Genomic DNA, 45,978 nt, shown 5'->3' with positions numbered 1-45,978 from the left:
AATCGAATTCTAACGAATGACCGATTTCTGTCCCACTCTCTTTTTTTCCTTCCTCCAGATTTTTGTTTAAAAATATGTTATAATGATGAAAAATGAAGAAAAGAGAAAACCATGACCATACCAAGTTTTGGTGAAAAAAAAGAAGATGTAACCTACGTCAATCGTTACGGCGTCTACGCTGTTATCCCCAATCAAACCAAAGACCAAATCATCCTCGTTCAAGCCCCAAATGGTGCTTGGTTCTTACCAGGTGGAGAGATTGAAGCTGGCGAAAACCACCTAGAAGCTCTGAAGCGAGAACTGATTGAAGAACTAGGTTTTACCGCTGTTTTAGGGGAGTATTATGGCCAAGCGGACGAGTATTTCTATTCAAGTCACCGGGATACCTACTACTACAATCCAGCCTATATTTATGAGGTGGTAGATTATACAGAAGCTCAAAAACCTCTGGAAGATTTTAACAATCTCTCTTGGTTTCCAATTGATGAAGCGATGGAAAAACTCAAACGTGGCAGTCATAAATGGGGTATCAAGCAATGGAAAATTTCCCACAAAAACTAAGAAACTTCTTCTTTCGTAAACCATAAAAAAGTGCTATAATAAATGAAGATAGAGGTTAGGAGGAACTCATATGAAGCTCATTAATACCACAAATAGTCATGCTGCATTGGTGAAAAGCCAACTTGCCAGCACGGATGCCTTGCTCGTTGAGGTTTATTCCGCGGGCAATACCGATGTTGTGTTTACTCAGGCCCCAACCCATTATGAATTGTTGATCAGCAACAAACACCGTGCTATCCGTGAAACAGAAGTTGAAAAAATTCGTGAGTTCTTTTTAAAACGCAAAGTGGATCTCAAAATCATTGATCAATCCGCTATCAAGACCCTCTACACCGATAAACTCATTGAAATTTCCTTTCCAATTACTAAGTAAGGCCAATTTGCCTTACTTTTTTCTTTAGTATCTTTTTCCAAAAAAAATCCTTTCACCTCGATTATGAGATGAAAGGATTCTTTATTTCTGAAAGATCATTTTTACGTGAGGGGTAGAAGCCAAGATAAAAGGCTCGCTCACCGTTTGAAAACCTAATTTTTCGTACAAGCCAACCACCTGTTCTTGAGCCTCAATTTCAATGGACCGTCCAGGAAATCTCTGTTCACACAGGTCCAAAATCTGCTCTACCATGTCTTTTCCCAGTCCTTGGCCACGACTGTCTTTGGCTACAGCCACTCGACCAAAATGAATCGTAGCCCCTGTCTCAAAGATACGTGCATAGGCATCTACGCGTCCTTTCTCATCTTGATGAAAAAGATGGATAGATCGATAATCAACATCATCGAGGTCATTGTAGATCCTAGTTTGTTCCACGACAAAGGTCTCTAATCGCAGCTGAACGATCTCGTAAAACTCTTTCAGTTCTAGTTCCTTAAATTCTTTCTGGTACCACATAACTTCCTCTTTATTGAAAAGTCGCAAGGAGACTCTCAATTGTCTTTGGATTGTCGAGTAAGACGCAGTGGTTGAGTGGGCTCTACTACGCTGATTTCATCAGCTTTTACAGCCCTACTCAACTGTGCGGAGGTGGGACGACGAAATCGAATTCTAACCAATTACCGATTTCTGTCCCACTCTCGATTTTTCACATCTTATTATTTAGCTTCAAATCCTTCTGCGACTGCGTCCGCAAAGTTCTCTTCGACGATGCTTGCACAGTGGTCGCAGATTGTTGCGTGGTAGTGACGTTCAGCCGTTGTTGGATCAATGCGACGGCAACGGTCACACACTTCACCAGCTGCACGTTCGACTGTGAAGGAAACATCTTCAAAGGTCACTGCACCTTCTGGAGCTGGTCCTTCTGCGATGGTCAACTCAGAAACAATCAAGAGTTGAGCAACATTGCTATCAACAGCCCCTAGAAGTGTTTTCACAACTTCATTTGGATAAACTGTCAAGTGAGCTTCAAGAGATTTACCGATGACTTTTTCATTACGCGCTTCTTCCAAGGCTTTTTGAGCTTGTCCACGGAAGGTCATGAAGGCTGACCAAGTATCTAAGATTTCTTCTTGATTTGCAAACGTTTCTGCTTCTGGTAATTCTGACAATTGCACATAGTCTTCTGCTTCAAACTCAAGATAAGACCAGATTTCTTCAGCAGTATGCGGTAGAATTGGCGTCAAGAGTTTAGTGATTTTTACCAAAATATCATAGAAGACTGTTTGCATTTGACGGCGTTCTAGAGACTTCGCACTCTCGATATAGACCACATCTTTGGCAAAATCAAGGTAGAAGGCTGACAAGTCCACATTGATAAAGTTTACAAGGGCCTTGTAGATGGTCAAGAACTCAAAGTTTTCATAGGCATCACGAATCGTTTTCACAAGTTGATTGAAGCGAATCGTCATGTATTTATCCACTGAACGAAGCTCATCATAAGCGACTGTATCCTCAGCTGGATTAAAGTCAGAAGTATTGGCAATCAAGAAACGAAGGGTATTCCGAATCTTCCGGTACGTTTCAGATACTTGGCTTAAGATATCCATAGAAATACGGACATCGTTTGTCGAATCAACACTAGTAACCCAAAGGCGCAAGATTTCAGCACCAAATTGCTTTTCAACGTCACTTGGAGCAATCGTATTTCCAAGAGATTTCGACATCTTCTCACCTTTCCCATCCAAGGCAAAACCTTGAGACAAGATTTGCTTGTAAGGCGCTACACCATGGTTGGCTACAGAAGTGATCAAAGATGAGTTAAACCAACCACGGTATTGGTCAGACCCTTCAAGATAGAGATCCGCTGGATATTTGAGTTCTGGACGATTAACGATGACACCATTCCATGATGAACCGGAGTCGAACCATACGTCCATGATATCTGTTTCTTTTGTGAATTCACCATTTGGTGAACCTGGATGAGTGAAGCCTTCTGGAAGAAGATCCTTGGCATCCCGTTCCCACCAGATAACCGATCCATACTCTTCAAATAGTTGAGCCACATGTTCAATGGTTTCAGCTGTCATGATCGGTGTCCCGTCTTCAGCATAGAAGATTGGGAGTGGAACACCCCAAGCACGTTGACGAGAGATGACCCAGTCACCACGGTCACGAATCATGTTGTAGAGACGGACTTTCCCCCATTCTGAATGGAATTTCACTTTTTCAATTTCATCCAAAATTTCTTGACGGAATTTCGATACAGAGGCAAACCACTGTGGAACCGCACGCCAGATAATTGGCTTCTTAGTCCGCCAGTCAAATGGGTAGGAGTGAGAAATGTCTTCTTTAGCAAGAAGGAGGTCTCCAAGTTTTTCAATAACTGTTGGAACAACCTTATCATAGAACTGACCTGCAAAGTCAGGGCCAGCATTCTCCATCATGATCCCACGTTCATTGACCGTTACAGCAACTTCAAGACCATTTGCGATACCGACATTGTAGTCATCCTCACCAAAACCAGGAGCTGTATGGACGATACCAGTACCTGAATCAAGTGTGACGTGGTCTCCAAGAATCACCAATTCGTCAACTGCTGCATCCCATGGGTGTTCGGTTACGATATGGTTTAATTCTTTCCCTTGGTAGGTTGCAAGAACTTCTGGATGGTCCCAACCAAATTTCTCAGACAAGCTTGGCAATAACTCAGAAGCCACTACGTATTTACGATCAGAACCCGCAGGTTTCACGACAACATAATCAAAGTCAGCACCTACTGTCAAACCGCGAGAAGCTGTAATGGTAAATGGGGTGGTTGTCCAGACAACGATGTAAGTATCTGTATCTAGAACACCTTTGCCATCCTTGACTTTATTCCCATAGTAAAGAGAGGTAGAAACCAAATCGTGGTATTCAATTTCTGCTTCAGCAAGAGCAGATTCAGAAGACCAAGACCAGTATACAGGTTTCGCACCACGGTAAATATAGCCTTTGTTGGCCATTTGTCCAAAGACACGAATTTGAGCCGCTTCATAATCAGGTGTTAAGGTGACATATGGATGGTCCCAATCTCCTGAAACACCCAAACGTTTAAAGTCTTCTCTTTGTTTATCAACTTGAGAAAGTGCATACTCACGACACATTTTAAGGTATTCAGAGCGTTCAATTTCTTTGCGTTTAACCCCTTGTTTCGCCAAGACCTGTTCGATTGGCAATCCATGGGTATCCCAACCAGGGATATAAGGGGCATAAAAACCAGACATAGATTTTGAACGAACGATAATGTCCTTCGAAATTTTGTTCATAGCATGTCCAACGTGAATATTCCCGTTTGCGTATGGAGGGCCATCATGAAGTGTAAAATGCGGTTTTCCTTCATTTAATTCTTGACGACGTTGATACAATTTTGCATCTTCCCATTCTTTTTGCCAAACGGGCTCTTTGGTTGGAAGTCCAGCCCGCATTGGGAAGGCTGTCTTTCCTAGATTCAATGTTTCTTTGAGTTTCATTGTGTCTCCTTATTGCGTTAAAAATAAAAAAACACGAGCATCCAAAAAGGACGATTGCTCGTGGTACCACCTTTGTTTGAGAAGTCGCGTGCGATCTTCTCCTCTCATCCCGTAACGAGGGAAACGTTCACTCTTACTGTTCTGTTCAGAATGAAAATTGTAAAAGGATCATCCATTAAGAGGGAGTGCAGATCTTCCACCATCATCTGCTCGCTAGACCTATCATTAATGGACCTGTTTTTACGAAATTATAAAATATTGACAGATTCACGACTTGCTTCGTCTTCTGATGAAGCTGTTTCATCCACAACTTCTTCAGTTTCTTGATGCGCGTGTTCTGCTTCTTCTAAAGCGGACTGAACTTTTTCATTCAAACCTTCAAACGCTTGTGTAGCTCCCAACTCTAGGTTAGCGGCTTCAATGCGTTTTTGCAATTCTTCAATCTCAGCTGGTGAGAACTGACGGGTCAAATCAATGGTGTCATCTTCTGAATGATGATGAACTGATTCCCCTAATGCTTTTTCAACGATTTCGCGGAAAGCTTCATCACTAGTTTGAATATACATGGCTGTTGGGCGAAGAATTTCATCCCATTCAGGTGTATCAATAATACTCAACTGGCTTTCAATAGTTGATTTCAAGCGTTGATGGAAGACGCGTGTCTTGTTCTTCAATTCTTCTGTTTCAACGGCCACTTTCTTAGCATTATCCGTTGCGTGACGAAGGATTTCATTTGCTTTTTGTTTTGATTCATCAATCAAATGTTGTGCATCTTGTTCTGCTTGGCGAACAATATTTTCAGAACGTTCGTTAGCAGCTTGTTTCACACGTTCAGCTGTATCTTGGGCAATCAAAACTGATTGGCTCAATGAATCTTTCATTTCATCAAAATAATTGAGACGCTCTTCAAGGGCTTGAATTTTTGATTCTTGCTCATGGTTCAATCGAACTAAATCTTCGTAATCACGAACAATGATGTCAAGAAATTCTTCAACTTCATTTGCATCATATCCTCTGAATTTAACACCAAATGTTTTATCTTTAATTTCTAAAGCAGTAAGAGCCATAAACTCCTCCTTATTTTTTACTTAGAAGTATTTCAACAGTTATTTTATATTTTCCACTCTTTGAAATACCATTTTCAGAAACAATTTTAAGACGTCCAAAACGTCGGACGCTGACTAAATCATTCAAAGCAACGAAACCACTGCCATTTGTAGTAGTCGCATAGTTCACCTTTACCAAACCAGTGCTAACCAGTTGACTAGCCTGGGAGCGAGACAACTTAAAGCCTGCGGAAATAACCTTATCCAAACGATAACTTGATACCAGTATATCCCGAGATTGGCTTTCTTCTTCAAGGATCAACTGCTGAGACAAAGGAACTTCCTTGATTTTGACAGGAACTCTTGAAATTTTCTGGACGTGATCCATAAAATAGAGAGCAAAGCGTTGTTCCACAAACACTTGAATGCGTCCGTCTCCCATCAAAATATCTCCAAAAGACTTTCGATCCACTCCCAATTGATGGACAATCGTGCCCAGAACCTGGGAATGTGTCAACTGATGAAATTTGGAAGAATAGGTTATTTCCAACAAGGAAAGATCAAAATCAGAAGGATCCAATTGGTAATAATCTGGTGCCACAATGACCTTGGCATACTCCATCTTCCTATCATCACTCGAGACAAAGACCTGTAGTGGATAACTTGCAGCAACATTTCGTAAAATAGTTACCTGGTGCGGGTTCAAGAAACTCGTCACCTCAACCGAATAGCGTTCGATTACACGTTCCGATAATTCTATGCACCGATCGATAAATTCATGATCTTCTGGATGAAAATGTTGGTAAATTTCTTTTTGTTTCATCTTACTTTAGCCGATCATCAACAAAAAGAGTTGAGCCACCAATCGTTCCAAGAAATTGAGAAGCAAAATAGCTACAAGTACCGTAAAATCCAAGCCTGCAAACTGCAAGGGTAATTTCTTAAAAAGGCTCAAAAATGGTTCAACTAGGCGATGAACCATTTGTCCAAGAGCACTTTCTGGGGCTCCAGGGAACCAAGAAAGCAAGGCATAAATGACAAGAATGATAGAGTAAATTTGAATGATATTTGAAATAAACTGAAACAATACCATATTAACGATTGCGTTTCATATCAAAATCAAATTCTGACACTTCCACATCATTTGGAAGGCGAATATCTTCGACATTGACCACAACGTTGATCGGAGTCAACAAGTACATGGTACTTGCAACACGACGAAGATTTCCAGCCAAGACATAACGGGCACCATCCAAGTAGTCTAAACAACGACGTGCTTGAACTTCCGTCATGTATTGGAAGTCGATGAGGATACTCTCATTAGATAGTAATAGATCGACAATTTCAGTCGCTTCCTCGTATTTACGGGGATAGCGAACATCAATTGTGATTTTTTCATCTGGATTTTCACGTTTACTTGCCAATTCTAACTGACGTTCATGCAAACGAGTAATATTTTCAGATGAATTCTTCGTAGTACTCACCGGTTCTTTCACAACAGCTGTAGAGACTGTAGTTGTCACAGGCGCTACTGGAGTGGCCTTTGGTTTTGGTTTTTGTTTCACTTGTTCTTTTTGACTAATCTGTGGACGTTGAGAAGTCACTTGAGGAGCTTTTTGAGGCTGAGGAACTGGTTGTGTTTCTGCCCCGGCTGCCTTGACCTCACGAACTTCTACTTCTTCACCGTCTTCTGTGAAGTAGTCAATAAAATTATTAAATTTATCTTTTAATGACATAGTTCTTTCCTATTTAAAAAATGATGACCCGATTCGCACATAAGTCGCTCCATTCTCAATGGCTACTTCAAAGTCCCGACTCATACCCATGCTTAATTCTGAAAAAGGCATATTTTTTAATTGTTTTTTTTCTAGTTGTTTCTGAAGTTGGTGAGTTTTTGAAAAAATATCCTGCAACTCTTCTTGACTAGCCTCAAAGGGAGCCATCGTCATTAAACCAACAATTTTTATTTTATCCAGCTGTGCGATGTCCGCTAAAACAGTATCCAATTCATCGACTGAAAATCCATGCTTACTTTCCTCACCAGAGATATTCACTTGGAGGAAACACTTGATTGGGTGTTCTGCTCGCTTTTGAATTTCTTGAGCTAACTTCACCGAGTCCAAGGCATGAAAGTAATCCACGAGATTGATCACGTCTTTTACCTTGCGTCTTTGGAGACTCCCAATCAAATGCCAAGTGAGATCATAGTCTTTTAGAGCCTGATATTTTTCTAGAAATTTATCGACCCGATTTTCAGCAATGTGTTGAATTCCTGTTTTGACCAAAGCTTCTGCTGTTTCAACATCCACATACTTGGTAACAGCTATGATATTGACTGGATCTTGACGGTTGGCTTTGTTTCTAGCTGTTTCTACCTGTTCCCGTACAAGATTAGCATTCTCGATCAGATTCATGATTAACGATTCCGGAAGAATGGAGGTGTTTCCAATTCATCATCATCTGATGAAGAATCGACATAGCGATCCACTTGATGGGTGGATGCTGGTTCCGTTTGGCGGACAATATTCTCACGGCGAATATCCCAATCACCAAAGGCTGAACCACGATTTGGTTCTACCGCTGGACGACTTGGAGTGGTTGGCAATTCAACTTCTTGTTTTAAATCAAATTCACGGTCAAATGGAGCAACTTGTGGTCGTTGTTCACGAGGACCTGTTTTGTAAGGTCGATGACTTGCTGGCGATGAAGCAATCCCACTGACGCGTTCTACCTTGTCTTGACGGACACCCGTCGCAACAACTGTCACACGGATTTCATCTTTAAGAGATTCATCAATAGAAGTACCAAGCCAGATGTTCACGCCATGACCTGCTGCTTGGTTGACAATTTCTGAAGCTTCTTCCGCTTCGATCAAGGTCATATCCAAGCCACCTGTTACGTTGACGATGACGTCTTCTGCACCATCAATGGTTGTTTCAAGAAGTGGAGAGTAAATGGCTTTGCGTGCAGCTTCAATGACACGTTCTTCACCACTACCAACACCAATACCCATTAAGGCATTTCCTTTACTTTCCATCACAGTTTTCACATCTGCAAAGTCAAGGTTGATCAATCCAGGGCTTGTGATCAAGTCTGTAATCCCTTGAACACCTTGGCGAAGAACATTGTCTGCTTCGCTCAAAGCTTCTAGAAGTGGAGTCTTCTTGTCAACAATTTCAAGTAAGTTGTTGTTTGAGATAATCAAGAGAGTATCCACATGTTCGCGGAGCTCATTGATTCCTTCAATCGCAAAGTTTCCACGTTTCGTTCCTTCAAAGCCAAATGGACGAGTCACAACGGCTACGGTCAAGGCTCCAACTGCTTTTGCAATACGAGCGATCACTGGTGCAGCACCTGTACCAGATCCTCCTCCCATCCCTGCAGTGATGAAAACCATGTCTGCACCTTGCAAGGCTTCTGTCAATACTTCTTCGCTTTCTTCAGCTGCTTTACGACCAACTTCAGGTTGGCCTCCAGCACCCAATCCGCGAGTCAATTTTGGACCCAATTGAATGACTGTTTCAGCTTTTGCACTTGAAAGTGCTTGAACGTCTGTATTGGCTGCGATGAATTCTACACCGGCAACGCCTTCGTCAATCATACGATTGATGGCGTTACCGCCACCACCACCGACACCGATTACCTTAATAACTGCACCTTGTGCCGCTGCTGTGTCAAATGAAAATGTCATAAATACTTACACTCCTTAATCAAACATATTACCGATCAAATTTTTCATTCGATCTGTGAATGAAGGTTTTGATTCTTGTTTGTGATCATTGCCTGCTGCTGGGATTTCTTGAGTATCTACTGGAGAATCGATCTTTTCAGCATTGTAGGCTGGGACAACCGTTTGAGCTGTTGGAGCTGATTGCGGTTGTACTTGCGTTTGAACTGGACGATCAAATTGAATCGGCTGTTGACGCAAAACCTCATCGCCATGAACTGCAGCTTGAGCAATAATATCTACATCAGTCAAATTACCAGCGTATTCAGACAGGCTAATCACATGGGCAAAGGCTGGGTTTCGAATTCCAATTTGGTTTGGAACAAACAATTTGACATTGACACCAAAGACTTCTTGAGCCAATTCTTCAATACCAGGAAGGATCGCACCTCCACCGATAATGACAATGCCTCCAGGAAGATCTAGTAAATGTCTTCTATCGAGGTCTTGCTTGATTTGCTCAAAGATGTGTTTGATCCGTGCTGAGATAATTTCAGCCAAGTATTTTTCAGTAACTTCAACCGGTTCAACTTCTCCAATCACTTCTACGTGGAATACTTCGTTTCCAGCAGATGGGACATAAGCTTCACCATAGTTGAATTTCAAACCTTCTGCTAATTTTTGAGAGGTCTTCAATACTTTGGAAATATCTTTGGTAACATAGTCGCCACCTTCTTGATAGATATTTGTAAATTGAAGCTCTTGGCTACGAACAGAAGCCACTGTGGTTTGGCCACCACCAAGATCAATCACTGTAGCACCAAACTCACGTTCGCCTTCGTTCAAGACGGTTTTGATCATAGCTAGTGGGGAAATGATAATATTTTCCACTTGCAAGCCTGCACGTTCTACGGTTTTACGTAAGTTGTGCAAGATCGTACGTGGGCCTGTATAAAGAAGTCCACGCATTTCAAGGCGGATTCCCATCATGCCACGAGGATCACGAATTCCTTGGAAACCATCAACTGTAAATTCTTCAGGAATAAAGGTAATCACTTCACGATCAGGAGTCATGCTTTTTGTAAGAGCAGATTTGACAACATTTTCAACATCTGCATCTGTGATTTCTTTTGAATCACTTGTGACTGGAATCATTCCTTGTGTTGCTTCGATTTGCAACAAGTTTGCAGGTAAGCCAACATTGACTAGATTGATGGAGATCCCTGCTTTTTCCTCTGCTTGACTAATTGCATTTTTAATTGCAGTAGAAGCAGCTTCGATATCTACAATAATTCCATCTTTCACGCCAGCACTTTTGGCATTGCTGACACCAATTACATTCATTTCTCCGTTGACATGTTCTGCCACCAATACTTTTATTGAACTAGTACCGATATCTAAACCTGTAAAAAAGCCGTCTCTAGCCATTACACCAGTCCTCTCTCTTTTTTATTTTCACTATACGTCTATTTATAGCCCTTTTAGTTAGAACTATCCAAACTTCATTATATCACAAAGAAGGCTAAAATGGACATTTTTTATTCAAATATTTCAGATAATTTATGTGTTTCACTGATTTTCAGAATGATTTTGCTCTTCTGTATGGGAATCTTGATGGGAGTCTTGCGCTGTTTCCCCAGAATTTTCACTCTGATTTTCAGTATTTGCAGTTTCTTCCGTTTTCTCTGCCTTTTCTTTTTCGGATTTTTCTTTGGCTTCGGTCATTGCTTGTTCATTATAGCTGAAGACACCCGCCTCCATATCAATGATAGAGCCATCCTCCACTTGCTTACTGATTGATTTGTAATAAGGGAGTTTCCGAGTGATATGGGAAAGAGGAACCAAGATCTTATTGCCATTTTTCATGGTCAAAGTGACCAGATCCTTGGTAACTTTACTTGGGGTTAAATCAACAGAAACAATCTTGTCCGTGATACTGGAAGAAATAGACTTCATTTGTTGGACATACTGTCTCACCATTTCGCGATCTGAAAATGTCAAGCTGATGTAGGAAGATGGCAAATCCGAAGCAGGTGTCACCGTCTCAACCACCTCTCCATTTTCCAATACTGGATAGTGATCCCCTCCCGTGACATAATAAGCAACCACTTGGTGTTCCGTCACTTGCACCTTGAAAGTTACTGGGAATTGGTACTGCATATGAACTGCTTTTATCCACGGACTTGCCGTTTTCATATTTCTTTCATAGACAGATTTGTGAAGAAAGGTTGTCAAAGTATAATCTTCTTCCTTGATCCGGCTTTTCTCATACAAGACTTGTTGGTCTACTGCCTTATTCCCAGAAAATTCAATTACTTTTTTAGTCGATAAGGGACTCAAAAAATAGAGAGAGGCAAGGGCAAGCATCGAGCTAATTCCAATAACAGGAATCGCGCGGTAAATGTGGCGTTTTGCAACTGTCGGTTCTTTTTTTTCTTTCCTCACCTTTAAACGGTCGAATAAGAAAAGTTTTCTCTCCTGTTTTGCAGGTTCTTCTGGTTCCTCAGTTGTCGAAAGCGTCTCTGTTTCTCTACTTTCCTCCACCTCTGATGCTAGATTTTCTTCAGAGACAGTTTCTTCAGCTGAATCGTCTTCCTCTTCTTCAGTATCTTCGCGCTCATCTGAATCTTCTTCATCAACAGAAGCTACTTCTTGATCTAACAAATCCTCTCCTTCTGTTGATGTTTCTTCTTCTAGCTCATCTGTTTCAGGCTCCTTTTCCTTTTCAAGAGCCCTTTTTTCTAGATATTCTTTGTTTCTTTTTTGCCAAGCTGACAACTCTGTAATTTTGTCTTCAGTTGGCGTATTTTTCTTGTCCTCAGTCATCTTATTCCTTATTGATATCTTTTTGAAGCAGGCCATAAAAATCGTCTAGTGATAGCAATTCTGTCGATTTTTCCATTGCTTGATGATAGGCATCACTATGCTTTAACATGTCTTGAATGGTTTCATGAAAAGCTTCGAGTGTCAATTGATCTTCTGGTAACTGTTCTGCATAGCCTTTTTCTACGAAATAATGGGCATTTTCAATCTGGTCACCACGGCTAGCTTCTTTTCCAAGCGGTACGATCACATGGAGCTTATTCATGGCCAAGAGTTCAAATAAGGTATTTGCCCCCCCTCTTGTGACGACCAAATCCGCCTTATGAAGCATCGGTAAATACTGATCAGTAACGTAATCAACTCGATACAAGCCACCCTTAGCTTGATTCAGTGTTGCATCTCCTGTTAAATTGATAATGTTGTAATCTTGTAGGAGCTCTGCTTGATGGGCTGTCACAAAATCATTGAAGACACGCGCACCTGCAGATCCTCCGACAAATAGAAGAGTCGGCAACTCTTTGTTGAATCCTTTTGTTTTTTCTTCCAACACTTGGGAAGTTGCTGGAATATGGTCTGTAACCTTGGTCACCGCCCCAATATGCACACTCTTTGACAAGCCATGGGCTTGTTCAAAAGTCGTGTACATCTTGGTGGCAAATTTATAAGCGATTTTATTGGCCAAGCCCATAGACAGATCGGACTCATGGATATAGACAGGGACACGAGTAAGTCGAGCCGCAATCACTGGCGGTACGGAAACAAAGCCTCCTTTGGAAAAGAGAACTTGTGGACGTACACGAAGCATAATCGCAATGGATTGGAGGGTGCCCCAAGCTACTTTGAAAACATCCATCATATTTTGGAATGAGAAATAACGACGCAATTTCCCAGTAGCAATTGAATGGAAACGCACCTCTAAGCCAGACTTCTTGATTTCTTGGTACTCAATTCCTTTTTTGTCGCCTATGTAATGAACTTCCCAACCATCTTCGATAAATTTTGGAATCAAGAGGAGGTTAAGGGTCACATGCCCAACCGTACCTCCACCAGTAAACATTATTTTTTTCATCTTATTTCAAACCTTTTACTGTAGCAAGGAATTCATCCCCACGCACTTCAAAATTAGGATACATATCCCAGCTGGCATTGGCAGGACTTAGTAACACAACATCTCCAGGACTCGCTAATTCGAAGGCTTTCTTTGTGGCATCGGCCACATTTGTCGCATCAATATAAGCCACTCCCGCTTTGTCAGCCGCCCGTTTCACTCGAGGTGCCGACTCGCCTAAAATCACCATTTCCTTTAGACCCGCAATATGAGGTACCAATTCATCAAATTCATTGCCACGATCCAGCCCTCCAGCAATCAAGATGACCTTGCTATTGTCAAAACCAGAAAGAGCTTTTTGTGTTGCTAAAATATTGGTTGACTTACTGTCATTGTAGAATTTGACACCTTGAATCTCATCCACATATTGTAGGCGGTGTTTAACACCTCCAAAGGCTGACAAGGTTTCTTTAATGACCTCATTTTGCACTCCCCGAACTTTTGCGACAGCAATCGTTGACAAGGCATTCTCTACATTGTGGCTACCTGGAACACCCAGTTCATCCGCACGCATGACAGTTTCTCCCTTAAACTTGAGAAGTCCATCTTCCAAATAAGCACCGTCCACTTTTTCGATTGTTGAAAACGGAAGGACCCTTGCCTTGGTTTTTGTAGCCAGTTCCTTAGCCAAATCTTGATTGAAGTTCAAAATAATGACATCCTTTTCTGTCATATTCTTTTGAAGATTCCATTTGGCTGCAACATAATTTTCAAAGGAACCATGATAGTCGATATGGGTTGGCATGAGGTTGGTAATGACCGCAATTTCTGGGTGGAAGGCTTCAATGCCCATCAATTGGAATGAAGACAATTCCATGACCAGGACTTCCTTATCTGTCGCCGTTTGGGCAACTTGACTAGCTGGAAATCCAATATTCCCAGACAATAAGCCACCTTGACCAGCTGCTGTTAAAACTTCTCCAATCATAGTGGTTGTGGTAGTTTTCCCATTAGACCCTGTAATTCCGATAATCGGTGCATCCGAAATCAGATAAGCCAATTCCACTTCAGTGATGACAGGAAGTCCTTTTTCCAGTGCTTTTTGAATCATCGGATTGGTATAAGGAATTCCTGGGTTTTTAACCATGACCGCAAAGTCTTCATCTAACAACTCCAGAGGATGGCCACCAGTGACTACTTTGATGCCTTCTTCCAGTAAACTTTGAGCTGCTGGATTTTCTTCGAAGGGTTTGCCATCATTGACAGTCACAATAGCCCCTAGGCGATTCAACAAACGAGCTGCTGACTCACCCGACTTGGCCAAACCCAATACCAGAACCTTTTTGTTTTCAAATTGTTTTATAAATTTCATCTTATTTTCGCTCCATTTTTATCACTCTCTATTTTACCTTTTTTTGGCAAAATTAAAAAGCCCAAAGGGCTTTTTAAAGATCGTCATTGCTTATTTTTTTCTGTTTGTTGCTCATCCTTGAAATGTCTACCAAAGCGAGATAGCCAATAAAGGCTAAAAAGGCACCAACAAAAAATTCAGATGGTAGTTGAAAAATTTGAAAAATAGCTAGGCAAGAAAGGACAATAATCGAGACGATCAGAACAACCAAGGTAACACTATTTAAAGTGCCACGAATACTTCTTGGCGTCATAAAAATATAGAAAAGGAGAATCAAAATCCCTAAGATAAAATAGACCATTTTGTTTCTCCTTTCTTGTTTCGTTCTTATTCAGCAGCAGCTGTTTTTTTCTTTTTAGCAGCTTTTGCACGTTCATTCTTATTCAGAATTTGCTTGCGCAAACGGATAGATTCAGGGGTTACTTCCATGTACTCATCGTCATTCAAGAACTCAAGAGATTCTTCAAGAGTCAAGATACGTGGAGTCTTGATAACCGCTGTTTGGTCTTTGGTAGCCGACCGAACGTTAGTCATTTGTTTTGCCTTGGTGATGTTAACCGTCAAGTCATTATCGCGAGAGTTTTCTCCGATGATCATCCCTTCATACACTTCGGTACCTGGATTCACAAAGATTGTACCACGTTCCTCAACAGACATAATGGAGTAGGTAGTTGCTTTCCCATTATCAATAGACACCAAAGCACCACGGTGACGGCCACCGATTTCACCTGGGATCAATGGCAAGTATTGATCGAAGGTATGGTTCATGATCCCGTAACCACGAGTCATTGATAAGAACTCCGTTGAATAACCAATCAAACCACGCGCTGGAACGAGGAAGACCAAACGAGTTTGACCATTCCCAGTTGAAATCATATCCAACATTTCGCCCTTGCGTTCAGAAAGGCTTTGGATCACAGAACCTTGGTACTCTTCAGGTGTATCGATTTGTACGCGTTCAAATGGTTCGCATGGCACGCCATCAATTTCTTTTACGATGACTTCTGGACGAGATACTTGCAACTCATAACCTTCACGACGCATGGTTTCAATCAGGATAGACAAGTGCAATTCTCCACGTCCTGAAACGATCCATTTATCAGGCGAATCTGTTGGATCAACCCGAAGTGAAACGTCAGTTTGCAATTCTGCTTGCAAGCGTTCTTCGACCTTACGAGAAGTCACCCATTTTCCTTCACGACCAGCAAATGGTGAGTTGTTAACCAAGAAGGTCATTTGAAGCGTTGGCTCATCGATATGAAGGATTGGTAGAGCTTCAACCGCATCTGTTGGAGTGATGGTTTCACCAACGAAGATATCTTCCATACCAGAGATCGCAATCAAATCACCCGCTTTCGCTTCTTCGATCTCACGACGTTCCAAACCGAAGAAACCAAACAATTTGGTAACACGGAAGTTTTTCGTTGAGCCATCAAGTTTTGAAAGAGTCACTTGGTCCCCAACTTTTACAGTTCCACGGAAGATCCGTCCGATACCGATACGTCCTACGAAATCGTTGTAATCCAAAAGGGAAACTTGGAATTGTAGAGGTTCATCAGAGTTGTCCACTGGAGCAGGGATATGATCGATGATGGTATCAAAGATCGGAGCCATGGTATGCTCTTGATCTGCTGGATCATCTGAAAGTGAAGAGGTTCCGTTAATCGCAGATGCATAGACAACTGGGAATTCCAATTGGTCGTCATCCGCACCAAGCTCGATAAAGAGTTCCAAAACTTCGTCCACCACTTCTGCTGGACGAGCAGATGGTTTATCGATTTTGTTGACAACCACGATTGGCACAAGGTTTTGTTCCAAGGCTTTTTTCAATACGAAACGTGTTTGTGGCATGGTCCCTTCGTAAGCATCCACGACAAGGACAACCCCATCGACCATTTTCATGATCCGTTCCACTTCTCCACCAAAGTCCGCGTGTCCTGGTGTGTCCATGATATTGATTCGAGTTCCGTTATAAGCAACGGCTGTATTTTTAGCAAGGATAGTGATCCCACGTTCTTTTTCAAGATCGTTTGAGTCCATTGCACGTTCTTGCAATTCTTTACGTTCATCCAAGGTGTGCGATTGTTTCAACAATTCGTCTACCAAGGTTGTTTTCCCATGGTCAACGTGGGCAATGATCGCAACGTTACGAATATCTTCTCTTAATTTTGTCATGATTTCCTCTATAAAATTTTAAATAATATTTCTAACTGAACAATTATACCACAGTCCTATTTAAAAAACACAGTTCAGCTAGTTGTAAATGTTTTCATCTTCATTTCTTTTCTCCCACTCGCTTTCCTTATCTTTTCATGATACACTGGTTACAAAACTTTCAGAAAAAGAGGCGCCTATGAGATTAGATCAATTGTTGGCTCACTACCAAATTCCTCGTAAGGAAATCAAACAAAGCCTAGCAAAAAGGCTGATTCTGGTCGATGGGCTTGTTGCAACAAAGTTATCCCAAAATGTAGATACAGGTCTTCAAGAAGTTCGCTGGAAAGAACGCGTCCTCACCGACTGTTCTCATTGCTATTTTCTTCTCCACAAACCCCAAGGACTGGTGACAGCTACCAAGGATGCCCAACATGCTACGGTACTTGACCTCCTTCGAGCAGAAGACCGGACACCCAATACCTATCCTATCGGCCGGCTAGATCGGGATACCACCGGTCTGCTCTTACTCACAGACAATGGACCTCTCGGTTTCCAACTCCTTCATCCCCGATACCATATCGAAAAAGAATACGCGGTAACAGTCAACGGCCCACTCGAACCCGCTCATATAGCGGATTTTCAAGAAGGTATCACTTTCTTAGATGGAACTAAGTGTAAGCCTGCCAAACTAGAAATCCTTACCTCCAGTCCCAAAGAAAGCCGGGCACTAGTCACCCTGTCTGAAGGAAAATTTCATCAGGTAAAAAAAATGTTCCTCTCAGTCGGTGTCAAGGTCACTGCTCTAAAACGAGTTCAGTTCGGGGATTTTACATTAGATTCAGAGCTAGCAGAGGGTCAATACCGCCCCTTGAACCAAGATGAATTACAGATTATTAAAAACTATTTAGAAAACAGTTGATAAAAAAAAGCTTTAGTTTTAAAGCTTTTTTGTTTTAATTAATTCCCGAAAGTTGTGAGATAAATACGATACAGAAAACTACAGAAAGGAAAATCCCTATAATGGAGAGAATTTTTTCTGTCGTATAGTCCAGTCCAGACTCTTTTTGATGTAAACTAGCCGAGACCAAACCCAAAACACCAAAAATAATACTTAACAGTGGAAGTCCAAAGACAAATATGATAGATAGGATACTCAAAACAAGTGAGTCTTTTTCCTTTTCTTTCATGTTCATAAAGCCCCTTAAAATTCATACTATAAAAAGTCCGTTATTAATATAACTATTATATGGCAACTTTTTTACATCCTATTAACTAGACTTTACCTTACCTGTCCAAGAATTTAATCCATAAGACAGGATATAGATATCTGAAAACCCTTCTTTTTTCAAATAGACGGCCGCATTGGTCACACGAGAACTACGGCTATTTTCGTACAATAAAATTGGTTTGTCCTTGCGTAAGGCACCTGTACTCAGCTTCAATTGACTGGAAGGAATATTACGTGCACCCAAGATATGCTTGGCATGAAACTCGACAGGCTCCCGCAGGTCAATCAATTGCCCCTTACGAATGAGTTCTTCAAAGGCTGCATTGTCTACAAATTTCGCAGCTTTTCGGATGCGGAAATAATTAAATATCATCCATCCAACCAAGCCCAAAATTGCCAACCACAAAATAATATTTCCCATTACTCTACCTCACTCTTTTTCAAAAAGTCCAATTCTTGTTTGTGTTCTCTTCTTAAAATCGTCTCGGCTTCTAAATAATCGAGTCGTTCCATCAAGCCCGCATCATAGAGGCGTTGAAGTTCAATTTTCATCAATTCAATGTCATAGAGACGTTTTCCAACATAAATGATGATTCCAAAACGTTTTAAAAATTGTTGAACATCATACAGGTTTTTCATGTTCATTATTGTATCAAATTTAGAAAGGCTTTACAAGATTTTCAAACAAATGATCTTTTTTAAATTTTTTTACGAATAAATAAGTATGATGAACTTTTATTTTTTTACCGTCGGTACTTGTATGGCCTCGTTTCTAGGCCTGGTTGTTGATCGCTTCCCAAATCAATCCATTCTAGTTCCCCGCAGTCACTGCGCTCAGTGCCTGCACGTTCTTGGATTTTGGGATCTGATTCCTATTGCCTCACAAATCTTCCATCGTTTCCGTTGCCGCTATTGCCATCAGACCTATCCTGTTTGGTATTGTCTTTTTGAAGCCTGGAGTGGACTGCTCTTTTTAGCCTGTGTCAATGGCTTTCTTTCTCTTCCTCAACTCTTGACCCTACTCGGTACAGCTGTTTTAGCCATCTATGACCTTCGCTCTATGGAATACCCCTTGATGATCTGGTGCTGTCTCCATGCTCTGGTCCTTCTTTTTTCAGGAGGCAATCTCCTTATGCTAGTCTTTGTCCTCCTTGCGATCGGTGCCCATTTTTTCTTCGTCGGAATGGGAGCGGGGGATTTTCTCCTACTCGCTACCTTCTCACTGACCTTCTCTTCTACCAAGATTCTCTGGCTCATTCAGATCGCTTCTGCCTTTGGGATACTCGTCTTTGTTCTCAAAAAAGAAAGAGACCGGATTCCCTTTGTTCCTTGTCTCTTTCTCAGTTATCATGCTCTACTGCTGTTTACAATGTTTAGCAAATAAGCCTTCTTATTTTGCAGCTTTGGCTTCTAAATAGTCTGCAATAGCTGCCACGTCCTTGTCTCCACGTCCTGAAACATTGATAATGATGATCTTGTCTTTGTCCAATTGTGGAGCACGTTTAATCGCTTCTGCAATGGCGTGTGAACTTTCGATCGCTGGAATAATCCCTTCAGTTTTGCTAAGTAAGAGCAAGGCTTGAACAGCTTCATCATCTGTTGCTGCTACATACTCGACACGACCAGAGTCTTTAAAGAAGGCATGTTCAGGGCCAACACCTGGATAATCCAAACCGGCAGAGATAGAGTAAACAGGTGCGACTTTTCCATCTTCACCAAAGACAGCGTAAGTCTTCATGCCATCAACAACCCCTACAGTCCCTTTGGTCATGGTCGCCGCATGCTGATCGGTATCCAAGCCATGACCAGCTGCTTCTACCCCAATCAAGCCAACTTCTTCTTCTGCGACATACTCAGAAAAGGCACCAATGGCATTGGATCCACCACCAACACAGGCGATGACATAATCTGGCAAGCGTCCTTCTTTTTCCAAGATTTGGCGTTTAGACTCTTCACTGATGACTTTTTGGAATTCATGCACAATGGTTGGGTAAGGATGGGGACCAACAGCAGAACCCAATACATAAAAGGCATCCAGATCCGCCATCCATGCTCCAAACGCTGCATCAACAGCATCTTTCAAAGTCTTGGTTCCTGTTTCAACTGAATGGACGGTTGCCCCCATCATTTCCATACGGAAGACATTGAGACGTTGACGCTCCACGTCTTCTGCTCCCATGTAGACATCACAGGCCATGCCGAACTTAGCTGCGGCAGCTGCTGTAGCCACACCGTGTTGACCAGCTCCTGTTTCAGCAATCACACGTGTCTTTCCCATGCGTTTGGCTAAGAGGATTTGCCCTAAAACGTTGTTCAATTTGTGCGAACCTAAGTGATTTAAGTCTTCACGTTTCAAATATATTTTTGCCCCACCTAAATGGTCTGTCAAACTTTCCGCAAAATAGAGGGGCGTTTCACGACCAGAATAATCTTTGAGGTAATGTTTGTATTCTGCGATAAATTCAGGATCATCTTTGTACTGTTCAAACGTTGCTTCTAATTGATCTAGTAAGTGTTGAATGGGTTCTGGTACGAAAGAGCCGCCGAATTGTCCGAAATAGCCTTTAGTTTCTGTCATAATGTTATCCTCTTTTCTATATCCTCATTCTTGTTTATGATGTTTGTCTCTCTCCGGACACATGAGCTGCAGTCTCACAGAGTCCTTTGAGATACAAAAAACCTCACACAGAAAAATCTGTGTGAGGACGATTCGATACCGCGGTGCCACCTCAATTGTAGGAAGATAGTCTTTCTCCTACATCTCTGACCTGTCTAACAACAGGGTGCACGATAAGGTGTGCTCACCGAATTTTTATTGTTTCAAATTCATCATCATAAACCGCCATCAGCCCACTTCGAGATCCGCCACTGCTTGTTCACAATCACCACAAGCTCCCTGAAAATGGTTAGAATCTTTACTTTTCTGATGTCTTGAAGCTATTATAGCGTCCACCCATCACTTTGTCAACAAAATATTTAAAATCTTCCTGAAACGTTCGGGTTTTCTATTTATTTTCTGAAAGGCTTAATCTATCCTTTAGGTAGCAAAAGCCTAGATAAGCTAGGTAAGCTCCTAAGGTGTTGGTCCACAAATCATCCACTTCAAAGACACGGTTGGCATCAAACAAAAGATCTAACAACACTTGACTGCATTCAATCCACAAGCTCATGGAAAAGCCAAAGAGCAAGACTCGTTTACGACTTTTCAACCAAGGCCATAGCCAAAGGAGTTGAAAGATCAGCGGACTTAATAAAAAGATATTGGCTACATTTTGAAAGATGACCTTAATGAGTTGGAGGACACTCGTGATCTGGCCGAGATTCATCAGTGAATTAAGAGGAATCAATAACACGACAATCCGTCCAAAATGTTGAATACCGGGTGTTTCCATACCTGGATCAGGCTGTTGGGGCAAAAAACACATCAGACACAAGAGGAAAAAATAGAAGAAACTGCCACATAGTAACAGTTTTCTTCCTCTTTTCGTTGGTTCTGTATGATCTATTAGCCCTTGTTTAAGGTTGTGCATGTTCAACAATCGCTTTCTCCCGGTCCCGTTTCATCGTATTGGAACGCAATTGGCCACAAGCCGCATCAATATCTGTCCCGTGTTCTTGGCGGACTACACAGTTGACACCATGTTTTTTCAAGGTATCATAGAAAGCCATCACCCGCTCTTTTGGACTACGACTGTATTGGTCGTGTTCCGTAACTGGGTTATAAGGAATCAAGTTGACATAAGACAATTTTTTGATATTCTTGAGCAATTCTGCTAATTCCAAGGCTTGCTCCACACCATCGTTGACTTCATTGAGCATGATATACTCAAAGGTCACCCGACGGTTCGTAGTCTCGATATAGTATTCAATCGCCGCAAACAATTTTTCAATTGGGAAAGCCCGGTTGATTTTCATAATACTTGAACGAAGTTCGTTGTTTGGCGCATGAAGAGACACTGCCAAATTGACCTGCACGCCTTCATTTGCAAACTCCCGAATCTTGTGAGCCAAACCAGAGGTCGATACGGTAATGTGCCGAGCACCAATCGCTAGCCCCTTATCATCGTTAACCGTCCGGATAAATTTCAAGACATTGTTGTAGTTATCAAATGGTTCTCCGATCCCCATAACAACGATATGGCTGACCCGTTCATCTTGGCCCCGTTCGTCAAAGTATTTTTGGACCAACATGATTTGGGATACGATTTCGCCATTGTTCAAATCGCGTTGTTTTTTGATCAATCCCGAAGCACAGAAGGTACAGCCAATATTGCAACCTACCTGAGTCGTTACACAGACAGATAAACCATAGTGCTGACGCATCAAAACCGTCTCAATCAGCATACCATCTGGCAATTCAAAAAGATACTTGACCGTACCATCTGCTGACTCTTGTACGATCCGCTGTTTGAGCGGGTTGACCATAAACTGGTCATTTAACTTCGCAATCAAGTCCTTAGAAAGGTTGGTCATTTCTTCGAAGGACTGGACACGTTTGCGGTAAAGCCATTCCCAGATCTGTGCTGCTCGGAATTTCTTTTCGCCGTTTTCTAACGCCCAGTCAATCATTTCTTGGCGCGTTAAACTATAGATGGATGGTTTCATTTTTTACTCCTCTTTCTGTCGAATCACAAAACGGTGTTTGGTATCTGGCTTGCTAGCGTTTTTGTTTTCACCAGATGATCTTGTTTTTTTCGAATTCTTTGATGGCTGGCTCTTGTCTCGTTCTCGTTTTTGGAAACGATCTCGTTGCTTACGATTGCGCGAACGTTTTTTGGGTTCTCTTTCTTCCGTATGAGTTTTTCTGCCTGGTGACTTTTTATCAAAGGAGGCACGATGAGGCTCCTTATTTTCAAGGACAAAATAAGCGCAACCATAGCTACAATATTCCAATAGATAATCGTCTAGGCGACTCAGCTTATCCATCGTTGCGACATCGCGATCTTCCTTATAGAAGCCACGCAAACGTAATTGCTCGTTACTCCAATCACCAACAATATAATCGAACTTGGTTAAAATCTCAGAAAAGCGTTGACCAAAAACAGTCGCATCAAATGCTTCCTTCTCATTTTGTAAGAGCTCAAAGGTGAGGTTTTCTGAAAGGATCTGGTCTCCCACCTGACGAAACACAGGTCCAGGAAATTTATTGTAATTATATAATTCGGGGTCAATCTCTTTTCGCATAGTGTTCCTTCATCAAAATCTATTTACTGTAACACTTTATTTTATCATAAATTTGATGACTTGCGTCAGATTTGACTAGAAAAGAGTTGAAATTCCTTTGACAGCAAAAAGAGACAAAGAAGGCAATCTTTGTCTCTATGAAGATTCATCGCCAGATGAAAGGGGCAAATAAAGTGTGATTTTCGTATAGCTATTGGCCTTAGAATCTATCTCCATATGATAGGCTTCACCAAATTGGAGACGCAATCGTTGGTCCACATTTTTCAAGCCAACGCCTCCTAAACGAAGAAGGGTTTGGTCTGTTGATCCTGATAAATCAAACCCTTGTCCATTATCAAAAATCGATACGCAGGCAGAGGCTCCACTGACTTCAGTTGTCACTCGAATGAGACCTGGCCGATCGATCTCTTTAATGCCATGGTAAATCGCATTTTCCACTAAGGGTTGAAGCACTAATTTGGGGAGCTGATAGTCGCCCAACCGTTCATCTTCTAGAATTTCATAGTTGAGCTTTTCACCATAACGTTGTTTTTGAATGAAAAGATACTGGCGGACATGGTCGATTTCATCTCTCAGCAGGATTTGTTCCTGGCCTTGGTTGAGAGCCAGTCGAAAATATTGAGCCAGAGATTTGGTGATGTCAACCACGCGCCGACTATCATTAAACTCCGCCATCCATACAATCGTATCCAAGGTATTGTAGAGAAAATGCGGATTGATCTGAGCCGAAAGTGCCCGCAGCTCGTAACGCCGTGCGTTCTGCTCCTCTTCCTTTACCTGTTGCATGAGGGTATCGATTTGATCCAACATGGCATTAAACGCTTGAGCGAGGTCGACTAATTCTGGAGATCCTTTGGCTGTAGCCCTCAAGTGCGCATCTCCTGCTCCAATCCTCAAAATGATGGTCTGAAGGTCTCGTAAGGGTTTGATCCACAAACGCAAAACAAAGCCGATCCCTATTAAGCACATGAGCAAAGCCAGTAATCCTAGACCAATGAAAGAGTATAGGAGTTGCGACTGAAGCATCTGAAGTCCTTCAAGTGAAGCTACTCCAATCAAGGTCCAATCACTATCTGGAATCGGAACCTGATAGATAAAATTCTGTCCTCCTTTAGCATAGCCATCTGTCACAGCAATATAGGGCTGCATGGCCTGCATCTCTTGGCTGGAGGAATAGACCGCTTTTTTAGGATGGTAAACAAACTCATGCTTTTGATTGATGATAAAACTAAAACCTTGTTTTCCTAGCTGAAGGTGATCCAAATAAGCCTGAAGGCTATCATAGCCAATATCCAAACGTACTACCCCGAGATTTTGACCAGTCTGATCGACTACTTCTTGGGTAATAGAAACCACCCATTTTTCTTTTTCCGAGGTCAAGGATTCCTTTCGAGCTGGCGTCAAAACTGGCATGGCTCTTTCATTAATTGCCTCTTGATACCAGCTTTCATTCATCATGTCTGATGAAGTCTGCATGCTGATTTTGGAATCTGTCGCAACCAGACGTCCATCCTTGGTCACCAAGACCGCAGAGACCAAGTCCGGATCCGTTTCAATCATCGTTCGCATCAAGTGCTGAACCGTTTCTTGATTCGCGCTCTTGTCTTGGGCAAATTGGCGAACAGCCTCTTCTTTACTAAGAACTGTCGTGGTCTGCTTTAATTTTTTTAGATAGGAGGTAATAAACTGACTGCTTTGATCGATACTATTTCTGGTCGTCCGCTCTGTTAGCTGGCGGATCGTTCCTGAACTCGTTTGATAGTAAAGGCTACCGATGAGACCAAAAAGTAAGAGAATGAAGAGAAAAAAGTAGAGGACCAGCTGGATCAGCAAGGGATATCGTTTCATTCATGCTCTCCTTTTTTGTACTGCCTTGGTGTCACCCCAACCACCTGCTTAAAGCGTTGAGAAAAATAGTTCATATCTTCAAAACCAACCTGATCGGCGATCTCATAAATCTTTAAATCCGTCGTGAGAAGTAAGAGTTGAGCCTTCTTCATTCGCTCTTGAATGAGGTAGTCTTGGAAGGGGAGTCCCAATTTTTTCTTGATCAATACACTTAGATACGAGGGACTGAAACCAAGTTGATAGGCCAAATCCTTCAGGGTTAACTGGGAATCTGCTAAACGCGCATGAATAGCTTCTTCCAAGTCTGTCGAATAACCATGGCTGAACAAATCTTCGACTTGTGCCTTCTTTCGCTCTTTGTCTAGCTTTTCTTTCACCTTGGCTAACATCTCTTCAATATCATCTTTTGAGAAAGGCTTCAGCAAATAATCATCTGCACCTAACTTGATGGCTTTCCTCGCAAACTCAAAGTCATCATAACCTGTCAAAAAAATGATATGACAAGATGGAGATTTCTCTTTAACGAGATGGGCCAGATCCAAGCCATTCATTTGTGGCATATTGATATCGGTTAGGAGAATGTCGGCTGGTTGCTCTCGAAACTTCTCCCAAGCCTCACGCCCATTTTCTGCCTGGTTAATGACGGTCATTCCAAACTGTTCATAGTCGACTAAGGAAGTCAGACCCTGCCGAATCAACTCTTCATCTTCCACAATCATAATCGCGTACATGTCTTTCACCTACTTGTTTTTGCTATACTTATTATAGCAAATTATAGACTGAATTGTCTCAGACATAGTCCAATAAATATCCGTAGCCCTTTTCTTTCATTTCTGCTTTGGGAATGAAGGTAATAGACAAACTATTGATACAATAGCGAAGACCTCCTTTTTCCTTGGGACCATCGGTAAAAACATGGCCTAGATGAGAATTTCCCACACGGCTCCGAACTTCTGTCCGAGTCATATTGAAACTCTTATCTTCCTTATAAATCGCCACATCAGGACTAATAGGACGACTGAAACTTGGCCAACCACAGCCAGAATCAAATTTATCCTTAGAGGAAAAGAGCGGCTCACCGGTCACGACATCTACATAAATACCAGCATCAAACTGATCCCAGTAACGATTGGAGAAGGCTCGTTCGGTATCATTTTTTTGTGTCACCGCATACTCTTCAGGAGATAACTTCTTTTTGATCTCCTCATCACTCGGTTTAGAGTAGCGACTAGCATCAATCACTGGATAAGAAGCCTGATTGACATCGATATGGCAGTACCCATTTGGATGTTTCTTTAGATAATCCTGGTGGTAGTCCTCAGCCTTAATGAAATTGGTCAGTGGCTCTTTTTCCACTGCTAACGGTTTGTCGTATTTTTTTGCTTCTTCTTCAAAAACTTGGTTAATGGTTGGAAGGTCTTCTTGGGAGACATAATAGACACCTGTTCGGTATTGAGTCCCTTGATCATTTCCTTGACGATTCTTCGATGTGGGGTCAATAATTCGGAAATAGTGCAGGAGCAATTCTTTCAGAGATACCTTCTTGACATTGTAAGTGATGTGAACTGTTTCAGCATGGCCTGTTTGAGGGACCAATTCATACTTGGTTGTATCTCCCTTCCCATTGGCGTAGCCTGATACAGCATCAATCACACCTGGAACACGGGAGAAATATTCCTCTACGCCCCAGAAGCAACCACCAGCCAAATAAATTTCACGCTGATCTTTTGGATCAACTTTTTCATTTGTTTTCTTTTTGACTACTGGAGTCTGACTCATCGATGCTTTTTTAATCATCTCAGTGCTTGTTTCTGATTGATCCATTCCACTTGATCCCTTACTAAAGAAAAAGAAACCAATCGATAATAAGCCAATGAGAAGGATAGCAAACACTTTCCATTTTGTTTCCATTGTCTATCTCCTTACTGCATATTCTCTAGGGTCTTGAGGATATCCTCTTTATTCATATAGCCAACATGACTCTTCGATAAAGTCCCATCACTATTGATAAAGAGTGCCGATGGATAAGACCGAATCCCATATTCTTTGAGCAAATCTCCTTTATTATCCAGTAAGACCGGGAAATCCTTGTAATCCAAAGACTGATACCAGTTTTTGAAATCTGCTACTGATTTTTCACCATTAAAGGTTGGAGCTACAACGGATAAAACCACGTAATCCTTACCTGCCTCTTCTTTTGCCAACTCATTGGTATCCTCTAATGTCGATAGGCAAATAGAGCACCAGGAAGCCCAAAATTTGAGGTAAACTTTCTTCCCTTTGTAATCAGATAAGCGGTAGGTCTTGCCATCCACTCCTTGCAGACTAAACTCCTTCACTTTCTTGCCTGATGGTTGCCTAGCTCCAGCTTTGGCTGTTTGTTGGCCCATATCCTTATTGGAAGTGGCCATTCCTTGGCTTGAACAAGCGCCCAGAAGTCCAGCGCATACAAATCCAGTAGCTACTAAAGCTAATTTTTTCATCATTATCACCTCTTTAAACAAGGAGAAAGTCATCCTCATATAACTTAGAATGCAGACAAACTGTTTTTTAATATAAAACAACCTAAGTAGTGCTATAAACATAGAATGAAAAAGCATATTAGGTACATTGAAATACACACTGAAACTTTCCGCTGTGAGAAAAGTGTTAGAAACATAAATGTTTCTAACACCCGGGAGTTTTGGAACTTCAGGTCCAAAACTAAGTCATGGAACTTCTTCGAAGTTCGCTGACGTCCGTCCTCACCTAAGGAAAGTTTCTAAGATGACGTTGTCTTCAATCTGAGTCATCCTCAGATGACCTCTCTCTTCTTTCATTAATTGTCTGATTTCATTTCTGATGAGTTGCTAGTATCCTCCTTCATATTAGAGTCGCTAGAGTTCATCTCATCTTTTTTCATATCGTCCTTCATTTCAGAACTGCTATCGGACATCATAGATGAATCTTTCTTGTCCTCTTTTTTCATTTTATCATCGGACATGGACGAATCCTTCATGTTATCCTTCTTCATATCGTCCTTCTTCATCATGCTACTATTGTCCATTTTTTTCATATCTGAATCCGATTTTTGACCAGAACAAGCTGCTAAAGTAACGAAGCTAAGCGTAGCAATGGTAAGTGTAAGAAATTTTTTCATGATTTTTCTCCTTTAATCCCTTAAGATTAGTGAAACAAAGATGCGAGGCTATTAAGATTTCCTAGCATCAGCAAGATACCCATCAAGATGATGAGGGCACCACCAATTTTTTTCAAGGTTCCCATGTGGGGCTTGAGTTTAGCGAAATGTTGTAGAACCCAGCTAGAAGCCAGAGCCAAGACTAAGAAGGGCAGCGCCAAGCCTAATGTATAGACCAGCATCAGGAGAGCGCCTTGTAAAGCACCATCTCCTCCAGAAGCGGCAATGGCTAGAACAGAACTCAGAACTGGTCCTACACAAGGAGTCCAACCAAAACTGAAGGTGACCCCTATCAGAAAAGCATTGAAGAATTCATTGCGCTCCCGATTCTTTTTGAGTTGGATTGTCTTTTGCTTTTGGAGTTGTCTCAGATTGATCACTTCCATTTGGTGAATCCCTAACAGAATCACAATCCCTCCTAGCAAATAGCGAAACCATGGAGCATAAAGCACTTGGCCAAGGGCCCCTGCACCGTATCCTAGAATCAGGAAAACAGTTGATAGACCTGCGATAAAACAAAGAGTCTTCACCAGGCCGTACCAAGAAATATCTCTTCCAAAAATCCGAACAGTTTTCACACGTTCAGAATCCAATAGAATCCCTACATAGACTGGCATCAGTGGCAAAATACACGGGGAGAAAAAGGATAGAACTCCCGCTAAGAATACTGAAATGGAAAACAGGCTATTTTCAATCATTTCAACTACCTCCCTTACTTTCTGATACCAGTATAAAGAAAAAATCCCTCTAAAAATAGAGAGATTGATAAGCAAAAACTTGAATTTGATTAGAAGGTGATTAATTCTTTGGATGGGCCTTTATCCAGGCTACAAACTCGTCGTACGAATGAATTTGTGTTTTTTCTCCAGTTTTTTCATCTGTGGCAAACAATTCCATGACTTCTTGACCTTCTGGCGCAAACCAATGAATGATGTTATCAAACCATTCGCGCTCATTGTATTGTTTAGGACGGAAATATAATACGTTTAGATATTTTATATTTTTTTCTAACTCTGGATATAATTTAGAAAAGTTAGAACCAGAGACATTTATTTGAGACGGTTTATAATTCATTGGATAAAGTGAATTTTCATTTCTTGCAAGATTATACTTTGCTAGATTATCGTCGATTTGTTCAGAGATTCCACCCCTATACCAATCATATTTGTTTTTAAAATATTGTTGCTGCTTTTGGTTGATCTTCTGCATCTCTTTTTCAGAAATGTCATTATATCCTCCCCCATTAGCTAAAAACAGGATAGGTCTAATATTATCACCCATCAAGTCGTGATCACTTAATTTTTCCAAATTAAGTGTAAGATAATCGTCTCCGTTTTGTAAATAGGTCTGAGGAGCATTATTTGGTGCACGGTACAAATTATTTTTCCCAAGCAATTTATATAAGTCGAATTTAATAATTTTTTCTTTATCACTTTGTATATCATAACTAATAATTTGGTAATATTCTTCATTTCCAATCGGAGGAATCTTCTCAAAATTGCCAGTATAAAGAGTGTGCGAAGAAACAGATGTAACATAATTTTCTCCACATAAAACAACACCATCCAAATAATTATTTACGGCAACAAAAACAAATTTATCGTTATCAAATAATTGTATTTTTCTAATTTTAGACGGCATATCATCTATATATATCTTCTCAGATGATTTTTTAAGTCTCATAAAAATTATACCACCAACAATAAGCATTATTATAGCTATTATTATGCTGGCCTTTTTGTTTCGCACTATGAGTTTCTCCTATTTTTCTTTTACTTCACATCACCAAATGCCTTTCCCAAAGCCTACTCCTTTTCATTTGATAACTGTTGATAATCGAATAGATATAACAAACTTGAAATGATTGCTAGCACACTAGTTAAAGTCGATACAAAAGGAACGAAACCAACTATAGAAGCAACGAAGAGAATTTTATGACTTTTCTTATTTACTTTTGGATTTTCATTATAGTTGGCCATTGCAAGTATAGAGATAACAAGATACAAGAGACTGATTGTATTGATTATCAATCCCCAATCGCCTTTCTCAACCAGCTCAGGAACAGCATGAACGAAAGTCCACTCCCACCGTTGAAAAGAGGCATAGCTGATTACGATCGCTCCTAAAATCCCAATAATCCCATTCATTAGCAACATATTATATGATTTCATAAACTCATCACTTTCTTGATCCATAATCCTTCATAAAAATGAGAAATTTATTCTCTCTCATTTCATCACTTGTCCAGCAGACTATTCTACTTCTTTTTCAAATAATCAATAGCGTCTTGAAGGGTTTTGACAGGCACAATTTTCATCTTCGAATGAATTTGTTTTGCTGCATCTTTAGCGGTTTCGTAGTTTGATTTGGCCTTTGGATTGGCTTTCTTTTCTTCTTTAGAAACTGGGTTATTAGGGGCGAAGAAGATTTCTGCTCCTTCTTTATCTGCTGCGACGACTTTCTTGTCAATTCCACCGATATCGCCAACCGTTCCATCTTGGTTAATGGTTCCTGTCCCTGCAATATGGCGTCCCTGACGAAGATCTGGATCAGCTACTTGGGTGTAGATGGCTAGGCTAAACATCATACCGGCACTTGGGCCACCGATGCCAGCTGTCGCAAACTGGACAGGAACATCGCCTTTGGCTTCCGTCCGGTCGATCAGGCTAATCCCGATTCCGTTTTTCCCGTTGGTTAATTTGATGATCTTCCCATCTGCGGTCTTGGTTTGTCCATCCTCGATATAGGTGACCGAAACGGGATCGCCAATTTTTTGAGACCCAACATAGTCAATCAATTCTTTGGAACTCTTAAAGGTCTTGCCATTTACTCCGGTTACGGTATCCGCAATATTCAAGACTCCTTTAAAGGTCGAGTCATCTGCCACCTGCATGACGTAAACTCCTAGAAAGTCCATCTGGGTTTCTTTGCCAGCTGTCTTCAGTCCTTGGTAGATGGCCATATTTTGCGAGGTTTCCATATAGAATTGGTTAATCCGCGTGAATTCTTGGCTCGAACTACCACCTGTCATATCCTTGGCCGAATAGATGTCTGTAAAAGGCGTTGCCCAGGCATAGATCAAATCAGCTGGAGTCGCTTCTTTCACTGCTACGGTCACAAAATCATAGGTTCCTGACTTGGTATCCGCTTTCCCATCAACGGTCATCACTGTCCGAATATCTTCGGCCGTTCCCGGCATCTCAATATAATAGGGAAGGCGAATCACAAAAGCAGCTAACAAGAGGAGCAAGAAAAGAACTCCTGCAATCGGCCATCGGTATTCTTTCAACCGTCCTTTTTTCTTTTTAGGGGTCAAGCTTGGTTTATTCGCTTGCGTCATCTTTGATTTCCTCCATTACACTCTCTGGTACATACGGTGAGATATCCTGCTGAAAAGCTAGCAACTCTCGAATACGGGTGGAACTAATGGCCTGGTAAGGAGGCTGGGCATAGAGATAAATCGTCTCCAATTCAGGCGCTAATTGGTGGTTAAAATAATCCATATTGGCTTCATAAACCAGATCCTGCGCATTGCGCAAGCCCCGGATCAAGGTGATGACACCAAGATTGCGCGCTACGGTCACAGCCAATTCTTGAGTTGACGTCACAATTTCAACATTTTCCAAATGAGCCAAGGCCCCTTTCACCATGCGCACGCGCTGCTCAATGGAAAAGAGCCCGACTTTTTCCGAATTATAAAAAATTCCGACATAGACACGGTCAAACAAGCGACTCGCCCGCTCGATCAATTGCACATGCCCAATGGTAATCGGATCAAACGATCCTGTAAACAATCCAGTTCTATCTGACATATACTGTTACCTTACTAATTCCATAGATTTTTTCTTTCCAGATTCCCACTTGTCCGATTTCCTCAGGGAGTTCTACATGTTTATCGGTTTCGCACACAATTAGGATATCCTCTGACAAGAGTTGACGCTCGCACAAAGTTTCGATATCGCGAACAATCTCTTCCTTGGCATAAGGAGGGTCCAAAAACACCAAATCAAAGGTGCCCGTTAGAAGCCCCAGGGCTTGCTTGGCCTCCATTTTTAGCAGTTGAAACCGTTCCTTTTCCTTGGTCATGGCAATATTAGCTGCTACAATCTCCTGCGCTCGACGATCTCTTTCCACTAGAACCGCCTCTGACATGCCTCGAGAGACTGCCTCGATAGAAAGGCCACCACTGCCTGCATAGAGGTCCAGCACTCTTCCGCCATCAAAGTAAGGACCAATCATATTGAACATGGCCCCTCTGACCTTATCAGAAGTCGGCCTGGTTGTTTTTCCTTCAAGTGTTTTGAGGGGACGTCCCCCATAGGTTCCAGATACTATTTTCATAGGGACCATTATACCAAAAAAAATCAGAAAATTGCGATTTGATATGGTCAAGTGACATGTAAAAGAGCCGAGCGCTCTGCTCGACTCTTTCATCCTTATAGGATATTTTCATATTCATCGCGGACAGATTGAGGCCAGACACTAGTTTGGACTTCACCGATATGTTTCTTACGAAGCAAGAACATGGCCAAACGAGATTGACCGATTCCTCCACCGATCGTAAGTGGGAAGAGACCATTTAATAAAGCTTTGTGCCACTCTAATTGAAGACGATCCTCGTCCCCTGTGATGGCTACTTGGCGACGAAGGGTTTCCTCATCGACACGGATTCCCATTGAAGATATCTCAAAGGCGGAACCTAAAACGTCGTTCCAGACGAGGATATCGCCATTCAAGCCCTTGTAGCCATTTTCAGATTCGGTTGTCCAGTCATCGTAGTCAGGTGCACGTCCATCGTGTGGTTTGCCATCTGCAAGCTCTCCACCAATCCCGATCAAGAAAACGGCTCCGAATTCTTTGGCAATAGCATTTTCACGCTCTTTTGGAGTTAAATCTGGATAGCGTTCCACCAATTCTTCTGTGTGAACGAAGGTAATTTGTTTTGGAAGAACTGATTCAATATCATATCGCGCTTCTACTGCTAGTTCTGTTAAACGAATTGCCTTGTAGATTTTTTCAACCGTTTCTTTGAGGTAGGCGATGTTGCGTTGACCATTTGGGATGACCTTTTCCCAGTCCCATTGGTCTACATAAACAGAGTGAATGGCGTCTAGTGAATCTTCATCTGGACGAAGAGCCTTCATATGGACGAAGAGGCCTTCGCCTTCGCCAAAACCAAAACGGGCCAAGGTATGTCGTTTCCATTTTGCAAGTGAATGCACGACTTCATAAGTCTCATCAGGAATTTGAAGGACCTTTACAGATACTGGATGTTCAATCCCAGAAAGGTTATCTTGCATCCCGTCGCCGACCTTGCTCAAAATTGGCCCTTGGACTTCAATGATGTCCAATTTATCTTTTAAATATTGTGTAAAGGTCGTTTTAACAAACGAAATTTCTTTTTGTTGGTGTATAAAACTTTTTTTCATATAGTTCCTCATTTATAGACATTTTAGAATTGATTATACTCTTTTTTCAATCAAAATCAAGTCTTTTCATTTGTTTTCAACTGAATTTTTCTCTTGCAAAAAGGATTCATTTTTGATAAACTATACGTAACTTTTAAAACGTTACATAGGAGAACTAACATGTTTGATGCAAAAAAACTAAAAGAAAGACGCCTAGAAAAAGGCTTGACCCAAGCTGATGTCTATGAGGATCTCAAGATTTCTCGCAAGACTTACTCTAGTTGGGAGAATGGCTTGGCGGAGCCACACGAAAAAAATCTCAGGAGGTTGGCCAAGCGCCTCTCCGTTAAAGAGGACTACTTTATTAACAAAGACTCCGCACTCTACACCTACCCTTTATTAACCCCACCTCACCAAAAGAAAGTCGACCAATTGGCCAGCCAGTTATTGAAACAGCAGCAAAAAGTTGTTTCCTTGACGGCTTATAAGGTTCTTTCGATTGAGTTGGCAGCTGGTTTGGGACATACCTTTTATGACAATGAGACCGACTATGAAACCGTCTATTTTGACAAAGAGATCCAGCACGACTTCGCCTCTTGGGTATCCGGAAACTCGATGGAACCTCTCTACCCCAATGGCTCTGTTGCCCTCATGAAGCAGACCGGATTTGACTACGATGGGGCTGTCTACGCCCTCATCTGGAATGGAAAAACCTACATCAAGAAAGTCTATCGGGAGGCTGAAGGCTTGCGCTTAGAATCCATCAACCCTGACTACGATGATTTATTTGCTCCTTATGAGGACGAGCCAAAAATTGTCGGCATTGTGGTCGGGCATTTCCTACCGCTTGAGGTGTAAGTATGCTGTTTGATTATTCACGTGAGCCTCATTCTGATATTGCTTTTGTGGATATGAAAAGTTTTTATGCCAGCTGTGAGTGTGTCCGTCTGGGCCTAAATCCCCTGACCACTTCTCTTTGCGTCATGAGCCGGAGCGACAATTCTGCTGGCCTGATTTTGGCGAGCTCTCCCGTTTTCAAACAAGTCTTTGGCAAGAAGAATGTGAGCCGGAGCTACGACCTACCTTTTGATCTCAAGACTAGAAAATTTAATAGCTACGTTGCAAAAAAACAAGGACTACCAACAGATCCAACCTTTATCGCTTACATTGAATCCTGGGCCAAGAGGACCCTAATTGTGCCGCCACGCATGAATGCCTACATTCAGGTCAATATGGAGATTCAGAAGATTTTTCAAGAGTTTGCGGCACCGGATGATATTTTCCCTTACTCGATTGACGAAGGCTTTATCGATCTGACTTCTTCCTTAAATTATTTTATTCCAGATTCCTCCCTCTCGCGAAAGGAAAAACTGGACCTTCTTTCTGCCAGGATCCAAAAAAGGATCTGGCAGGAAACTGGAATCTATTCTACCATCGGCCTCAGCAACGCCAATCCCCTTCTTGCCAAGCTAGCCTTGGACAATGAAGCCAAGCATTGCCGAAATATGCGCTCCAATTGGTCTTATGAAGATGTAGAAAGTAAGGTCTGGAAACTGCCCCAGCTCACTGATTTTTGGGGCATTGGACGTCGTACTGAAAAGCGATTGCAAAAGATCGGGATCTCGTCGATTGCCGAACTGGCCCAGGCTCACCCAGATCTCTTAAAGAAAGAATTCGGAGTCATGGGGCTGCAACTTTGGTTTCATGCTCATGGCATTGATGAAAGCAATGTCCACAAGCCTTATCGTCCGAAGTCACGAGGAATTGGCAACTCTCAAATCTTGCCCTATGACTACTATCTACAAGCTGACATTGAGCTGGTGTTTCGTGAGATGGCTGAACAGGTGGCTATCCGCTTGCGACGGAAAAAAAAGAAGACCCAGCTAGTCTCCATTCATGCCTCCTACTCCAAAATTGAGGGGCTTCCGTCCATTCATTGCCAGCAAAAGATTGAGCCCACTCAATCTACCAAGGTTTTATCCGATACGGTTCTGCGGCTTTTTCGCTCCAAGTACGAAGGCGGAGCCATTCGGCAGATTGGCGTTTTTTATGGAGAATTGGTCGAGGAGTCCCTCCAACTTTTTTCTCTCTTTGATGATCCGATAGCCCTAGAAAAAGAGGAAAAACTCCAACAGACCATTGATCGCATTCGGGACCAATTTGGCTTTACCTCTCTTCAGAAAGGCTCCTCACTACTAGAAAACTCACGCGCCATTGCACGCAGTAAACTAACAGGCGGACATTCCGCAGGAGGCTTAGATGGATTAACATGATCGACCGTTCTTATCTCCCTTATCAATCCGCACGCGAATTTCAAGACCGTGGCATGGCCAAATGGGCCGGCTTCTTTTTATCCGAGCACACAACCGCCCTGCAGACAAAAGAAATTGACCGTAGTCAACTCTACGTTCTTCCTCTTTCTGAGCAGATCCAGCTCCTTGAGCAGGCCTTCCAACAACAAACGACGATCTCGATCACGACTCTAGAAAGCAATCAATTTTCAACCTACACAGGTTCGATTCACACCTTATCTGCTTCTGAGCTTCTTCTCAAAAGCGAGGACCACTACCACCGACTCTTTCTGACCTCTATCATTTTTATTGAAGCTGAGGAAACAGCCTATGAAACCTATTCAGACTAAACACGAATTACAATTTGATTATTTTTCGGAGAATTACCACCAATTTGAGATGGACTTTTACAAGTGGGCCGCTACTTCTACACCGCTTGTATTTCTAGAAGACGATATTCTCCACTCTATGGCCGCAGGCCAGCGAAACTATTTTCGTCTTCACCATACTAAAAGTCGAGATCATCGAGACCATTATTTCTACTTTAAGGTTTCCACTCTTTCCCAATCACCCCTGACCCGTATTTACACTTATACAGGACATTTCTTACAAAAAAAGGATAGCTTGATCTGAGAAGCTATCCTTTTTCTTAATTTTTTCTATTCACTACAGTCCGTATGAGTGATTAGAATCCATCTACGTTAGTATAGATTTTTTGAACGTCCTCATCATCTTCAAGAACGCTGTAAAGTTTTTCAAAAGTTTCCAAATCTTCACCTGACAACTCAACTTCTGATTGAGGAATCATCGCCAGTTCAGTAACTTGGAATTCTTCCACACCTGATTCACGCAAAGCAACGATGGCTTTGTGAAGATCAGTTGGAGCAGTGTAGACTGTGATGGTTCCTTCTTCAGCTTCAACATCATCCACGTCGACATCAGCTTCTAGCAACTGCTCAAAGATGGCGTCGGCATCATCACCAGTAAATACGATGACACCTTTGTTATCAAAGAGGTAAGATACAGAACCTGAAGCACCCATGTTTCCGCCGTTTTTACCGAAAGCAGATCTTACGTTAGCAGCTGTACGGTTGACGTTTGATGTCAAGGTATCCACGATCAACATAGAACCATTTGGTCCAAACCCTTCGTAGCGCCCTTCTGTAAAGGTTTCGTCAGTGTTTCCTTTTGCCTTATCGATCGCTTTGTCAATCACGTGTTTTGGCACTTGCGCTTGTTTTGCACGGTCGATAACAAATTTCAAAGCAGTATTTGATTCTGGATCTGGTTCACCCTTTTTAGCAGCTACATAGATCTCAACACCAAATTTAGCATATACTTTTGAGTTGGCACCATCTTTGGCAGTTTTTTTGGCAACAATATTGGCCCATTTACGTCCCATGAGGATTCTCCTTAAATTTTTTCAAATTATTTTCAATCTTTTATATTATATCACAAATCATAAGACTTGGAAGAGTTTTTTGCGCATCATCCCGGATGGAACTACTCTCCAACCATCCATTATTCATCTCTTAGTCTCACTGGCACCCGCCCCCAGATCTGCTCTGGCGATTGAGGATGGCCTATTTGATACACCTGATCCGCTTGCTGGGTCAAGGCATCCCAAGGTTCTTTACCGATTCGGGTCACGATCTCTACTGATTTTTTCAAGCCTTTGAGGTGAGCTTGTCCCTTTGCAGAAAACCCTAAGACATGAATGGCATTAGGAAGAGCTTGATCCATCGCCCCTACCAAGATGTAGGTCAAGATGCGGCGCACGCGCGCCTTGGTATAGCGCTTAGTTGCGACTCTCTCCACCAGATCTTCCACAGAGCTAGCACCTCGGACCGCATCCTTTATCCGATTGGCTAGTTCTTCATTGACTTGAAAAATCTGTGTCATCTCCGGATGAGTTAGGATTTGATAACGGAGCAGTTGATCATAATCCTCCCAAGTCACCTGCGGAGCCGACTGAAAGAGTTGACTATTGGGCATGAATTTAGCGACAAAGTCCTGATCTTCCCTGTGTAGCCGTAGACTAGTCGCAGAAGCATAGCCCACTTCTTTTTCTTCTGAATGGTAGCCCGCACCCTGGCGTTGGATGGGCTTGAGCGCAATCCCCTTCCCAGCACAAGCCTTGGCATAAGCCAAGCCCAGGATATGGTTGGGAGTATCCCCTGTGAACTCCACTCCAGCAAAGGTTTCCCACATTTTTTGGGTCTTTTGTGGATAGGATAAATCGTCAGGAAGACTTCGCAGGAAAGCTTCCATTTCCGCTTCTTTCTCCGAATAAACAGTCGCAATCGCTTGGTAATCTAAGATCTCTTCTGTCCCAAAGGTCAATTGATCAATTTCCAGACGGGACAAGATCTCCACCGCACCCTTAGCAAAATGATCGGCCGACTGAACAGCTACGAGAAAGGGGAGCTCGACCACCAGGTCCGCTCCATTTTCCAAAGCCATCTGCGCCCGTGTCCACTTGTCTACAATGGCAGGCTCGCCACGTTGAACAAAATTCCCAGACATGGCAACGATTTTCAGTCCTTCTGCCTGTTCCAGCAGGTACTTGTGCCCATTGTGAAAAGGATTAAATTCTGCAATAATTCCTGTAACTGTCATGCTGGCCTACTTCTGTGCTACAAAAAACCATCGTTTGCTGGTCTTTGTTGGCTCTTTATCTTCAAAGTCTGCGTAGAGTTTAAAGGATTTAAAGCCAGCCTGCTCCAGCAAAATGTCATAGGTTAAAACTTCATAGGTGCGCTCCTCATGGACTTCATCGTGCCGACTAAAGCTGCCATCCTCCTCTTGGATAAAGAAGGTCAGCTCATGGACAATCGAGTGAGGGGCTTCATCCTCATAGGTATCCCAGAGCATGGCAAAATCTTCCGCATTTTCGTGATAAGAATAGCCCGGGAAAACCTCATCCGTCTGGTAGGTCGAATGGACATCAAAAATAAAGATACCATCTTCATTAAGGGCATTGTAGACTTCTTTGAAGACATCTCCCACTTCCACCTCGTCTTGCATGTAGCAGATGGAATCCGAATAGCAAGTCACAAAGTCGTAGGTACCAGCTTGCGACAAGTCCAGCATATTGCCCTCGATAAAATCAATCTTCTGCTTGGCGGAAGCCGCTCTTCTTTCAGCGATTTTCAGCATATCAGCACTCAAGTCTAATCCTGTTACGTCAAAACCAGCTTGGGAAAAGCGGACAGACTGAATTCCTGTCCCACAAGCCAATTCCAGCAATGTTTTCTTATCTTTTGTCTTTGGGAGATGGCGGAGGGAGAAATCCGTCCACAAATCATATAGACTGTCATCCATGACCGCATCATAGACAGCCGCAAACGTTTCATAAGTCGCCATATTCATGATACAAAGAGCCTTAAAAGCAAAGAGAAAATAGGAAACTTTCTGCCCTATCGTCAGATACAAAGGAAGTTACTCTTTTTCTCACAGCTTTTAGCTCGTGTTCCGTTACCAACTTAACTTAACACGAGGCCCTATCCTTTCTTTCCATAGAATTTCAATTTAACCAACAAAACTCAGTTGCTGCCAACTGAGTTTACCTGCTTATGCTAAGGCTGCTGAAAGATCGACAGCACTTGCTTCGTGCCATAGTTTTTCTAGGTTATAGTGAGCACGCATTTCTTCTGAGAAGACATGGACCACCACACCACCTAAGTCAAGAAGGACCCAACCTCCTGCTGAGTCACCTTCAACGTGGCTGGCATTGCCACCAGCTTCAACGACTTTCTCGCGAATATTTTCTGCGATCGCTTCCAACTGACGGCTATTCATAGAGCTTGCGATGACAAAGTAATCTGTCACGCTGGTCAAGCTTTGAACATCCAAAGCCACAATATCTTCTGCACGCTTTTCATCAGCAGCTTTAACAACAAGTTCAAGTAGTTCTTTTTCTTTCATTTAATCCTCTTTCCTTAAAAAATTGATTTGTAATCTAAGACATCCGCAAAACGTCCTGCCCAAATATTTTCATAAAATTCATTAAGCGTTTCTGCTGGGATATCCTCTCCATCAAAGGTTGTGACAGCTCCTTCTGGAATGACCAGCTGATAGCCGTATTCAAATCCCACTTTGACGGATGTATCGACACAATATTCTGTCTGCATGCCACACAGGACCAGTTGTTCAATCCCTTGTTGATCCAAGTATTCTTTTAATCCTGTCTCTTTAAACATGCTATTGTATCGCTTCTGAAATACCTTTTCATTCTCCTGTCTCTTCAACAGGGGCGATAACTGCCAATCTTCTGAAGTTAAAGCCTCTGGCGTTTCAATATGCTGCATGTAAATGATTTCAATCTGCTGTTTTCTAGCCCGATCTTGCAAATAAGCAATCTTCTCTAAGAGTTTTTCTGTCTCAAAACCTGTTTCCACGAGGATATTTTGAACATCAATAATGATTAAAGCTGTTTTCACTCACTGCTCCTCTTTCAAATACTTCACAAAGGCGTTGTAGGTTTCAAGGGTTTGGGGATAAATCGGCAATCCTTGGTGAGCCAGGTGTTCGACTGTGCGAGCCGTCTCATAGGCCACGGCACGATCCAAGGAGACTTGAGCGATGTCACGCGCTTGCTCTACCCCAGGGAAATCCCGATTATGTTCAATATAATCTGCCACATAGACAATCTTGTCTAAGGTTGACATCTGTCCACTCCCAACCGTGTGAATCTCAATACTGCGAAGAATGGCTGGATCTGTCAATCCAAGATCTTCTTGGATCTTATAAATCCCGACCATCCCATGCCAGACATTGTTGCCCCAGTTTTTTAATGCTGGATCCAGCTCATAGCGATCAATCAAGTCCAAAAATTCCTGATCCGATAATTTCTTGGCATAGTCATGTAAGAGACCTGCTAGACCAGCTTGCTCTTCATCAGCCCCATAGCGTTTGGCTAAATCTCGCGCAGCCTTCTCGACCCCTAAACAGTGGGTTAGTCGCTTTTCTGGCAGAATTTGACGCATCTTTTCAAGCAAGACCTCACGAGAAAAGCCGAGGTAATTTTCATAGGTCATTGATACAATCCTTCTTTCTTGATGTAGTCCAAGACTGGTTTTGGCAACATAAAATTCGGCGTCCGGCCTTTGGCTACAAAATCACGCACCATACTAGAGGAGATGTCCATTAGAGGAACGTCCACCCAGATCACCGGATAAGAAGTCCCCGCCTTATAGCGTGGCCGCTGGACCCCGACAAATTGCACAATCTCCACCAATTCATCGATGCGGTGCCATTTGGGTAAATAATCCACCATATCTGCACCAATAATAAAGTAATAATCTGTGTCTGGATCGCGTTCATTGAGCAAGAGCATGGTGTCGTAGGTATAGGAAATTCCTTTGCGTTCTAGCTCGATCGTCTCGATTTCCAGACCTTCAATGCCTTCAATCGCTAATTCCAGCATCTTAAGGCGATGGTGCTCTGCAATCGTCCCCTTGGCATCGACATGCGGTGGTAAATACTCAGGCATCAAGAGCACCTTATCTAACCCTAATTGTTGGCGCACTTGATCCGCAACGACCAAATGGGCATTGTGGACCGGATTGAAATTCCCACCCAAAATACCAACTTGTTTGCGTTTCTTGTTTTTGATCTCTGGCTCTAACTCTACCTTGGTAAAGGGAGTCAATAGTTCAATTGCCATAGGTTTGCTCTCCTCGATGTCTTAAATTTCTTTTACCTTCGCTGAAATTTTACGATTTTCTTTTTTGCTCGATTGTTTGAACAAGATGAGAATCCGACCAATCTTTTGGACCGTTTCCACACCGATTTCTTCTTCCAAGATTTCTGCTACTTCATGGATATTCTCATCCGTATTTTGAAGAAGGGTCACCTTGATCAGTTCGCGAGCATCAAGCGCTTGGCGCACACTAGTTTTGATTTGGTCATTGAGCCCATTTTTCCCAATTTGGATAATGGGTTTGAGGCTATGGGCTTGGCTATTGAGGGAAGCCCGTTGTTTGGATGTTAATGTCATGTTTTTACTTCCTTATTTTTTGATCGTTATTTTAAGTGGTGGGTACGGCCGGAACTAATTTTTCAAAGATCTCATCTTTGAAAAATGGATTTCCTTACCTCAAAATGGAGCCTTGGTCTCCATTTTGCCCTTGCCAATCGATCGATTGGCAACTACACCACGGCAATAACGATCCCTATTTGAGCTCACTTCGTTCGCTCTTCAATTTCATTCTATTTCAAATTTTTAAATAATAGCTTTGCGAGTTACGACGGCGACGCCTTCTGGTGCCCACACAGCTACTTTTGCTTCCCCATTGACGCGGATCCAGCCGAGTCCGGAGATGACGAGGTCTGTCTTGTCCTTAATCGTGAATACATGCTCAACCAAAGACGGAAAATCTTCTTTTTCCTTGCTGTTAGGAGGTGTTAGTAAGCCACCGACATGCTTGTCATAAAAGGCCGTCGCTCCTTCGAGTTTGGTCCGATGAAGCTTGAGTTCGTTATCAAAGAAGGCGGTGAAACCTTGCTTTTCTCCCTTGATAAAGTCAAAGCGTCCCAAGCCGCCCAAGAAGAGGGTTTGCTCTGGATTGAGCTGGTAGGTCTTGGGCTTGATTTCCTTTTTAGGGCTGACATACTTGAGGTTTTTCGCCGTCAAGTAGTGAGCCATCTGGTGGCGATGGATAATCCCTGGTGTATCGTAGATGTAGGAACCATCATCCAATGGGATTTCGATCTTGTCCAGTGTCGTCCCTGGGAAGCGAGAAGTCGTGATGATATCCTTATCCCCAGTGATTTCTTGGATGATGGCATTAATGAGGGTCGATTTCCCAACATTGGTCACACCCACCACATAAACATCACGGCCTTTGCGGTACTGCTCGATCTTTTCCATCAAGTCCTTGATGGCACTCTTGTTTTGGGCAGAGGTGAGGACCACATCGACAGGACGCATCCCTTCTTCGTGGGCCCGCTCCATCAACCAGTGGGTCACCTTGCTATCCTTGACAGACTTGGGCAAAATGTCTTTTTTGTTTCCGACCAAGAGGACATCGTTTCCTGCTACAAAGCGTGGTAGGCCAGGGATAACCGATCCATTAAAGTCAAAAATATCCACTACATTGACCACGAGAGCATCACTATCACCTACTTCGTGAAGGAGCTTTAGGAAATCATCATCTGTCAGATGCACATCTGTGATTTCATTGTAGTGACGTAGACGGAAACAGCGTTGACAATAGACTTCGCCTGTTTCCAAGCCCTTTTCAAGAGCTGATTGGGGGGTATAGCCTAGCTCCTCTTTGTTTTCTGTCTGAATGGGCGCTCCACAGCCAATACAGAATAATTCTTCCATCCTTAAATTCCTTTTTTATATACAATCGGACCATATTTTTCGGCCATTTGCTTCATCACACGGCGTTCACGCGCCCGGTTGATCTGCGTCTTGATGGAGTCATGCTCGACCAAAGGTTTAACCAAAATCGAACGAATACCCGCCCGATGAGCTGCTCGGATGTCGGTCATCAATTGATCCCCGACCATGACCACTTCATTTTTTTCATAGTGGAAACGTTTGAGAGCTCGATCAATCCCAAAAGTAAAAGGCTTAAGTGACCAGGCTTCATAGTCAATATCAAATTTCTCAACCGCACGCTTGACCCGTTTTGGGCTATTATTGGACACCACGATGACCCGAATCCCCCCATCACGAAGGTCATGCAACCACTGGCGCATCTCAGGGGTACCATCCGGATTGTTCCAAGCAATCAAGGTATTATCCAAATCCACGAGGACGGCCTTGATGCCCTGTTTTTTCAAGTCTGCAACGGTGAGATCATAGGCTGCTTCCACCGCAAAATCTGGTTTGTAATTTTCGATTGACACGTTTTTCTCCATTTTTTATACTCCTTTCATTGTAGCATAAAAAGACCCATTTTGCACTCGCTTCACGACTAAAACAGCGACAGACTCCTATCAGGTCAATTTCACTTCTCAAAAAATAGACAAAATCCTTACAAAGTTCCAAAAACATGGTATAGTAGAAGAAAAAGAACTCGGAATTTTTTTATGAAACAAACAACCTTAAAAGAAGTGTCTCCTCTTCTCCAGCGCATCATTAATTGGTCCTCCATCATTGGAGCTCTTGGGACCTTGGCCTTTTGTATCTGGGCCTACTTTGCTGGCATTCTTCAATCCAAAGAAACCCTGTCGGCCTTTATTTTGCAGGCTGGTGTCTTCGGGCCTCCTCTTTTTATCTTTCTCCAAATTCTCCAGACGGTGGTGCCTATTATTCCAGGCGCCCTCACCTCTGTAGCAGGTGTCTTCATCTACGGCCATATTATCGGGACCATCTACAATTACATTGGGATCGTGATTGGCTGTGCCATTATCTTTTACCTTTCCAGAATGTACGGACCCAAGTTCGTCCAATCCATGGTCAGTCAGAAGACCTACGACAAGTACGTTGGCTGGCTCAATGAAGGCAAGCGGTTCGATCGCTTCTTTATCTTTATGATGATCTGGCCCATTAGTCCCGCTGACTTCATCTGTATGCTGGCAGGTCTGACCAATATGACCTTCAAACGCTACATGACCATCATCATCCTCTGCAAGCCCATCACTCTTGTCATCTACACCTACGGCCTGACCTATATCATCGATTATTTCTGGAAAATGGTCTAAAGCATGACACCACCTCATGTATAAATATTTCTCTCAAACATCAAAGGCTGGACAATTTTTGTCCAGCCTCTTTGTTTCTATTCTTCTTTTGTCTTTGTTTCTTCATCCTCTTCGATGAGTTCAGAAATTTCAACCTTGACCTTGGTCACACGACCACTTTTCACCTTATCATTGGTTAGAACTAAGTGTTTCTTTTGACTATCGACTTCACAACTCAGACGTTCTTTTGACGATGGAATCCGTCCAACTTCTGTCAGGTAATAACCTGCAATCGTATCGACATCATCACTTTCCAACTCAACATCAAAATATTCATTGAAGTCATTGAGAGACATGGCTCCTTGCACGACATAGGTATTTTCAGCAATTTCGAAAACATCGATTTCAGCTTTGTCCGTCTCGTCATCGATCTCACCGACAATTTCTTCCAATAGGTCTTCTAGCGTCACCAAGCCAGACATCCCACCATATTCATCCAGGAGGATAGCCATTTGATTTTGCGTATTCCGTAGTTCTTTTAAAAGGTCATCGACGAATATTGTTTCCGGAACAAATAGCGGTTCTTGCAGGATCTTTCTTAGGACAATGTTGTCAAAGCCATTAACAAATCCCTCATTCAACAAACGTTTGGTATGGATGAGCCCAATCACATTATCCTTGTCATCATCATAGACAGGAATCCGTGAAAAGTTTTGCTTAAGGATACTTTCGATAATCTCTTTAGTATCATTGTTGATATCCACCATGAAGGCATCTGTCCGTGGGACCATGACTTCACGCGCTACCATTTCATCTAATGAAAAGATCCCTTGGAGCATCTCAATCTCGTCCGCATCTAGTGTTTCTTCACTATTAGTTAGCATATACTCGATTTCATCCCGCGTCATCTTTTCATCCGCATCATCAAACTTCATCGGCGTCAAGCGACTCACGAGGTTGGTCGATGCTGAAAGCAACCAAACAAAGGGGCTGACAATTTTTCCTAATAAAATGACAATCGGAGCTGTTCGAACTGCCAACTCATCTTTCAAGTTCATGGCGATTCGTTTCGGGTATAATTCCCCAAAGACGATCTCAATATAGGTCAAAAAAGCAAGAGATAAAAAGCTTCCAGTTGCAAGTGCTGTTTTGGTGTTGCCCATCCAACCAGCAATCACACGACCAAGACTATCTGCCAGGCTAGCCCCAGATAAGATGGTAATCAAGGTGATTCCTACCTGAATGGTGGACAAGAAATGGTTGGGCTGTTCCAATACGCTGAGCAGACGAATGTATTTCTTATCCCCTTCTTCAGCCTTTTGCTCGACACGCGCACGATTCAGCGATACCATTGACATCTCAGTCGCCGAGAAAAAGGCGTTCAATAATGTCAAAACAATTAGTAAGATAAATTCCAGTAAAATTTCCTGACTGCCAGGGTCTTCCATGGATAGTTTCCTCCAGTATATAATATTGTATATTATACCACAAAATATGAGAGCCTGCACCGTTCGATCTCATTTTATTTTATAAAGAACAAAGAGGCTGGGACAAAAGTCATAGCCTCTTAATTGTTTTTGAATTGTCGAGCAAGACGCAGTGGTTG

General features: G+C 42.3%; 53 protein-coding genes, 1 pseudogene and 1 other annotated feature. Of the genes and pseudogenes, 9 read left to right on the top strand and 45 right to left on the bottom strand.

All coding sequences use genetic code 11. The features are described 5' to 3' along the window. The first annotated feature begins 111 nt into the window (after window positions 1-111). Window positions 112-561, top strand: coding sequence for an NUDIX hydrolase (locus BTU61_RS02490; RefSeq protein ID WP_200772197.1), 450 nt, complete (start codon window positions 112-114; stop codon window positions 559-561). Between the two features lie 70 nt (window positions 562-631). After that, on the top strand, window positions 632-934 hold the full coding sequence (locus tag BTU61_RS02485) for a DUF1827 family protein (RefSeq protein ID WP_187540832.1): 303 nt from the start codon (window positions 632-634) through the stop codon (window positions 932-934). A gap of 81 nt (window positions 935-1,015) precedes the next feature. Here BTU61_RS02485 and BTU61_RS02480 read toward each other — a convergent pair whose 3' ends face one another. The 15 genes and pseudogenes from BTU61_RS02480 to typA all read right to left on the bottom strand — a co-directional run bounded on the left by BTU61_RS02480 (window position 1,016) and on the right by typA (window position 16,613). Then, complete coding sequence (locus BTU61_RS02480; protein WP_200772196.1) at window positions 1,016-1,450, bottom strand: GNAT family N-acetyltransferase; 435 nt, start codon at window positions 1,448-1,450, stop codon at window positions 1,016-1,018. A gap of 200 nt (window positions 1,451-1,650) precedes the next feature. Continuing rightward, window positions 1,651-4,443 (bottom strand): isoleucine--tRNA ligase, encoded by a 2,793-nt coding sequence (ileS, locus tag BTU61_RS02475; protein ID WP_200772195.1) that lies wholly within the window; start codon window positions 4,441-4,443, stop codon window positions 1,651-1,653. Window positions 4,444-4,691: 248 nt separating this feature from the next. After that, a complete protein-coding gene (locus BTU61_RS02470; protein WP_187540829.1) occupies window positions 4,692-5,510 on the bottom strand; it encodes a DivIVA domain-containing protein in 819 nt (272 codons plus the stop codon). 10 nt (window positions 5,511-5,520) lie between these two features. After that, the gene (locus BTU61_RS02465; protein WP_200772194.1) at window positions 5,521-6,312 is read right to left on the bottom strand and encodes a YlmH family RNA-binding protein; all 792 of its coding nucleotides are present in this window, start codon (window positions 6,310-6,312) and stop codon (window positions 5,521-5,523) included. A 6-nt stretch (window positions 6,313-6,318) separates the two neighbouring features. Beyond that, the gene (locus BTU61_RS02460; protein WP_187540827.1) at window positions 6,319-6,582 is read right to left on the bottom strand and encodes a YggT family protein; all 264 of its coding nucleotides are present in this window, start codon (window positions 6,580-6,582) and stop codon (window positions 6,319-6,321) included. A gap of 1 nt (window position 6,583) precedes the next feature. Further along, window positions 6,584-7,225 (bottom strand): cell division protein SepF, encoded by a 642-nt coding sequence (locus BTU61_RS02455; RefSeq protein ID WP_187540826.1) that lies wholly within the window; start codon window positions 7,223-7,225, stop codon window positions 6,584-6,586. A gap of 9 nt (window positions 7,226-7,234) precedes the next feature. Next, window positions 7,235-7,903 (bottom strand): YggS family pyridoxal phosphate-dependent enzyme, encoded by a 669-nt coding sequence (locus BTU61_RS02450; RefSeq protein WP_200772193.1) that lies wholly within the window; start codon window positions 7,901-7,903, stop codon window positions 7,235-7,237. A 2-nt stretch (window positions 7,904-7,905) separates the two neighbouring features. Next, entirely contained in the window at window positions 7,906-9,180 is a 1,275-nt protein-coding gene (ftsZ, locus tag BTU61_RS02445; protein WP_187540824.1) for a cell division protein FtsZ, read from the bottom strand. 15 nt (window positions 9,181-9,195) lie between these two features. Then, complete coding sequence (locus tag BTU61_RS10360; RefSeq protein ID WP_386690926.1) at window positions 9,196-9,402, bottom strand: hypothetical protein; 207 nt, start codon at window positions 9,400-9,402, stop codon at window positions 9,196-9,198. Beyond that, window positions 9,378-10,584: pseudogene (gene ftsA, locus BTU61_RS02440) on the bottom strand (cell division protein FtsA); the annotation flags it as partial. The pseudogene ftsA and the gene BTU61_RS10360, both read right to left, overlap by 25 nt. A 141-nt stretch (window positions 10,585-10,725) precedes the next feature. Further along, complete coding sequence (locus tag BTU61_RS02435) at window positions 10,726-11,982, bottom strand: cell division protein FtsQ/DivIB (protein WP_200772192.1); 1,257 nt, start codon at window positions 11,980-11,982, stop codon at window positions 10,726-10,728. A 1-nt stretch (window position 11,983) separates the two neighbouring features. Continuing rightward, window positions 11,984-13,048 (bottom strand): UDP-N-acetylglucosamine--N-acetylmuramyl-(pentapeptide) pyrophosphoryl-undecaprenol N-acetylglucosamine transferase, encoded by a 1,065-nt coding sequence (locus tag BTU61_RS02430; RefSeq protein ID WP_200772191.1) that lies wholly within the window; start codon window positions 13,046-13,048, stop codon window positions 11,984-11,986. A 1-nt stretch (window position 13,049) separates the two neighbouring features. Then, window positions 13,050-14,399 carry a UDP-N-acetylmuramoyl-L-alanine--D-glutamate ligase gene (gene murD, locus BTU61_RS02425; RefSeq protein WP_200772190.1) on the bottom strand — a complete coding sequence of 450 codons (1,350 nt, stop codon included), beginning with the start codon at window positions 14,397-14,399 and terminating at the stop codon, window positions 13,050-13,052. Between the two features lie 73 nt (window positions 14,400-14,472). Beyond that, window positions 14,473-14,739: a DUF3165 family protein gene (locus BTU61_RS02420; RefSeq protein WP_187540819.1), complete on the bottom strand. Its 267-nt coding sequence runs from the start codon at window positions 14,737-14,739 to the stop codon at window positions 14,473-14,475. 26 nt (window positions 14,740-14,765) lie between these two features. Continuing rightward, the gene (gene typA / locus BTU61_RS02415; RefSeq protein WP_200772189.1) at window positions 14,766-16,613 is read right to left on the bottom strand and encodes a translational GTPase TypA; all 1,848 of its coding nucleotides are present in this window, start codon (window positions 16,611-16,613) and stop codon (window positions 14,766-14,768) included. A 178-nt stretch (window positions 16,614-16,791) separates the two neighbouring features. Here typA and BTU61_RS02410 point away from each other — a divergent pair, with 178 nt between their 5' ends. Next, window positions 16,792-17,514: a 16S rRNA pseudouridine(516) synthase gene (locus tag BTU61_RS02410; RefSeq protein WP_200772188.1), complete on the top strand. Its 723-nt coding sequence runs from the start codon at window positions 16,792-16,794 to the stop codon at window positions 17,512-17,514. Window positions 17,515-17,548: 34 nt separating this feature from the next. Here BTU61_RS02410 and BTU61_RS02405 read toward each other — a convergent pair whose 3' ends face one another. The 3 genes from BTU61_RS02405 to BTU61_RS02395 all read right to left on the bottom strand — a co-directional run bounded on the left by BTU61_RS02405 (window position 17,549) and on the right by BTU61_RS02395 (window position 18,468). Beyond that, window positions 17,549-17,782: a hypothetical protein gene (locus tag BTU61_RS02405; RefSeq protein WP_187540816.1), complete on the bottom strand. Its 234-nt coding sequence runs from the start codon at window positions 17,780-17,782 to the stop codon at window positions 17,549-17,551. 81 nt (window positions 17,783-17,863) lie between these two features. Beyond that, window positions 17,864-18,244: a rhodanese-like domain-containing protein gene (locus tag BTU61_RS02400; RefSeq protein WP_200772187.1), complete on the bottom strand. Its 381-nt coding sequence runs from the start codon at window positions 18,242-18,244 to the stop codon at window positions 17,864-17,866. Beyond that, the gene (locus BTU61_RS02395) at window positions 18,244-18,468 is read right to left on the bottom strand and encodes a YqgQ family protein (RefSeq protein ID WP_200772186.1); all 225 of its coding nucleotides are present in this window, start codon (window positions 18,466-18,468) and stop codon (window positions 18,244-18,246) included. Before BTU61_RS02395 ends, BTU61_RS02400 begins: the two co-directional genes overlap by 1 nt. A gap of 79 nt (window positions 18,469-18,547) precedes the next feature. Between BTU61_RS02395 and BTU61_RS02390 the strand changes: the two genes are divergently transcribed. Further along, entirely contained in the window at window positions 18,548-19,207 is a 660-nt protein-coding gene (locus BTU61_RS02390) for a prepilin peptidase (RefSeq protein WP_200772185.1), read from the top strand. Between the two features lie 6 nt (window positions 19,208-19,213). On the opposite strand, the gene trpB is transcribed toward BTU61_RS02390, so the two are convergent. The 16 genes from trpB to asnA all read right to left on the bottom strand — a co-directional run bounded on the left by trpB (window position 19,214) and on the right by asnA (window position 33,462). Further along, window positions 19,214-20,401, bottom strand: a complete 1,188-nt coding sequence (gene trpB / locus BTU61_RS02385; protein ID WP_200772184.1) for a tryptophan synthase subunit beta — start codon at window positions 20,399-20,401, stop codon at window positions 19,214-19,216. A 120-nt stretch (window positions 20,402-20,521) separates the two neighbouring features. After that, window positions 20,522-20,758: a binding site (T-box leader), on the bottom strand. Window positions 20,759-20,828: 70 nt separating this feature from the next. Further along, entirely contained in the window at window positions 20,829-21,353 is a 525-nt protein-coding gene (locus BTU61_RS02380; RefSeq protein WP_200772332.1) for a VanZ family protein, read from the bottom strand. Continuing rightward, on the bottom strand, window positions 21,340-22,428 hold the full coding sequence (gene rlmN / locus BTU61_RS02375) for a dual-specificity RNA methyltransferase RlmN (RefSeq protein WP_200772183.1): 1,089 nt from the start codon (window positions 22,426-22,428) through the stop codon (window positions 21,340-21,342). The genes BTU61_RS02380 and rlmN overlap by 14 nt, the downstream gene beginning before the upstream one ends. Before the next feature lie 3 nt (window positions 22,429-22,431). Beyond that, on the bottom strand, window positions 22,432-23,007 hold the full coding sequence (locus BTU61_RS02370) for a YutD family protein (RefSeq protein ID WP_200772182.1): 576 nt from the start codon (window positions 23,005-23,007) through the stop codon (window positions 22,432-22,434). A 135-nt stretch (window positions 23,008-23,142) separates the two neighbouring features. Continuing rightward, on the bottom strand, window positions 23,143-24,855 hold the full coding sequence (locus BTU61_RS02365) for a cache domain-containing sensor histidine kinase (RefSeq protein WP_200772181.1): 1,713 nt from the start codon (window positions 24,853-24,855) through the stop codon (window positions 23,143-23,145). Further along, window positions 24,852-25,586: a response regulator transcription factor gene (locus BTU61_RS02360; RefSeq protein WP_200772180.1), complete on the bottom strand. Its 735-nt coding sequence runs from the start codon at window positions 25,584-25,586 to the stop codon at window positions 24,852-24,854. Before BTU61_RS02360 ends, BTU61_RS02365 begins: the two co-directional genes overlap by 4 nt. Window positions 25,587-25,644: 58 nt before the next feature. Continuing rightward, window positions 25,645-26,766, bottom strand: a complete 1,122-nt coding sequence (msrB, locus tag BTU61_RS02355) for a peptide-methionine (R)-S-oxide reductase MsrB (protein ID WP_200772179.1) — start codon at window positions 26,764-26,766, stop codon at window positions 25,645-25,647. An 11-nt stretch (window positions 26,767-26,777) separates the two neighbouring features. Beyond that, window positions 26,778-27,338 carry a redoxin family protein gene (locus BTU61_RS02350; RefSeq protein ID WP_200772331.1) on the bottom strand — a complete coding sequence of 187 codons (561 nt, stop codon included), beginning with the start codon at window positions 27,336-27,338 and terminating at the stop codon, window positions 26,778-26,780. Window positions 27,339-27,673: 335 nt separating this feature from the next. Further along, window positions 27,674-27,994 (bottom strand): hypothetical protein, encoded by a 321-nt coding sequence (locus BTU61_RS02345; protein WP_200772178.1) that lies wholly within the window; start codon window positions 27,992-27,994, stop codon window positions 27,674-27,676. Between the two features lie 26 nt (window positions 27,995-28,020). Continuing rightward, on the bottom strand, window positions 28,021-28,731 hold the full coding sequence (gene ccdA2, locus BTU61_RS02340) for a thiol-disulfide oxidoreductase-associated membrane protein CcdA2 (RefSeq protein ID WP_200772177.1): 711 nt from the start codon (window positions 28,729-28,731) through the stop codon (window positions 28,021-28,023). 100 nt (window positions 28,732-28,831) lie between these two features. Next, the gene (locus BTU61_RS02335) at window positions 28,832-29,782 is read right to left on the bottom strand and encodes a hypothetical protein (protein WP_200772176.1); all 951 of its coding nucleotides are present in this window, start codon (window positions 29,780-29,782) and stop codon (window positions 28,832-28,834) included. Between the two features lie 56 nt (window positions 29,783-29,838). Further along, window positions 29,839-30,228 (bottom strand): insulin activator factor, encoded by a 390-nt coding sequence (locus BTU61_RS02330; RefSeq protein ID WP_234700072.1) that lies wholly within the window; start codon window positions 30,226-30,228, stop codon window positions 29,839-29,841. A 62-nt stretch (window positions 30,229-30,290) separates the two neighbouring features. After that, window positions 30,291-31,373 carry a SepM family pheromone-processing serine protease gene (locus tag BTU61_RS02325; protein ID WP_200772175.1) on the bottom strand — a complete coding sequence of 361 codons (1,083 nt, stop codon included), beginning with the start codon at window positions 31,371-31,373 and terminating at the stop codon, window positions 30,291-30,293. Beyond that, on the bottom strand, window positions 31,357-31,845 hold the full coding sequence (gene coaD / locus BTU61_RS02320; protein ID WP_187540802.1) for a pantetheine-phosphate adenylyltransferase: 489 nt from the start codon (window positions 31,843-31,845) through the stop codon (window positions 31,357-31,359). Before coaD ends, BTU61_RS02325 begins: the two co-directional genes overlap by 17 nt. After that, window positions 31,835-32,374, bottom strand: coding sequence for a 16S rRNA (guanine(966)-N(2))-methyltransferase RsmD (gene rsmD, locus BTU61_RS02315; RefSeq protein WP_070589649.1), 540 nt, complete (start codon window positions 32,372-32,374; stop codon window positions 31,835-31,837). The genes coaD and rsmD overlap by 11 nt, the downstream gene beginning before the upstream one ends. A gap of 95 nt (window positions 32,375-32,469) precedes the next feature. After that, window positions 32,470-33,462 carry an aspartate--ammonia ligase gene (asnA, locus tag BTU61_RS02310; protein WP_187540801.1) on the bottom strand — a complete coding sequence of 331 codons (993 nt, stop codon included), beginning with the start codon at window positions 33,460-33,462 and terminating at the stop codon, window positions 32,470-32,472. A 159-nt stretch (window positions 33,463-33,621) separates the two neighbouring features. On the opposite strand from asnA, the gene BTU61_RS02305 reads away from it, so the two are divergent. The 4 genes from BTU61_RS02305 to BTU61_RS02290 are packed head-to-tail and all read left to right on the top strand — an operon-like array spanning window position 33,622 to window position 36,365. Further along, window positions 33,622-34,299 (top strand): helix-turn-helix domain-containing protein, encoded by a 678-nt coding sequence (locus BTU61_RS02305; RefSeq protein ID WP_200772174.1) that lies wholly within the window; start codon window positions 33,622-33,624, stop codon window positions 34,297-34,299. Between the two features lie 2 nt (window positions 34,300-34,301). After that, complete coding sequence (locus BTU61_RS02300; RefSeq protein ID WP_200772173.1) at window positions 34,302-35,714, top strand: Y-family DNA polymerase; 1,413 nt, start codon at window positions 34,302-34,304, stop codon at window positions 35,712-35,714. Further along, complete coding sequence (locus BTU61_RS02295; protein WP_200772172.1) at window positions 35,711-36,082, top strand: hypothetical protein; 372 nt, start codon at window positions 35,711-35,713, stop codon at window positions 36,080-36,082. The genes BTU61_RS02300 and BTU61_RS02295 overlap by 4 nt, the downstream gene beginning before the upstream one ends. Continuing rightward, window positions 36,063-36,365 carry a DUF5960 family protein gene (locus BTU61_RS02290; RefSeq protein WP_200772171.1) on the top strand — a complete coding sequence of 101 codons (303 nt, stop codon included), beginning with the start codon at window positions 36,063-36,065 and terminating at the stop codon, window positions 36,363-36,365. Before BTU61_RS02295 ends, BTU61_RS02290 begins: the two co-directional genes overlap by 20 nt. Before the next feature lie 52 nt (window positions 36,366-36,417). Here BTU61_RS02290 and BTU61_RS02285 read toward each other — a convergent pair whose 3' ends face one another. The 10 genes from BTU61_RS02285 to BTU61_RS02240 all read right to left on the bottom strand — a co-directional run bounded on the left by BTU61_RS02285 (window position 36,418) and on the right by BTU61_RS02240 (window position 43,595). After that, a complete protein-coding gene (locus tag BTU61_RS02285) occupies window positions 36,418-37,134 on the bottom strand; it encodes a YebC/PmpR family DNA-binding transcriptional regulator (RefSeq protein WP_200772170.1) in 717 nt (238 codons plus the stop codon). Window positions 37,135-37,253: 119 nt separating this feature from the next. After that, the gene (locus tag BTU61_RS02280) at window positions 37,254-38,351 is read right to left on the bottom strand and encodes a nucleotidyltransferase (RefSeq protein ID WP_200772169.1); all 1,098 of its coding nucleotides are present in this window, start codon (window positions 38,349-38,351) and stop codon (window positions 37,254-37,256) included. 6 nt (window positions 38,352-38,357) lie between these two features. Beyond that, the gene (locus BTU61_RS02275; protein WP_338058541.1) at window positions 38,358-39,098 is read right to left on the bottom strand and encodes a class I SAM-dependent DNA methyltransferase; all 741 of its coding nucleotides are present in this window, start codon (window positions 39,096-39,098) and stop codon (window positions 38,358-38,360) included. Between the two features lie 207 nt (window positions 39,099-39,305). Next, window positions 39,306-39,659, bottom strand: coding sequence for a ribosome silencing factor (gene rsfS / locus BTU61_RS02270; protein WP_003014310.1), 354 nt, complete (start codon window positions 39,657-39,659; stop codon window positions 39,306-39,308). Window positions 39,660-39,673: 14 nt separating this feature from the next. Then, entirely contained in the window at window positions 39,674-40,174 is a 501-nt protein-coding gene (locus BTU61_RS02265) for a cysteine hydrolase family protein (RefSeq protein WP_200772168.1), read from the bottom strand. Beyond that, complete coding sequence (gene yqeK / locus BTU61_RS02260; protein ID WP_200772167.1) at window positions 40,175-40,771, bottom strand: bis(5'-nucleosyl)-tetraphosphatase (symmetrical) YqeK; 597 nt, start codon at window positions 40,769-40,771, stop codon at window positions 40,175-40,177. Further along, window positions 40,768-41,400, bottom strand: a complete 633-nt coding sequence (locus BTU61_RS02255) for a nicotinate-nucleotide adenylyltransferase (RefSeq protein ID WP_200772166.1) — start codon at window positions 41,398-41,400, stop codon at window positions 40,768-40,770. The genes yqeK and BTU61_RS02255 overlap by 4 nt, the downstream gene beginning before the upstream one ends. Window positions 41,401-41,421: 21 nt before the next feature. After that, the gene (yhbY, locus tag BTU61_RS02250) at window positions 41,422-41,733 is read right to left on the bottom strand and encodes a ribosome assembly RNA-binding protein YhbY (protein ID WP_200772165.1); all 312 of its coding nucleotides are present in this window, start codon (window positions 41,731-41,733) and stop codon (window positions 41,422-41,424) included. 225 nt (window positions 41,734-41,958) lie between these two features. Beyond that, the gene (yqeH, locus tag BTU61_RS02245) at window positions 41,959-43,065 is read right to left on the bottom strand and encodes a ribosome biogenesis GTPase YqeH (RefSeq protein WP_200772164.1); all 1,107 of its coding nucleotides are present in this window, start codon (window positions 43,063-43,065) and stop codon (window positions 41,959-41,961) included. 2 nt (window positions 43,066-43,067) lie between these two features. Continuing rightward, on the bottom strand, window positions 43,068-43,595 hold the full coding sequence (locus tag BTU61_RS02240; protein ID WP_045759146.1) for a YqeG family HAD IIIA-type phosphatase: 528 nt from the start codon (window positions 43,593-43,595) through the stop codon (window positions 43,068-43,070). Between the two features lie 183 nt (window positions 43,596-43,778). Between BTU61_RS02240 and BTU61_RS02235 the strand changes: the two genes are divergently transcribed. Then, window positions 43,779-44,393: a TVP38/TMEM64 family protein gene (locus BTU61_RS02235; RefSeq protein ID WP_200772163.1), complete on the top strand. Its 615-nt coding sequence runs from the start codon at window positions 43,779-43,781 to the stop codon at window positions 44,391-44,393. 77 nt (window positions 44,394-44,470) lie between these two features. On the opposite strand, the gene BTU61_RS02230 is transcribed toward BTU61_RS02235, so the two are convergent. Further along, window positions 44,471-45,820: a hemolysin family protein gene (locus tag BTU61_RS02230; protein WP_200772162.1), complete on the bottom strand. Its 1,350-nt coding sequence runs from the start codon at window positions 45,818-45,820 to the stop codon at window positions 44,471-44,473. Between the last annotated feature and the right edge of the window lie 158 nt (window positions 45,821-45,978).

It is taken from the genome of Streptococcus lactarius, assembly GCF_016642265.1.
In the GTDB taxonomy this organism is placed as follows: domain Bacteria; phylum Bacillota; class Bacilli; order Lactobacillales; family Streptococcaceae; genus Streptococcus; species Streptococcus lactarius.
This window is presented reverse-complemented; position numbering and strand designations above follow the sequence as displayed.

Bases quoted from the DNA above. Each gene is read 5' to 3' on its own strand.
- BTU61_RS02490 (WP_200772197.1), top strand. From the start codon at position 112: ATGACCATACCAAGTTTTGGTGAAAAAAAAGAAGATGTAACCTACGTC.
- BTU61_RS02485 (WP_187540832.1), top strand. From the start codon at position 632: ATGAAGCTCATTAATACCACAAATAGTCATGCTGCATTGGTGAAAAGC.
- BTU61_RS02480 (WP_200772196.1), bottom strand. From the start codon at position 1,450: ATGTGGTACCAGAAAGAATTTAAGGAACTAGAACTGAAAGAGTTTTAC.
- ileS (WP_200772195.1), bottom strand. From the start codon at position 4,443: ATGAAACTCAAAGAAACATTGAATCTAGGAAAGACAGCCTTCCCAATG.
- BTU61_RS02470 (WP_187540829.1), bottom strand. From the start codon at position 5,510: ATGGCTCTTACTGCTTTAGAAATTAAAGATAAAACATTTGGTGTTAAA.
- BTU61_RS02465 (WP_200772194.1), bottom strand. From the start codon at position 6,312: ATGAAACAAAAAGAAATTTACCAACATTTTCATCCAGAAGATCATGAA.
- BTU61_RS02460 (WP_187540827.1), bottom strand. From the start codon at position 6,582: ATGGTATTGTTTCAGTTTATTTCAAATATCATTCAAATTTACTCTATC.
- BTU61_RS02455 (WP_187540826.1), bottom strand. From the start codon at position 7,225: ATGTCATTAAAAGATAAATTTAATAATTTTATTGACTACTTCACAGAA.
- BTU61_RS02450 (WP_200772193.1), bottom strand. From the start codon at position 7,903: ATGAATCTGATCGAGAATGCTAATCTTGTACGGGAACAGGTAGAAACA.
- ftsZ (WP_187540824.1), bottom strand. From the start codon at position 9,180: ATGACATTTTCATTTGACACAGCAGCGGCACAAGGTGCAGTTATTAAG.
- BTU61_RS02435 (WP_200772192.1), bottom strand. From the start codon at position 11,982: ATGACTGAGGACAAGAAAAATACGCCAACTGAAGACAAAATTACAGAG.
- BTU61_RS02430 (WP_200772191.1), bottom strand. From the start codon at position 13,048: ATGAAAAAAATAATGTTTACTGGTGGAGGTACGGTTGGGCATGTGACC.
- murD (WP_200772190.1), bottom strand. From the start codon at position 14,399: ATGAAATTTATAAAACAATTTGAAAACAAAAAGGTTCTGGTATTGGGT.
- BTU61_RS02420 (WP_187540819.1), bottom strand. From the start codon at position 14,739: ATGGTCTATTTTATCTTAGGGATTTTGATTCTCCTTTTCTATATTTTT.
- typA (WP_200772189.1), bottom strand. From the start codon at position 16,613: ATGACAAAATTAAGAGAAGATATTCGTAACGTTGCGATCATTGCCCAC.
- BTU61_RS02410 (WP_200772188.1), top strand. From the start codon at position 16,792: ATGAGATTAGATCAATTGTTGGCTCACTACCAAATTCCTCGTAAGGAA.
- BTU61_RS02405 (WP_187540816.1), bottom strand. From the start codon at position 17,782: ATGAAAGAAAAGGAAAAAGACTCACTTGTTTTGAGTATCCTATCTATC.
- BTU61_RS02400 (WP_200772187.1), bottom strand. From the start codon at position 18,244: ATGGGAAATATTATTTTGTGGTTGGCAATTTTGGGCTTGGTTGGATGG.
- BTU61_RS02395 (WP_200772186.1), bottom strand. From the start codon at position 18,468: ATGAACATGAAAAACCTGTATGATGTTCAACAATTTTTAAAACGTTTT.
- BTU61_RS02390 (WP_200772185.1), top strand. From the start codon at position 18,548: ATGATGAACTTTTATTTTTTTACCGTCGGTACTTGTATGGCCTCGTTT.
- trpB (WP_200772184.1), bottom strand. From the start codon at position 20,401: ATGACAGAAACTAAAGGCTATTTCGGACAATTCGGCGGCTCTTTCGTA.
- BTU61_RS02380 (WP_200772332.1), bottom strand. From the start codon at position 21,353: ATGCACAACCTTAAACAAGGGCTAATAGATCATACAGAACCAACGAAA.
- rlmN (WP_200772183.1), bottom strand. From the start codon at position 22,428: ATGAAACCATCCATCTATAGTTTAACGCGCCAAGAAATGATTGACTGG.
- BTU61_RS02370 (WP_200772182.1), bottom strand. From the start codon at position 23,007: ATGCGAAAAGAGATTGACCCCGAATTATATAATTACAATAAATTTCCT.
- BTU61_RS02365 (WP_200772181.1), bottom strand. From the start codon at position 24,855: ATGAAACGATATCCCTTGCTGATCCAGCTGGTCCTCTACTTTTTTCTC.
- BTU61_RS02360 (WP_200772180.1), bottom strand. From the start codon at position 25,586: ATGTACGCGATTATGATTGTGGAAGATGAAGAGTTGATTCGGCAGGGT.
- msrB (WP_200772179.1), bottom strand. From the start codon at position 26,766: ATGGAAACAAAATGGAAAGTGTTTGCTATCCTTCTCATTGGCTTATTA.
- BTU61_RS02350 (WP_200772331.1), bottom strand. From the start codon at position 27,338: ATGAAAAAATTAGCTTTAGTAGCTACTGGATTTGTATGCGCTGGACTT.
- BTU61_RS02345 (WP_200772178.1), bottom strand. From the start codon at position 27,994: ATGAAAAAATTTCTTACACTTACCATTGCTACGCTTAGCTTCGTTACT.
- ccdA2 (WP_200772177.1), bottom strand. From the start codon at position 28,731: ATGATTGAAAATAGCCTGTTTTCCATTTCAGTATTCTTAGCGGGAGTT.
- BTU61_RS02330 (WP_234700072.1), bottom strand. From the start codon at position 30,228: ATGGATCAAGAAAGTGATGAGTTTATGAAATCATATAATATGTTGCTA.
- BTU61_RS02325 (WP_200772175.1), bottom strand. From the start codon at position 31,373: ATGACGCAAGCGAATAAACCAAGCTTGACCCCTAAAAAGAAAAAAGGA.
- coaD (WP_187540802.1), bottom strand. From the start codon at position 31,845: ATGTCAGATAGAACTGGATTGTTTACAGGATCGTTTGATCCGATTACC.
- rsmD (WP_070589649.1), bottom strand. From the start codon at position 32,374: ATGAAAATAGTATCTGGAACCTATGGGGGACGTCCCCTCAAAACACTT.
- asnA (WP_187540801.1), bottom strand. From the start codon at position 33,462: ATGAAAAAAAGTTTTATACACCAACAAAAAGAAATTTCGTTTGTTAAA.
- BTU61_RS02305 (WP_200772174.1), top strand. From the start codon at position 33,622: ATGTTTGATGCAAAAAAACTAAAAGAAAGACGCCTAGAAAAAGGCTTG.
- BTU61_RS02300 (WP_200772173.1), top strand. From the start codon at position 34,302: ATGCTGTTTGATTATTCACGTGAGCCTCATTCTGATATTGCTTTTGTG.
- BTU61_RS02295 (WP_200772172.1), top strand. From the start codon at position 35,711: ATGATCGACCGTTCTTATCTCCCTTATCAATCCGCACGCGAATTTCAA.
- BTU61_RS02290 (WP_200772171.1), top strand. From the start codon at position 36,063: ATGAAACCTATTCAGACTAAACACGAATTACAATTTGATTATTTTTCG.
- BTU61_RS02285 (WP_200772170.1), bottom strand. From the start codon at position 37,134: ATGGGACGTAAATGGGCCAATATTGTTGCCAAAAAAACTGCCAAAGAT.
- BTU61_RS02280 (WP_200772169.1), bottom strand. From the start codon at position 38,351: ATGACAGTTACAGGAATTATTGCAGAATTTAATCCTTTTCACAATGGG.
- BTU61_RS02275 (WP_338058541.1), bottom strand. From the start codon at position 39,098: ATGGCGACTTATGAAACGTTTGCGGCTGTCTATGATGCGGTCATGGAT.
- rsfS (WP_003014310.1), bottom strand. From the start codon at position 39,659: ATGAAAGAAAAAGAACTACTTGAACTTGTTGTTAAAGCTGCTGATGAA.
- yqeK (WP_200772167.1), bottom strand. From the start codon at position 40,771: ATGACCTATGAAAATTACCTCGGCTTTTCTCGTGAGGTCTTGCTTGAA.
- BTU61_RS02255 (WP_200772166.1), bottom strand. From the start codon at position 41,400: ATGGCAATTGAACTATTGACTCCCTTTACCAAGGTAGAGTTAGAGCCA.
- yhbY (WP_200772165.1), bottom strand. From the start codon at position 41,733: ATGACATTAACATCCAAACAACGGGCTTCCCTCAATAGCCAAGCCCAT.
- yqeH (WP_200772164.1), bottom strand. From the start codon at position 43,065: ATGGAAGAATTATTCTGTATTGGCTGTGGAGCGCCCATTCAGACAGAA.
- BTU61_RS02235 (WP_200772163.1), top strand. From the start codon at position 43,779: ATGAAACAAACAACCTTAAAAGAAGTGTCTCCTCTTCTCCAGCGCATC.
- BTU61_RS02230 (WP_200772162.1), bottom strand. From the start codon at position 45,820: ATGGAAGACCCTGGCAGTCAGGAAATTTTACTGGAATTTATCTTACTA.